The organism is Mycobacterium sp. 1245805.9, assembly GCF_001672915.1.
Classification (GTDB): Bacteria; Actinomycetota; Actinomycetes; order Mycobacteriales; family Mycobacteriaceae; genus Mycobacterium.
On sequence record NZ_LZKR01000020.1, the window covers coordinates 1 to 55,979 of the forward strand.

General features: G+C 67.2%; 54 protein-coding genes and 2 pseudogenes. 34 read left to right on the forward strand and 22 right to left on the reverse strand.

The features are described from left to right. Positions 1–1,348 (forward strand): hypothetical protein (locus tag A9X00_RS32445; RefSeq protein WP_197515039.1); only part of this gene is annotated, 1,348 nt, incomplete at its 5' end. A 9-nt stretch (positions 1,349–1,357) separates the two neighbouring features. On the opposite strand, the pseudogene A9X00_RS03180 reads toward A9X00_RS32445, so the two are convergent. Further along, positions 1,358–1,992 (reverse strand): annotated as a pseudogene (locus tag A9X00_RS03180) (TIGR03085 family metal-binding protein). Positions 1,993–2,063: 71 nt separating this feature from the next. Further along, positions 2,064–3,470 (reverse strand): adenylate/guanylate cyclase domain-containing protein, encoded by a 1,407-nt coding sequence (locus tag A9X00_RS03185; protein WP_067149116.1) that lies wholly within the window; start codon positions 3,468–3,470, stop codon positions 2,064–2,066. A gap of 124 nt (positions 3,471–3,594) precedes the next feature. Here A9X00_RS03185 and A9X00_RS03190 point away from each other — a divergent pair, with 124 nt between their 5' ends. Continuing rightward, entirely contained in the window at positions 3,595–3,939 is a 345-nt protein-coding gene (locus tag A9X00_RS03190) for a hypothetical protein (RefSeq protein WP_067149119.1), read from the forward strand. On the opposite strand, the gene A9X00_RS03195 is transcribed toward A9X00_RS03190, so the two are convergent. Beyond that, positions 3,913–4,413, reverse strand: coding sequence for a MarR family winged helix-turn-helix transcriptional regulator (locus A9X00_RS03195; RefSeq protein ID WP_067149122.1), 501 nt, complete (start codon positions 4,411–4,413; stop codon positions 3,913–3,915). The two genes, A9X00_RS03190 and A9X00_RS03195, sit on opposite strands and share 27 nt — an antisense overlap. A 96-nt stretch (positions 4,414–4,509) precedes the next feature. On the opposite strand from A9X00_RS03195, the gene A9X00_RS03200 reads away from it, so the two are divergent. The 3 genes from A9X00_RS03200 (at position 4,510) to A9X00_RS03210 (ending at position 6,822) form a co-directional block, all read left to right on the forward strand. Further along, positions 4,510–5,136, forward strand: coding sequence for an NADPH-dependent F420 reductase (locus A9X00_RS03200; RefSeq protein ID WP_067149125.1), 627 nt, complete (start codon positions 4,510–4,512; stop codon positions 5,134–5,136). Between the two features lie 65 nt (positions 5,137–5,201). Further along, a complete protein-coding gene (locus A9X00_RS03205) occupies positions 5,202–6,101 on the forward strand; it encodes a TIGR03619 family F420-dependent LLM class oxidoreductase (RefSeq protein WP_067149128.1) in 900 nt (299 codons plus the stop codon). Next, positions 6,088–6,822, forward strand: a complete 735-nt coding sequence (locus tag A9X00_RS03210) for an SDR family NAD(P)-dependent oxidoreductase (RefSeq protein ID WP_067149131.1) — start codon at positions 6,088–6,090, stop codon at positions 6,820–6,822. Before A9X00_RS03205 ends, A9X00_RS03210 begins: the two co-directional genes overlap by 14 nt. 19 nt (positions 6,823–6,841) lie before the next feature. Here A9X00_RS03210 and A9X00_RS03215 read toward each other — a convergent pair whose 3' ends face one another. Together A9X00_RS03215 and A9X00_RS03220 are read right to left on the reverse strand one after the other, a co-directional pair. Continuing rightward, positions 6,842–7,660, reverse strand: a complete 819-nt coding sequence (locus A9X00_RS03215; RefSeq protein WP_067149134.1) for an SMP-30/gluconolactonase/LRE family protein — start codon at positions 7,658–7,660, stop codon at positions 6,842–6,844. A gap of 34 nt (positions 7,661–7,694) precedes the next feature. Then, entirely contained in the window at positions 7,695–9,104 is a 1,410-nt protein-coding gene (locus A9X00_RS03220) for an aldehyde dehydrogenase (protein WP_067149137.1), read from the reverse strand. 95 nt (positions 9,105–9,199) lie between these two features. Between A9X00_RS03220 and A9X00_RS03225 the strand changes: the two genes are divergently transcribed. The 12 genes and pseudogenes from A9X00_RS03225 to A9X00_RS03280 all read left to right on the forward strand — a co-directional run bounded on the left by A9X00_RS03225 (position 9,200) and on the right by A9X00_RS03280 (position 17,853). Continuing rightward, the gene (locus A9X00_RS03225; protein WP_067149139.1) at positions 9,200–10,465 is read left to right on the forward strand and encodes an aromatic ring-hydroxylating dioxygenase subunit alpha; all 1,266 of its coding nucleotides are present in this window, start codon (positions 9,200–9,202) and stop codon (positions 10,463–10,465) included. After that, positions 10,462–10,800: a hypothetical protein gene (locus A9X00_RS03230; protein ID WP_082974665.1), complete on the forward strand. Its 339-nt coding sequence runs from the start codon at positions 10,462–10,464 to the stop codon at positions 10,798–10,800. Before A9X00_RS03225 ends, A9X00_RS03230 begins: the two co-directional genes overlap by 4 nt. Further along, positions 10,797–12,044: an amidohydrolase family protein gene (locus tag A9X00_RS03235; RefSeq protein ID WP_067149143.1), complete on the forward strand. Its 1,248-nt coding sequence runs from the start codon at positions 10,797–10,799 to the stop codon at positions 12,042–12,044. Before A9X00_RS03230 ends, A9X00_RS03235 begins: the two co-directional genes overlap by 4 nt. A gap of 20 nt (positions 12,045–12,064) precedes the next feature. After that, entirely contained in the window at positions 12,065–12,517 is a 453-nt protein-coding gene (locus tag A9X00_RS03240) for a MarR family winged helix-turn-helix transcriptional regulator (protein WP_067149243.1), read from the forward strand. Between the two features lie 102 nt (positions 12,518–12,619). After that, a pseudogene (locus A9X00_RS03245) lies at positions 12,620–12,892 on the forward strand (2Fe-2S iron-sulfur cluster-binding protein); the annotation flags it as partial. Continuing rightward, positions 12,889–13,632, forward strand: coding sequence for an SDR family NAD(P)-dependent oxidoreductase (locus tag A9X00_RS03250; RefSeq protein ID WP_067149149.1), 744 nt, complete (start codon positions 12,889–12,891; stop codon positions 13,630–13,632). The pseudogene A9X00_RS03245 and the gene A9X00_RS03250, both read left to right, overlap by 4 nt. 42 nt (positions 13,633–13,674) lie before the next feature. Further along, positions 13,675–14,943: an aromatic ring-hydroxylating dioxygenase subunit alpha gene (locus A9X00_RS03255; RefSeq protein WP_067149152.1), complete on the forward strand. Its 1,269-nt coding sequence runs from the start codon at positions 13,675–13,677 to the stop codon at positions 14,941–14,943. Between the two features lie 2 nt (positions 14,944–14,945). Beyond that, a complete protein-coding gene (locus A9X00_RS03260; protein WP_232006655.1) occupies positions 14,946–15,281 on the forward strand; it encodes a hypothetical protein in 336 nt (111 codons plus the stop codon). A 39-nt stretch (positions 15,282–15,320) separates the two neighbouring features. Further along, positions 15,321–16,166: a TauD/TfdA family dioxygenase gene (locus A9X00_RS03265; protein ID WP_067149155.1), complete on the forward strand. Its 846-nt coding sequence runs from the start codon at positions 15,321–15,323 to the stop codon at positions 16,164–16,166. A 12-nt stretch (positions 16,167–16,178) separates the two neighbouring features. Further along, on the forward strand, positions 16,179–16,490 hold the full coding sequence (locus tag A9X00_RS03270) for a hypothetical protein (RefSeq protein WP_067149157.1): 312 nt from the start codon (positions 16,179–16,181) through the stop codon (positions 16,488–16,490). Between the two features lie 14 nt (positions 16,491–16,504). Continuing rightward, a complete protein-coding gene (locus A9X00_RS03275; protein ID WP_232006656.1) occupies positions 16,505–17,071 on the forward strand; it encodes a carboxymuconolactone decarboxylase family protein in 567 nt (188 codons plus the stop codon). Further along, entirely contained in the window at positions 17,068–17,853 is a 786-nt protein-coding gene (locus A9X00_RS03280; protein WP_067149163.1) for an SDR family oxidoreductase, read from the forward strand. The genes A9X00_RS03275 and A9X00_RS03280 overlap by 4 nt, the downstream gene beginning before the upstream one ends. A gap of 20 nt (positions 17,854–17,873) precedes the next feature. Here A9X00_RS03280 and A9X00_RS03285 read toward each other — a convergent pair whose 3' ends face one another. Continuing rightward, positions 17,874–18,785 (reverse strand): IclR family transcriptional regulator, encoded by a 912-nt coding sequence (locus tag A9X00_RS03285; protein ID WP_067149167.1) that lies wholly within the window; start codon positions 18,783–18,785, stop codon positions 17,874–17,876. Between the two features lie 65 nt (positions 18,786–18,850). Between A9X00_RS03285 and A9X00_RS03290 the strand changes: the two genes are divergently transcribed. Genes A9X00_RS03290 through A9X00_RS03305 form a run of 4 tightly spaced genes read left to right on the forward strand, consistent with a single transcriptional unit; the run spans position 18,851 to position 23,089 of the window. Continuing rightward, positions 18,851–19,780 (forward strand): SDR family NAD(P)-dependent oxidoreductase, encoded by a 930-nt coding sequence (locus A9X00_RS03290; RefSeq protein WP_232006657.1) that lies wholly within the window; start codon positions 18,851–18,853, stop codon positions 19,778–19,780. Then, on the forward strand, positions 19,777–20,580 hold the full coding sequence (locus A9X00_RS03295; protein WP_067149170.1) for an acetoacetate decarboxylase family protein: 804 nt from the start codon (positions 19,777–19,779) through the stop codon (positions 20,578–20,580). The genes A9X00_RS03290 and A9X00_RS03295 overlap by 4 nt, the downstream gene beginning before the upstream one ends. 6 nt (positions 20,581–20,586) lie before the next feature. Then, positions 20,587–21,801 carry an amidohydrolase family protein gene (locus A9X00_RS03300; protein ID WP_067149173.1) on the forward strand — a complete coding sequence of 405 codons (1,215 nt, stop codon included), beginning with the start codon at positions 20,587–20,589 and terminating at the stop codon, positions 21,799–21,801. A 16-nt stretch (positions 21,802–21,817) separates the two neighbouring features. Further along, positions 21,818–23,089 carry an amidohydrolase family protein gene (locus tag A9X00_RS03305; RefSeq protein ID WP_067149176.1) on the forward strand — a complete coding sequence of 424 codons (1,272 nt, stop codon included), beginning with the start codon at positions 21,818–21,820 and terminating at the stop codon, positions 23,087–23,089. 4 nt (positions 23,090–23,093) lie between these two features. Here the strand turns inward: A9X00_RS03305 and A9X00_RS03310 are convergent, their stop codons facing one another. Further along, complete coding sequence (locus A9X00_RS03310) at positions 23,094–24,281, reverse strand: PPE family protein (protein WP_067149179.1); 1,188 nt, start codon at positions 24,279–24,281, stop codon at positions 23,094–23,096. A gap of 300 nt (positions 24,282–24,581) precedes the next feature. After that, positions 24,582–24,863: a hypothetical protein gene (locus tag A9X00_RS03315; RefSeq protein WP_067149182.1), complete on the reverse strand. Its 282-nt coding sequence runs from the start codon at positions 24,861–24,863 to the stop codon at positions 24,582–24,584. 109 nt (positions 24,864–24,972) lie between these two features. On the opposite strand from A9X00_RS03315, the gene A9X00_RS03320 reads away from it, so the two are divergent. Then, positions 24,973–26,460 (forward strand): PE-PPE domain-containing protein, encoded by a 1,488-nt coding sequence (locus tag A9X00_RS03320; protein WP_255363050.1) that lies wholly within the window; start codon positions 24,973–24,975, stop codon positions 26,458–26,460. 10 nt (positions 26,461–26,470) lie between these two features. Beyond that, positions 26,471–27,277: an SDR family oxidoreductase gene (locus A9X00_RS03325; protein WP_067149186.1), complete on the forward strand. Its 807-nt coding sequence runs from the start codon at positions 26,471–26,473 to the stop codon at positions 27,275–27,277. A gap of 13 nt (positions 27,278–27,290) precedes the next feature. Here the strand turns inward: A9X00_RS03325 and A9X00_RS03330 are convergent, their stop codons facing one another. Next, on the reverse strand, positions 27,291–29,807 hold the full coding sequence (locus A9X00_RS03330; RefSeq protein WP_067149189.1) for a glycogen/starch/alpha-glucan phosphorylase: 2,517 nt from the start codon (positions 29,805–29,807) through the stop codon (positions 27,291–27,293). A gap of 145 nt (positions 29,808–29,952) precedes the next feature. Next, entirely contained in the window at positions 29,953–30,792 is an 840-nt protein-coding gene (locus tag A9X00_RS03335) for an MBL fold metallo-hydrolase (protein WP_067149192.1), read from the reverse strand. Positions 30,793–30,961: 169 nt separating this feature from the next. On the opposite strand from A9X00_RS03335, the gene A9X00_RS03340 reads away from it, so the two are divergent. Next, complete coding sequence (locus A9X00_RS03340) at positions 30,962–32,458, forward strand: MFS transporter (RefSeq protein ID WP_369830706.1); 1,497 nt, start codon at positions 30,962–30,964, stop codon at positions 32,456–32,458. On the opposite strand, the gene A9X00_RS03345 is transcribed toward A9X00_RS03340, so the two are convergent. Further along, on the reverse strand, positions 32,455–34,740 hold the full coding sequence (locus A9X00_RS03345; RefSeq protein WP_067149253.1) for an MMPL family transporter: 2,286 nt from the start codon (positions 34,738–34,740) through the stop codon (positions 32,455–32,457). The two genes, A9X00_RS03340 and A9X00_RS03345, sit on opposite strands and share 4 nt — an antisense overlap. A gap of 206 nt (positions 34,741–34,946) precedes the next feature. Between A9X00_RS03345 and A9X00_RS03350 the strand changes: the two genes are divergently transcribed. After that, a complete protein-coding gene (locus A9X00_RS03350) occupies positions 34,947–35,507 on the forward strand; it encodes a TetR/AcrR family transcriptional regulator (RefSeq protein WP_067149195.1) in 561 nt (186 codons plus the stop codon). 9 nt (positions 35,508–35,516) lie between these two features. Here A9X00_RS03350 and A9X00_RS03355 read toward each other — a convergent pair whose 3' ends face one another. After that, positions 35,517–36,230, reverse strand: coding sequence for a hypothetical protein (locus A9X00_RS03355; RefSeq protein ID WP_067149198.1), 714 nt, complete (start codon positions 36,228–36,230; stop codon positions 35,517–35,519). 104 nt (positions 36,231–36,334) lie between these two features. Here A9X00_RS03355 and A9X00_RS03360 point away from each other — a divergent pair, with 104 nt between their 5' ends. Continuing rightward, positions 36,335–37,222 (forward strand): alpha/beta hydrolase, encoded by an 888-nt coding sequence (locus tag A9X00_RS03360; RefSeq protein ID WP_067149201.1) that lies wholly within the window; start codon positions 36,335–36,337, stop codon positions 37,220–37,222. A gap of 5 nt (positions 37,223–37,227) precedes the next feature. Beyond that, positions 37,228–37,692, forward strand: a complete 465-nt coding sequence (locus tag A9X00_RS03365) for a DoxX family protein (RefSeq protein WP_067149205.1) — start codon at positions 37,228–37,230, stop codon at positions 37,690–37,692. Here A9X00_RS03365 and A9X00_RS03370 read toward each other — a convergent pair. Continuing rightward, positions 37,649–37,894 carry a hypothetical protein gene (locus A9X00_RS03370; RefSeq protein WP_067149208.1) on the reverse strand — a complete coding sequence of 82 codons (246 nt, stop codon included), beginning with the start codon at positions 37,892–37,894 and terminating at the stop codon, positions 37,649–37,651. The two genes, A9X00_RS03365 and A9X00_RS03370, sit on opposite strands and share 44 nt — an antisense overlap. Before the next feature lie 124 nt (positions 37,895–38,018). Here A9X00_RS03370 and A9X00_RS03375 point away from each other — a divergent pair, with 124 nt between their 5' ends. Both A9X00_RS03375 and A9X00_RS03380 read left to right on the forward strand, forming a co-directional pair. Further along, complete coding sequence (locus A9X00_RS03375) at positions 38,019–38,819, forward strand: SDR family NAD(P)-dependent oxidoreductase (RefSeq protein WP_067149211.1); 801 nt, start codon at positions 38,019–38,021, stop codon at positions 38,817–38,819. Then, a complete protein-coding gene (locus A9X00_RS03380; RefSeq protein ID WP_067149214.1) occupies positions 38,820–39,764 on the forward strand; it encodes a phosphotransferase family protein in 945 nt (314 codons plus the stop codon). A 7-nt stretch (positions 39,765–39,771) separates the two neighbouring features. Here A9X00_RS03380 and A9X00_RS03385 read toward each other — a convergent pair whose 3' ends face one another. Continuing rightward, on the reverse strand, positions 39,772–40,017 hold the full coding sequence (locus tag A9X00_RS03385) for a hypothetical protein (RefSeq protein ID WP_067149217.1): 246 nt from the start codon (positions 40,015–40,017) through the stop codon (positions 39,772–39,774). Positions 40,018–40,182: 165 nt separating this feature from the next. On the opposite strand from A9X00_RS03385, the gene A9X00_RS03390 reads away from it, so the two are divergent. Further along, positions 40,183–40,869 (forward strand): MspA family porin, encoded by a 687-nt coding sequence (locus A9X00_RS03390; protein ID WP_067149255.1) that lies wholly within the window; start codon positions 40,183–40,185, stop codon positions 40,867–40,869. Here A9X00_RS03390 and A9X00_RS03395 read toward each other — a convergent pair. From A9X00_RS03395 to A9X00_RS03405, 3 genes are all read right to left on the reverse strand, one after another. Further along, positions 40,866–42,161 carry an acyl-CoA dehydrogenase family protein gene (locus A9X00_RS03395; protein ID WP_067149221.1) on the reverse strand — a complete coding sequence of 432 codons (1,296 nt, stop codon included), beginning with the start codon at positions 42,159–42,161 and terminating at the stop codon, positions 40,866–40,868. The genes A9X00_RS03390 and A9X00_RS03395 overlap by 4 nt on opposite strands. A 22-nt stretch (positions 42,162–42,183) precedes the next feature. Beyond that, positions 42,184–42,960 (reverse strand): enoyl-CoA hydratase/isomerase family protein, encoded by a 777-nt coding sequence (locus tag A9X00_RS03400; RefSeq protein ID WP_067149257.1) that lies wholly within the window; start codon positions 42,958–42,960, stop codon positions 42,184–42,186. Positions 42,961–43,109: 149 nt separating this feature from the next. Continuing rightward, positions 43,110–43,931 carry an oxidoreductase gene (locus A9X00_RS03405; protein WP_067149224.1) on the reverse strand — a complete coding sequence of 274 codons (822 nt, stop codon included), beginning with the start codon at positions 43,929–43,931 and terminating at the stop codon, positions 43,110–43,112. A gap of 252 nt (positions 43,932–44,183) precedes the next feature. On the opposite strand from A9X00_RS03405, the gene A9X00_RS03410 reads away from it, so the two are divergent. Continuing rightward, positions 44,184–45,308: a CdaR family transcriptional regulator gene (locus A9X00_RS03410; RefSeq protein WP_232006658.1), complete on the forward strand. Its 1,125-nt coding sequence runs from the start codon at positions 44,184–44,186 to the stop codon at positions 45,306–45,308. Between the two features lie 119 nt (positions 45,309–45,427). Continuing rightward, positions 45,428–45,895: a 2,4'-dihydroxyacetophenone dioxygenase family protein gene (locus A9X00_RS03415; RefSeq protein ID WP_067149227.1), complete on the forward strand. Its 468-nt coding sequence runs from the start codon at positions 45,428–45,430 to the stop codon at positions 45,893–45,895. Between the two features lie 85 nt (positions 45,896–45,980). Here the strand turns inward: A9X00_RS03415 and ppk2 are convergent, their stop codons facing one another. The 5 genes from ppk2 to A9X00_RS03440 form a co-directional block, all read right to left on the reverse strand. After that, a complete protein-coding gene (gene ppk2, locus A9X00_RS03420) occupies positions 45,981–46,859 on the reverse strand; it encodes a polyphosphate kinase 2 (protein WP_067149230.1) in 879 nt (292 codons plus the stop codon). Between the two features lie 34 nt (positions 46,860–46,893). Beyond that, entirely contained in the window at positions 46,894–48,417 is a 1,524-nt protein-coding gene (locus tag A9X00_RS03425) for an Hsp70 family protein (RefSeq protein ID WP_067149232.1), read from the reverse strand. A 171-nt stretch (positions 48,418–48,588) separates the two neighbouring features. Continuing rightward, positions 48,589–48,822, reverse strand: a complete 234-nt coding sequence (locus tag A9X00_RS03430; RefSeq protein ID WP_067149234.1) for a hypothetical protein — start codon at positions 48,820–48,822, stop codon at positions 48,589–48,591. Between the two features lie 99 nt (positions 48,823–48,921). Next, positions 48,922–51,180, reverse strand: coding sequence for a carbon starvation CstA family protein (locus A9X00_RS03435; RefSeq protein WP_067149236.1), 2,259 nt, complete (start codon positions 51,178–51,180; stop codon positions 48,922–48,924). Positions 51,181–51,231: 51 nt separating this feature from the next. After that, positions 51,232–52,761, reverse strand: a complete 1,530-nt coding sequence (locus A9X00_RS03440) for an ATP-dependent DNA ligase (protein WP_067149259.1) — start codon at positions 52,759–52,761, stop codon at positions 51,232–51,234. Positions 52,762–52,883: 122 nt separating this feature from the next. Here A9X00_RS03440 and A9X00_RS03445 point away from each other — a divergent pair, with 122 nt between their 5' ends. Next, positions 52,884–53,642: an SDR family NAD(P)-dependent oxidoreductase gene (locus A9X00_RS03445; RefSeq protein ID WP_067149237.1), complete on the forward strand. Its 759-nt coding sequence runs from the start codon at positions 52,884–52,886 to the stop codon at positions 53,640–53,642. Positions 53,643–53,752: 110 nt separating this feature from the next. Beyond that, positions 53,753–55,930, forward strand: a complete 2,178-nt coding sequence (locus A9X00_RS03450; protein ID WP_067149239.1) for an acyl-CoA dehydrogenase — start codon at positions 53,753–53,755, stop codon at positions 55,928–55,930. Positions 55,931–55,979: the final 49 nt, after the last annotated feature.

Consider the following 55,979-nt stretch of genomic DNA (forward strand, 5'->3'; position numbering starts at 1 on the left):
CTCCCACCCGCGCCGGGCCCCCCCCGCCGCCCGGGGCGGCGACGGCGGCAACGGCGGCAACGGCGGCACCGGGGGCGCCGGGGCCGCGTCGGGCAGCGGCGGCACGGGCGGTGTCGGCGGAGCCGGAGCCGCCGGCGGTCCCGGTGGCACCGGGGGGTTGTTGTGGGGCAACGGCGGTACGGGCGGAACCGGTGGGGCCGGCGGCACGGGTGGCATGGGCGGAAGCGCGGTGTTGCTCGGCAGCGGCGGGGCCGGCGGTGTCGGCGGAACCGGAGCGGTCGGCACTATGGGCGCTGGTGGCACAGGCGGCAATGCCGGCAATGGCGGCACAGGAGGTAACGCCGGGCTGTTGTTCGGCAACGGCGGCGCCGGTGGTGCCGGGGGCGTCGGCGGACTTGGCGGCACCGGGAGTGCCGGCACTACCACCTCCGCCGGGGGGACCGGCGGGCACGGCGGCGACGGCGGTGTGGGCGGGGCCGGTGGTCAGGGCTCGGCTTGGTTTGGCGGCCACGCCGGTGGCGGCGGCGCCGGGGGCGACGGCGGCCACGGCGGGCAGGGCGGCGCCGGGGTCAACGTCGTCACGGGGACCGCCGGCCAAGGCGGTAATGGCGGCAACGGTGGTAACGCCGGGCTGGGCGGCAGCGCAGGTGGGGCCGGTGCTAGCCCGGGTGCGGCGGGCAACGGCGGCGACGGCGGCAACGGCGGCAACGGCGGAAACGGCATTCCCGCCGGCGACAACATTGCGAGGCCCAACGCCGGTGGCGGCGGTGGCGGCGGCGGCGCCGGCGGCGACAGCACCGGCGGGGGTCACGGCGGCACCGGCGGCACCGGCGGTAACGGCGGCATCACCACCAACATCCAGGGCTACCAGGGCAGCGGCGGTGGCGGTGGCCACGGTGGTGGCGCTGCCGGCACCGTCGGCGGGCCCGGTGGCGGCGGCGGTGGCGGCGGCGCGGCGACCATCCAGTCCGCCAGCGCCACCGGCGGCAACGGCAGCAATGGCGTCGGCAGCGGCGGCGGCCGCGGCGGCATCGGCGCAAGCGTCAGTGGCTCGGGCTTCCCTAACGCCGCCGGTGGCGGTGGCGGAGGCGGCGGCGGTGTCGTCGGCGGCATTGCCGGGGCCGGCGGCGACGGCGGAGGGGTTGGCGGAGGCGTGGGTAGCGCGGCCGGTGGTCATGGTGGTGCCGCCGGGGCTGACGGCACCGACGGCAACATAGGCAGTTCCGGAGGCAACCCCGGCGCCGGCGGTAATGCCGGTGCTGGTGGCGGTGGTGGCGGCGGTGGTGGTGGCGCCGACAGGAATTCCGGCAACGCCACTGGCGGCGGCGGCGGAAACGGCGGCCCGTAACCGCACCGCTCAAAAGCCTCGCTTGGCTGCCCGCACCGCGGCAACGACGTCGTCGTCCCCTTTGAAGTTGACGCGAACGGCGTTGCGGCCGAACGCGAAGAGCAACAATTCTTGCGGTTCGCCGGTCACAGAGACCGGCGAACCGTTGCCTACCGCCACCACCGTCCGACCGTCGGGGTGCGCAGCGTGAGTCGAGCGGGCAGCGCAGCCATCGACTTCGACAGCCCGACCCGGCTGACCCAAGGGATGCGCCGTCTCACCGCGGCTGTGGTTTTGGCGTCGAGTTCCCTTGGCTCCCAGCCGGTTTGCGCACGGCGGAGGTCCTCGTGATGGACGAACATCTCGTGGATACTTGCCAGCGGGTCGAGCACCTTGAATAGCGAAAGAACCGGCGGGCCGGAGGCAAGCAGCTCGACCAGGTCCTCGTACGTCGTGGAGGCGGCCAACCGGTCTTGCACGCGCGCGGTGTGTGACGCCAGCGGCCCGAAGACGAGGCCGGGCAACGCATCAGGACGGCGTTCGCGCACGACCAGGTGCGCGGCAAGGTCGCGGGTGGTCCAGCCTTCGCACAGGGTGGGAGCATCCGGTCCCACCGCCCGCATGATTCCGACTATGGCGGAACGTTCGCGCTGGGCTATCGACATCGCCCCACGATAGGCCGAGGGGCCTAACAGACGCTTACACCTGATTGCTACCCGCCCATCAGGTCGGCGAGCTATGGAATCTCGTACACCACGATCTTGTCGGCGATGCCGCGCAGGGCGGCCTCCTTCCGAACCGGTCGGATCGACTCCTTCTCCAGGATGGCCGCGACGCCGGGAGCGTCGATCACGGGACCGGTGATGTGGATCTCCTGCGCGGTCGACAGGCTCTGCACCCGCGCCGCGATGTTGACGGTCTGCCCGAAATAGTCCTGCCGCTCGTTCAGCATCACCGCGAGACACGGCCCCTCATGGATGCCGATCTTTACGATCAGGTCGGTCCTGCCGCGCTCGGCATTGAGCTTGTCCATCGCCGCCCGCATCCGCAAGGCCGCGGCGAGCGCGTGGTCCGGCTGGACAAAGGTCGCCATCACCGCGTCCCCGATGGTCTTGACGACGGCCCCCTTTTCGGCGGCGATTATTTCCACGAGCGCATGAAAATGCGCGCGCACCAAGTCGAACGCGGCGAGGTCACCGACACGCTCATAAAGCGCGGTCGAACCCTTGAGGTCGGTGAACAAAAAGGTCAACGAGGTGATCTTGAGGCGCTGATCGATGGTGAGGTTGTCAGCCTTGAACACATCGCGAAACGTCTGATTCGACAGCATTCGCTTGGCGGTGAGGAACGGCCTGCGCTTGGCCAGCACATTGTGGAGCTCGTCGGCGACAAAGACGGTGGGCAGTGTCCGCACGCTGCATCGATTGTCGACTGCGAGCCGCAACGGGCCTGGTCGCAAAGTGATCGACTCGGTCGGCGGATGGGCTTTGTTGAAGGTCAGCCCGAGCTGCTGACTTTCCTCGGTCGGTTCGCCCTGGACGTCGATGAAATGTGCGGTATGAGTCACCGGCTCGAAAACGATGATGAATTGTGGCGGGAGCTCCAAGGACAGCACGGCCTTTTCGCCGGCGGCCAGCTCCATCGCATCCAACGTCGACTCCCCGGTCAGCGAAGCAAAAGAATCCCCGCCGAGATCGATGCCCGAACTCCAGAACACCTGCGTGTAGTAGTCCCATAGCGGGAGCGTGTTGGGATCGTGGGCGGCAATCCGCCTGACCTTCGGGCTGACCGTAAACGCCACCTCGACCTGCTCATCGACGGAAGGCTCGTAGCCGCAGGCGCATAGTCCACATCGATAGTCGTCGTCGCGCAGCGATTTCAGCGTGTCATGCGCGTCCAGCACGCCGCTGCAACCGGGACACAGCACGTTCCAGGTGAGATCGAACAGGCCAAGCCGCGAGGCATGCAGGAAGCCGGAAATCACCTTCTCTTCGTCGAAGCCGGTGCGCTTGGAAAAGTCCAGGGCGTTGATTCGATTGAGCTCAGAATCCTCGCCGTCCTCGATCAGCCGCGCGATAGCGTCCGCGATGTCCCGATCGGCGGTTCGCTTCAGGGCCGAAAATTGGGACTGGAGGTCGCTCATGACTCCAACCTAAAGATCACCGCAACCTGGCGGCTAAAGCTTTGTTGACACACCGGACAGTTCAACACAAGTCGCATCGATTTTGATCCGATGCGGCCCCGATCAATTCGATTAGGGTTGTTTCATGGGTGGCGACTTTGTCGAGATCCGCATAACCCACCCCTGGGAATCTCTCGAGTCGACGCCCGAGGCCGTCCGCCCGCGGCTGCTGGACTGGGAGATTGACGCCAAGGGTAGGCACGTCGCCTGGCGTTACCGGATAACCCGATATGAGCAGGACGGCCAACCGAGGTGGTGGTTGGACGGGACCGGCCAGCACCCGTGGACCAGCGACGACATCGAGTACCTGAAGGATGTCGCCGAGCACCACGCCGGTCGCCTGTTGCGCAGACAGAGATGGCAGCCCAAGAGCATGTACAACGGCCAGGAGCCCCCGCTGTGGCTAGGGGGCCGAGGGTTGTCGTCCTGAGGGCTCGTCTTCGGCGGAGTCGTCGTCGTTGGCCAAGTGATGCAGGAGGCGTTCGTTGAGGGCGGCGAGCATGTCGAGCTCCGCCGGGGAAAGCAGATCGATGAATTTCCGGCGGACGTCTTCTACGTGCCGGGGCGCCGCCTTCTCGATGGCGGCGCGGCCGGCCGGCAGCAGGCAGACCATGGTGCTGCGGGCATCGTCGGGGTTGGGCTGGCGGCAGATCAGCCCGTCCTTCTCCATGCGCCGCACCTGGTGGGAGACCCGGCTCTTCTCCCAGCCCAGCGTGTTGCACAGGTCGTGCGCGGGCATGCGGTCGCCGTCGTGCTCGGAGAGCACCGCCAGGATCTGGTAGTCGGCCGCGGAGAGGCCTGATTTCTGCAGGCCCCGGTTCAGGTGCACGCCGAGCTGGTGATGCGCGTGCTGGAAGGCGCGCCAGGCGCGGTCTTCACGCGGGGTCAGCCAGTTCGGTTCCATCGGCGTCCATCTTAGCCGGTTGGTTGACGCATCAACAAAGCGTGCTTAAGGTTGAGGAGTCAACCTTTTCGCCGGTCAATCAGAACAGGACACCTCATGGGCAGCAGCATCAGCATCATCGGCACCGGGAACATGGCCCGCGCCATCGGCGCACTGGCGGTAGCGGGCGGCAATAGCGTCGAGGTCATTGGCCGCGATCGGGCCAAGGCCGCCGACCTGGCCGAGGCGCTCGGCGGCGGCGCCACGCCGGGGAAGTTCGGCGCCGTCCCGGCCGGGGACATCGTCATCGTTTCCGTGTTGTACGCCAACGTCGTTCCGGTCGTCACCCAATATGGAGACGCCCTCGCGGGCAAGGTCATCGTCGACATCAGCAACCCCTTCAACGCCGCGGCCGACGGGCTGGCCATCCCCGATGACACCTCGATCGCGAAGGAAGTCGCCAAGGCGGCCCCGGCCAGCGCCAGCGTGGTGAAGGCGTTCAACACCATCTTCGGCGTCGTCCTGGCCCAGGGTCGGCCGCTCGACGTCTTCATGGCCGGCGACGACGCGCGCGCCAAGGCGAGCGTGGCGGAGTTCATCGAGAGCCTTGGGCTGCGCCCGCTGGACGTCGGCGGTTTGGACATGGCGCACTGGCTGGAGGGAACGGGCCTGGTCGTGATGGGTCTCGCCCGCCACGGGGTGGGGAACTTCGACTTCGCCCTCGGCGCCGCTGTTCCGAGCTAAGCCGCGAACCAACGGGGGCGCCGTGCGCCCAAAGAATGGTTGATGGATCACTGAAAGGATTCGCTATGAAGCTCGGTTTCGCACTTCCCATCGTCGGGCCCGCTATCGGCGGCGCCGCTGGTCTGAGCGCGTTCTGCCGCGGGCTCGAGGACCTCGGTTACGACACGCTGTGGGTCGGCGATCGACTGGTCACGCCGGTTGATATGCACAGCACCTATCCGGGCAAGGAGCAGCCGTACCCACCGCAGATGACCCGCTACCTCGATCCGGTGCTGCTGTGGACCGTCGCCGCGACGGCGACCAGCCGAGTGCGGCTGAACGCCAGCACGCTCAGCACGTTCTACTACGAGCCGGTGCACCTGGCCCGCTTGCTGACCACGCTCGACGTGCTCAGCGACGGCCGCCTCGATGTTGGCGTGGGAATCGGGTGGATGAAGGACGAACACGACATCGCCCGTAGCGCGGACTGGCGCCGGCGCGGGCGGATGCTCGACGATGTGCTGGCTTTCCTGCACGAGTGGTGGACGACCACCCCGGTGTCCTGGGAGAGCGAGTTCTTCTCGCTGCCGCCGGTCCATGCCGACCTGCGCCCGGTCCAGCCCGGCGGTCCGCCCATCTGGATCGGCGGTGCCAGCGAGGCCGCCATGCGCCGGGTCGGCCGCAGCGGCGTCGGCTGGCTCGGGGTCGAGGGGCTGCAGGACGAGGTCACCGACCACCTCTGGTCGATTGCGCGCCGGGCGGCGAAGGACGCCGGCCGCGACCCTGACGCGCTGAAGACGGCCATGCGGATCAACCTCGAACCGGGCACGTCCGTCGACTCGGTTGCGCTCAGGCTCGAGCGCCTCGCCCGGTCGGGGGCCGACGAGGGAATCGTGGACGCCTTCGCGATGTTTTCTAGCCTCGACCAGATGCTCGACTTCGCCAGCCAGGTAATCGATCGATGGGGTGATGATGGGAAAGCTTGACGGCAAGGTAGTGGTGATCACGGGCGGATCAAGCGGGATGGCGCTGGCCGGTGCCAAGTTGTTCGTTGAAGAAGGAGCTCACGTCTTCATCTCGGGTCGGCGGAAGGAAGCGCTGGATGAAGCCGTCGAGCTGATCGGCCGGAATGTGACGGGCGTGCAAGCGGATTCGGCCAACCTGGACGATCTGGACCGGTTGTTCGACACGGTGAGGCGGGAAAAGGGCGCCGTCGACGTGTTGTGGGTGAGCGCGGGGATGGGCGAGGAGGGCAAGCTCGGCGAGATCACCGAGCAGCACTTCGACGCGACTTTCGGGCTGAACGCACGGGGCACGCTCTTCACGGTGCAGAAGGCATTGCCGCTTTTCAACGACGGTGGCTCGATCTTCATGACGGGGTCGATCGCTTCGGTGAAGGGTTTTCCTCACTGGAGCGTGTACGCGGCCAGCAAGGCTGTATTGCACGCCTACGCCCGCGTGTGGTTGAACGAGTTGAAGGACAGGAGGATTCGGGTCAACGTGCTGACCCCGGGCCAGGTCGCCACGCCGATACAGGAGCAGTTGTTCGACGAGGAGACGAAGGCACAGTATGAAGCCATCATCCCGCGGGGAAAGATGGGTAGCCCCGAGGAGATTGCATCGGTCGCACTGTTTCTCGCCTCGGACGACTCGAGCTATGTCAACGGGATGGAGTTGATGGTCGACGGCGGCACCACCGCGGTCTGACTATGCGGCGCTAATCCGTTCAGACGCGGGCCGTTTCGATGGCCGCGCCCATCGCGGTCTGCGACTCGGCACGCTGCCCAAGCGTGGTGGCCGTGAGCATGAACAGGGTGCGACCGTCGGCACCGCCCAGTTCGCACGCGATCGCGTGGCGACCGGGGGTGTCGATGGTCGCCGTCACCGCGCCGCCAGCGATCACGCGTACGAACCGGTCGAACGCCGGGCTGGCCACCCAGACGCCATCGTCTTCGTCGATGGCGATGCCGTCGGGAAAATCCTCGAGTTCGGCCCAGACGCGTCGGTTATCAAGCGAGCCGTCGTCCGCCAGCTCGAATCCGGTGATGCGACGTCCGAAACTCTCCGCCACCAGCAGCGTCGACGCGTCGGCCGTGATCGCCATGCCATTGGCGAATTGGAGATCGTCGGCCACTTCGCAAGCCGAGCCGTCCGGGTCGACACGCAACAGGGCGGCGGCCACCGGCTCGTCGCCTGCCGCGTAGTCGTAGCCGAACTGGCCGACAAAGGCATGGCCGTGGCGATCGACGCACATGTCATTGATCTCGTGGGACGCGAACGGGCTCAAATCGGCGTGGACGGCAAGACCCGAACCGTCGAAGCGCATCACGTGGCGACGTGCCATCGAAGAGATCAACATCGAGCCATCGGGAAGCCAGCCCAGCCCCGACGGCTGCTCCAGCTCGACCACGGTGCGAACATCACCGTCTTCGCCGACGCGCAACACGGCGTCACCGTGCATGTCCGAGACGTATAGCGCCCCGTCGTGCCAACGCGGACCCTCCAAGAAGGAGCGCCCCGTGACCAGGGCATGGATGCCGGGCATGGCAAAGATCCTAGGAGGAGCCGCTGGTAGGTGGTCATCCGCCGGGCAAGACGGCGATGGACTTGGTGTCCAGGTAGCCGTCGAGGCCTTCCGGGCCCAGTTCGCGACCGTAACCGCTGGCTTTGACGCCCCCGAACGGCGCGAAGGGATCCATGGTGTAGCCCTGATTGATCCCCAGGGTGCCGGTGCGGATGCGCGCGGCGATCGCCAAGGCTCGCTCGGTGTCCGCGGTCCACACCGATCCGGCCAGTCCGTAATCGGAGTCATTGGCGATCGCCACCGCATCGTCCTCGTCGCGGTAGGGGATGACGGTGATCACGGGCCCGAATATCTCTTCGCGCGCGATGCGCATCGCGTTGTCGGCGGCGGCGAAGAGGGTGGGTAGGACGTACCACCCGCGTGCGAGGCCGTCGGGCATCCCGGCGCCACCGACGACGAGCCGGGCGCCTTCTCGGTCACCCACCTCGATGTAGTCGCGGACACGTCGTTGCTGACGTTGCGAGACCAGGGGGCCGAGTTGGGTGGCGGGATCGCTTGGGTCGCCGACAATGAGGTTGGCCATCTCGGATGCGAGCGCGTCGACGTACTCGTCGTGGCGGTGCGCGGGCACCAGCACTCGGGTCAGCGCGTTGCAGATCTGGCCGCTGTTGGACAGGCTGGCCGACCGGACGCCGGTGGCCACCTTGTCGGGTTCGGCGTCGTCGAGCACGATGGCGGCGGATTTGCCGCCGAGTTCGAGGCTGACCTTGGTCAGGTTGGCGGCGCATGCGGCAGCGACCGCCCGGCCCGCGGTCGTGGATCCGGTGAACGACACCTTGTCGACTTTCGGGTGCGTGACGAGGAGTTCGCCAACCGCGGCGTCGCCGGACACTACGCTGACCACGCCTTTGGGCAGACCGGCCTGTTCGATCATCTCCGCTAAAAGCAATGCATCCAAAGGCGATTCCGGTGCGGGCTTGAGTACCACCGCGCACCCGGCCAGCAGCGCGGGCACCAGCTTCGTGATGATCAGAAATTGCGGCATGTTCCACGGGACAATCGCTGCGACTACGCCGACCGGTTGCTTCTGGACCACCACATCGGCGCCGAAAAAGCCGGCGCGGCTCTCTTGCCATTGATGGCGCTCGGCTAGGTCGCAGAATGCGCGGATCATCATGGCGGGCAGACCGACCTGCGCGCGCCGGGCGAAGGTGATGGGGGCGCCGATTTCGGCGGTGATCGTCTCGGCCATCTCGGTGCGCCGTTGGTCGTAGACGTCGGCGAGCCGGCGGACCGCGGCGATGCGATCCGATGGGTTACTCGCGCCCCAGGCTCCCGTGTCAAAGGCGGTGCGCGCTGCGTTGACGGCTTCGTCGACGTCGGCGGGTGTCGCGGCGGGAACCTCGGCGATTGTCTGCTCGGTGTGGGGTGAGATGACTTCGATGAGCTTGGCCTGCGACCGCACCTGGTGACCCTTCGTCTGGCGAGTATCAACTACTTGCGATTCGGGTGATCAGCATATACCGTCGGCCCGACGGACTCCTACGGACAGGAGAGGTTGTGGCTCGCTTTCCCAAGCCCGCCGAGGGCAGCTGGACCCAGCATTACCCGGAACTGGGCACCGAGCCGGTGTCCTACGAAGACTCCATCAGCCCGGAGATCTACGAATTGGAGCGGGCGGCGATATTCAAACGCGCGTGGCTGAATGTCGGCCGGGTGGAACAGCTTCCGCGTAAGGGCAGCTACTTTACCAAGGAGCTCAAGGTAGCCAACACGTCGGTCGTCTTGGTGCGCAACGCTTCTGGAGAGGTCAACGCCTTCCACAACATCTGCCGGCACCGCGGCAACAAGCTGGTCTGGAACGACATGCCGCTGGAGGAGACCAGCGGCGTGTGCCGCCAATTCACCTGCAAGTACCACGCCTGGCGCTACGACCTGGACGGCAACCTGACGTTCGTGCAACAGGAGGAGGAGTTTTTCAACCTCGACAAGAACCGTTACGGGCTGGTGCCGGTGCACTGCGACGTCTGGGAAGGCTTCATATTCATCAACTTCGCGCAGGAGCCGGCGCAGTCGTTGCGCGAGTTTCTGGGGCCGATGGTGACGGCGCTGGAGGGCTACCCGTTTGGGAAGCTGACGTCGCGTTGGCACTACAGGTCGCAGGTGAAGGCGAATTGGAAGCTCTACATGGACGCGTTCCAGGAGTTCTACCATGCGCCGGTACTGCATGCGAACCAGTCGCCGACCGCGTACTCCAAGGCGGCCGCCGAGGCCGGCTTCGAGGCACCGCACTACCGCCTGGACGGTCCGCACCGGCTGGTCAGTACGTCGGGGGTGCGGGCCTGGGAGATGCCGGACGAGATGCGCAAGCCCATCGACGACATCTGCCGCAGCGGGCTGTTCGGCCCCTGGGAAAAGCCGGACCTAGGGGAGATGCCGGCGGGGCTCAATCCCGCGAAATGCGATCCGTGGGGCCTGGATTCGTTCCAGCTGTTTCCCAACTTCGTCATGCTGTTCTGGGGTCAAGGCTGGTATCTGACCTACCACTACTGGCCGACGTCGTATAACAGCCACGTGTTCGAGGGGACGTTGTATTTCCCGCAGCCACGCACCCCGCGTGACCGCGTCGCGCAGGAACTGGCGGCGGTGACGTTCAAGGAGTACGGACTGCAGGACGCCAACACCCTGGAGGCGACCCAAAGCATGATCGAGTCACGGGCGATCGACGAGTTTCTGCTCAACGACCAGGAAATACTGTTGCGCCACCTGCACAAGGAGACCGCGGCCTGGATCGACGAGTATCAACGAACCAAGGCGGGAGTGTGAACGCGGTGTCCGCCATGCTGCCAACGGAATTCGCCGACCTGGAGCCCTTCGCGGAGTGGTGCCTGCCGACCGAACCCCAGCGCTACGCCAAACGGCTGGCCAGCACCATGACCGAGATGAAAGCCTTTTACGACGCGATCACCCCGCGCGCCGAGGAGGCCCTGGCTTTCTGCGACAAGTTCCCCCTCGATGACTTGCCTGACGACGTCCTCAACCTGATGCACCTGCTGTATTCGATGATCATGGTGTCATTCCCGGTGGAGTGCTGGAAGCAGCCCCGCGTTCCCGATTCCGGTGCTTCCACCCTGGACTGCGTGTCCGAGCCCGTGCCGTGACGATCGTCCTTCGGGCAGCGCGCTGGGCTGACGTCGACGCCGGTCGGGTGCGCTCCCCGGCGGTCGTGGTGATCGACGGGCAGCGTATCAGCGCCGTCAATCCCGAAGGACGACAGCCGGATTCGGCTACCGTGGTGGACCTTGGGGACGTCACGCTCCTACCGGGCCTGATGGACATGGAACTCAACCTGCTGATCGGCGGCCCCGGCGGCCCCGAGGGACTCCCGGCACCGATGCACGGCGTGCAGGACGATCCTGCGTATCGCACACTGCGCGGCGCGGTGAACGCGCGCACCACGCTGGACGCCGGCTTCACCACCGTGCGCAACCTCGGGCTCATGGTCAAGACCGGCGGTTACCTGCTCGACGTCGCGCTGCAGCGTGCCATCGACCAGGGCTGGCACATCGGCCCCCGCATCTATCCCGCGGGACATGCCGTCACCCCTTATGGCGGGCACCTGGACCCGACGGTGTTTCAGCGGCTGGCACCCGGGATCATGCCGCTGTCGATCGCGGAGGGCATCGCCAACGGTGTGCCCGACGTCATCGCCTGCGTCCGCTACCAGATTCGCCACGGCGCCAAGCTGATCAAGGTCTCGGCGTCGGGGGGCGTCATGTCGCACAGCACCGCTCCCGGCGCCCAACAGTATTCCGATGCGGAGTTCGCCGCGATCGCCGACGAGGCCCACCGCGCCGGGGTGCGGGTCGCCGCGCACGCCGTCGGCGACACCGCGATCCAGGCGTGCATTCGCGCCGGGATCGACTGCATCGAACACGGGTTTCTGGCCACCGACGAGACGATCCAGATGATGGTCGACCACGGCACCTTCCTGGTTTCCACCACCTATCTGACGGAGGCGATGGCGATCGACCGGATTGCGCCGGAACTTCGGAAGAAAGCCGAGGAGGTCTTTCCCCGCGCAAAGGCGATGCTGCCCAAGGCAATTGCGGCCGGAGTCCGGATCGCATGCGGCACCGACGCACCGGCAATCCCGCACGGCCAGAACGCCAAGGAGCTGGGGGCGCTGGTGGCGCGCGGCATGACCCCCATGCAAGCGATCCGGGCCGCGACGGTCGTGGCGGCCGAACTCGTCGAGGCCGACCACGAGTTGGGCCGGCTGGCGCCGGGTTATCTCGCCGACATCATCGCCGTGCCCGGTGATCCGTCTCAGGACATCGCCACCACGCTGGACGTCTCATTCGTCATGAAGGACGGCCGGATTTTCAAGGAGCTGACCGCGTGAATCGGGACAAGGAGACCGGCATGGAACTCACCGAGAACCTCCTGTGGTTGCTCAAGCAGGCGTTCTACTTCTCGCTGACCAGCGTGAATGACGCGATCAGCAGCCACGGTGTCAGCACGGCCCAGATCGGTGTGCTGCGTCAGCTCTCCAACGAACCCGGACTATCGGGCGCCGAACTCGCCCGGCGTCTGCTGATCAGCCCGCAGGGTGTTCAACTGGCTCTCACCGCGCTCGAGCGCCGCGGCCTGGTGGAACGCAAGCAGGACCCCCAACACAAGCGCATTCTGCAGGCCTATCTCACCGACGAAGGGCGCGACGTCGTGGCCAGGGTGCTGGGTGACGCCCTGACCGCGCACGAGGAGGTCTTCGGTGTACTCAGCGGCGAGGAGCAGGAAACCCTGCGTGAACTGCTCGCGAGGGTGGTCGAAAAGGGCACCGGCCACGAGTTGTTCAAAGACAACATCGAGAGCTGATTTGTGTCTCTAGTACTTGAGATTAATCGCAAGTAGTTGATACTGTGGCGAACGATGCAAGACTCCCGCGCTACGGTGCAGCCGAACGATCCCGACGTCGGCACGGCAGAGGTGACCATCGAGCTCGACCGGTGCACCGTCACCGTGACCTACAGTCCTGGCGACACGTTGCTGCAGACGGCCCGCATGGCGGATCTGAGCCCCCCGTCGTCGTGCGAAGTCGGGAACTGCGGAACGTGTATGGCCCGCTTGACCGAGGGCAGCGCCCGGATGATCAACAACGACGCGCTTGAAGATGACGAGGTGGAGGAGGGCTGGGTGCTGACCTGTCAGGCGCTGCCGACTAGCCCCACGGTGCGGGTGGTGTACGAGTGAACAAGGTCTGCGTGGTGACCGGGGGCGCATCGGGCATGGGTGAGTCGACGTGCCACGAGCTGGGCCGGCGCGGCCACCATGTCGCGGTTCTCGACGTCAACGAGCAAGCCGCGCAACGCGTTACCGAAGACCTGCGCGCGGCGGGGGTGACGGCCATCGGAGTCGGCGCCGACGTCACGGACCGGGGCGCCGTCGAGCAGGCGTTCGCCAAGGTGCGCAGCGAGCTGGGCCCGGTCTCGATCCTGGTGACGAGTGCGGGCATGTTCGGGCACTCCCCGTTTACCGAGATCACCCCGGAGTCGTGGGCCAAGATCATCGACGTCAACCTGACGGGCACCTTTCACTGCTGCCAGGTCGCTATTCCCGACATGGTCGCCGCGAAATGGGGCCGGATCGTGATGATTTCGTCGTCGAGCGCCCAGCGTGGATCGCCGTTCGCCGCCCACTACGCGGCGTCCAAGGGCGCGGTCATCACCCTCACCAAATCGCTGGCCCGCGAGTACGCGGCGGACGGGATCACCGTCAACAACATCCCGCCGTCGGGCATCGAAACGCCGATGCAGCTCCAGGCACAGGAGGCGGGGTTCGTGAAGTCCAACGAGGAGATCGCCAGGAACATCCCGATGGGCCGTCTGGGCACTGGAGCCGACATCGCCGCGGCGGTCGGTTTTCTGTGTTCCGACGAGGCGGGCTTCATCACCGGTCAGGTGCTGGGCGTCAACGGCGGCGCGGTGATGTGACGTGGTTGGTCTCAAAAGCATGATGACACAGGGAGGTTCACGATGACGCGGTCCGGAAGGCCCTCGGAGGGATCCTGGACGGAGCACTATCCCGAGCTGGGGACCGGCCCCATCTCGTTTCGAGACTCGACGTCGCCGGAGTTCTTCGAACTGGAACGCGAGGCCGTGTTCAAACGGGCGTGGCTCAACGTCGCCCGCGTCGAGGAGTTGCCCCGCGTAGGTAGCTATGTCACCAAGGAAATCGAGGTGGCACGTACGTCGGTGATTCTGGTCAGGGGCCGCGACGATCGCATTCGCGCCTTCTACAACGTCTGTCGTCACCGGGGAAACAAGTTGGTGTGGAACGACTTTCCCGGTGAAGCGACCCGCGGGACCTGTCGTCAGTTCACCTGCAAGTACCACGGGTGGCGGTACGGCCTCGACGGTGCGCTGACATTCGTGCAGCAGCCGGAGGAGTTTTTCGACCTCGACGTCGCGGATTACGGATTGCGGCCGGTGCATTGCGATGTGTGGAATGGCTTTATATTCATCAACTTTGATGCCGAACCGCGTCAAAGCCTGCGTGAGTTCTTGGGTCCGATGATCACCGGCCTCGATGACTACCCGTTCGGCAAGTTGACCGAGCGCTACGAGTGGGTGGCGCACAACAACAGCAACTGGAAGATCTTCGCCGACGCGTTCCAGGAGTACTACCACGTGCCGTCGCTGCACCCACAACAGGTGCCGGCGGAGGTGCGCGACCCTAAGTCCGGATTCACCTGTGGGCATTTCCAACTCGACGGCCCGCACCGGCTGGTGTCGACCGCGGGACGGCGCCGTTGGCTGCTGCCGCCGGAGTTCATGTATCCCATCGAGCGGGCCACCAAGAGCGGCCTCGTCGGCCCGTGGCGCACCCCGGATATCGGCGAGCTCCCGGACGGCCTCAATCCCGGGGGCATTGAGCCCTGGGGAATCAGCAACTTCCAGATCTTCCCGAACACCGAGATATTGATCTACGGCGGCTGGTATCTCTTGTACCGGTACTGGCCGACGTCGTACAACACCCACCGGTTCGAGGCCTACACCTACTTCCACCCGGCCCGCACCGTCCGGGAACGCGTCGAACACGAAGTCGCCGCGGTGGTGCTGAAGGAGTTCGCGCTGCAGGACGCCGGCATGCTCGGCGGAACGCAGGCCGCACTGGAGTACGGCGTCGTCGACGAGTTCCCGCTGAACGACCAGGAGATCCTGGTGCGCCACCTGCACAAGGTCATCGTCGACTGGGTAGAGGCATACCAACGCGAAAAAGCTCCGGCGCCGGCGGGGGTCTGATCGTGCCGGACGCCCTGCTGCCCAGTGCATTCGCCGAGCTGGAGCGCTATGCCCAAACCTGGTGCCTGGCCACCGAGACCGAGCGCTGGAACGCGCGGGTGGCCAGCACCATGCCCGAAATGCACGAGTTCTACGATGCGTTCTTCCCGCGCCTCGAAGAGGCCATCGACTACTGCGACAAGTTCCCGCTCGACGACCTACCCGAGGATGCGCTCAACCTGCTGCACCTGATCTATTCGTTGATCATGGTCGCCATGGCGGTCGAGGTCATGCACCAGCCCGTTCCGACCGATGCCGCCGATGCGGTCATGATCCGCACCGACGAACCGGTCCCGTGACATCCGCATGACCACAAGGAAGGCCAGGCAGGGATTTTCATGAGTCTGCTCACCATCACCAAGCTCGGCGAGTCCGTCGGCGCCGAAGTCACCGGCCTGGATCCGGCCCGGCTCAGTTCCGACGACCCGGTCGGCGAGGCCATCCTGGATGCGTTGGAGCACAACGGTGTTCTGGTCTTCCCGGAGCTCCGGCTCGAACCGGAGGCCCAGGTCGCCTTCTGCCGCCGCCTCGGAGAGGTCGATCACTCCTCCGATGGACACCACCCCGTGCCCGGGATATACCCGATCACGCTGGACAAATCGAAGAACTCCTCGGCGGACTATCTTCGGGCCACGTTTGACTGGCATATCGACGGATGCACCCCGCTGGGGGACGAGTATCCCCAAAAGGCCACCGTCCTTTCGGCCGTGCAGGTCGCCGAATGGGGCGGTGAAACCGAATTCGCCAACTCATACGCGGCCTACGACATGCTGAGCGACGAAGAAAAGCGCCGTTTCGGCGCGTTGCGTGTCGTGCACTCCCTGGAAGCCTCACAACGGAGCGTCACCCCGGATCCGACCCCAGAACAGTTGGCGCGATGGCGATCCCGGCGTACCCACGAGCACCCGTTGGTGTGGACACACCGCAGCGGCCGCAAGTCACTGGTGCTGGGCGCCTCGGCCGACTACGTCGTCGGAATGGACCTCGACGAGGGGCGCGCCCTCTTGGCCGAACTCCTCGAGCGCGCCACCGGGCCTGCGAACGTGTACAGCCACACCTGGGCGGTCGGGGACACCGTCATCTGGGACAACCGAGGGGTGCTCCATCGCGCGGCTCCCTACGACCCCCATTCAGCCCGCGAAATGCTCCGCACGACCGTCCTCGGCGACGAGCCGATCCAGTAAAGGAAACCGTGAATGACCAAGTCACTACTGTTCGTCGAGAGCAAGCCGGCATCAGCGGAACTGGTTGAGGAATACCATCGTTGGCACGATCGCGTGCATGTGCCCGAGATGCTGACAATTGACGGATTCGTGTCGGCCCGACGTTGGCAAACCGATGGTGACTCGTTCGTCACGCTCTACGAGATCGACACCGACGTCGACACGGCGCGCACCAACCTACGGGCGGCGTTCGCCGAGGGTCGCATGTCCAAACCGGTTGCGGTCGAGACAGATCCGGCACCTGTGATGCGTTACCTGAGTCTGATCAGCGACTCCACTCTCTGACGGACGGCCACATCGTGACCGGCCGACGACCCCTCCGGCTGACCCCGCTGCCAGCGGAAGAGTGGGACGACCGCGCCCGTGCTGCACTGGCCTCACTCATCCCGGCGGACCGAGCCAACCCCGCTGGCGCCGGCAACGTTCTGTCGACGCTGGTGCGCCATCCCGATCTCACCGCGGCTTACCTGCCTTTCAACGCCTACCTGCTCACTAGCTCCACACTGTCGGCGCGCATACGTGAAGTGGCGCTACTGCGTGTGGTGTACCTGCGGGACTGCGATTATATTTGGCGCCACCACGTTCCGATCGCGCTCCGTGCCGGATTGACCGCATCCGAAATCGAGGATATTCGTTGCGGACCTCTCAGCGACGACCAGGATCAAGCAGTGCTGGCTGCGGTCGATGACCTCGTCGATCGAGGCACCGTCTCAACCGCCGTCTGGACCGAACTGGCGCGTCACTTTACCGATCGGCAATGCATGGACCTGGTGTTCACCATCGGTGGCTACTACCTAATGGCAGCTGCAGTCAACACGTTTGGCGTGGAAGACGAGAAGTCGGACGAAAGGGGAGACGTCCGATGAGCGTCTCGCTATCGGGGAAAGTCGCCATTGTCACCGGCGGGGCTTCGGGTCTTGGCCGAGGCATCGTCGAAAAATTCGCCGCGCAGGGTGCCAATGTCGTCGTCGCCGACGTCAATGACAACGCCGGCCAAGATGTGGCCGCCCAATGCGGGTCCCGGGTCTGGTTCCACCACACCGATGTCGCTGACGCCGCGCAAGTCGAAGCCCTCGTTCAGGTCGCGGTCGACCGTTATGGCGGACTCGACGTCATGGTGAACAATGCCGGCATCTCCAGCAAGATGCACAAAAGCTTCCTCGATGATGATCTCGAAGACTTCCATCGCGTGATGTCTATCAACGTGCTGGGCGTCATGCTCGGCACCCGCGCCGCAGCGCGACACATGGCTGTCCATGACGGTGGTGCAATCGTCAACGTCGCATCGATCGGTGGGCTACAGCCCGGCAGCGGCGTGATGACGTACCGAGCATCCAAAGCCGCCGTCATCCATTTCAGCAAGAGCGTCGCAACCGAGCTCGCCCCCGTGGGCATCAGTGTGAATTGCATTGCCCCAGGGGGGATCCCAACGCCGATCCTGGCGTCTTCGGTAAGCGGCCTCAGCCCCGACGCCCTTGAACGGTTCGTCGAGAGAACGAGAGCCAAGATGCGTAACGATCGACCGCTACCGCGAGAAGGCACGCCCGACGACGTCGCCGAGGCTGCGCTGTACCTCGCGACGTCGGTCACGACTACCGGCACGGTCCTCACGGTCGACGGAGGCACGTCCGCCGCCGTAGCAATGTGATTTCCCCGAGTAGGCGTTGCCTACCAACCTATTTGGCCCGCGGGGCGCTGAGACTCTTCGGTCAACGCCTGGCTTAGCCGGCGGGTCGCAGCGGCGAGCTGCGCGCCCAGCTGGGTGACCGCCGCGCCGGTCATGGGCTCGGCGCTGGGGACCAGGCTGAGTATCAGGGCGATGCGGGATTCGCCCTCCAGAATGGGCGAGTCGATGTGGCTCACCTCGTAGGTGCGGTCCGGCTCCAGGCTGATCGGGAACCACTCCTCCTGATGGATCAGCTCGTCAGTCAATTCCTGCGCCAGCTGGCTCAGCCGGGTGGAACGCACCTCGGCGCTGCGCACGATCTGCGCCAGCTCGCGCAGGCGCAGATCGGGCAGAATGTGCAGGCCGACCGCGTAGCCGCGTTGCTTGGCCGCGGCGATGGCCTGCCGGTAGCGATCGCGCACGTCGTCGGGCAGGGTGGCCAGCCACCGCTCCCGCGCCTCCGGCCCCGCCCAGGCGACGGTCGACGCGCCATACGGCGGGCGATGTGGGAACTGGGTGCCGACGGGCATCGGGTTACCGCCGCCGCGTCTGCTCCGGACCTGATCGACGACGGTCGAGTGGTCATCGCTCACCGAAAAGGCGACGCAGTGCGCGCCGGTCGCGGCCGACAGCTCGGCCATCGCGGACCGGGCCAACACCAGGGCCGGATAGCGGCCCGCCGCCTCTCGGCCGAGGCGGACCAGTGCGGGACCGAGGTGGTAGGTCTTGCGAAGCGGGTCGCGCAGCAGCCAGCCGGCGCGGAGCAGTTCGGACAGCATCGAGTGGCAGCTGGCCTTGTGGACGCTCAATTGTCGCGATACCTCGGCCAATGTCATCCCCCCGCTGCCATCACCCGCCAGCTGTTCGAACAGGTTCACCACCCGCTCGGTCTGTGGGGAGGGACGCGGAGCCATGGAGCCTATGGTCGCATAATGCGACTTCTTGCGGTGGCATGCGCGACCATGTGACCATGACCACAATGTCTGACCTTCGAGGCAAGACCGCCGTCGTAACCGGGGGAGCCGGTGGCATCGGCCAGGCCATGGGGCGGCGCTTCGGCCGGGAGGGCATGAACGTGGTGCTGGCCGACGTCCTCTCCGTACCGTTGGACGCGGCGACCCGGGCGCTCACGGACGAGGGCGTCGAGGCGGTCGGCGTGGTCACCGACGTCACCGATTACTCCTCGGTCGAGTCGCTGGCCAAGGAGGCGCTCGACCGCTTCGGCGGGGTGCACGTGGTGTGCAACAACGCCGGCACCGGCGGGGTCTCAGAGGGGTACATGTGGGAACACGACCTGGCCGACTGGCGCTGGGGGATCGACGTCAATGTGCTGGGTGTCATCCACGGCATCAAGGCTTTCGTGCCGATCTTGCTCGAGCAGGGCGACGGGCACGTGGTCAACACCTGCTCGGGCAACGGCGGATTCGCACCGATCGCCCGCGGGGCCATGGGCGGGCCCGCCACCGCGGTCTATCCGATGACCAAGGCCGCGGTGCTCTGCCTGACCGAAAGCCTCTACACCCACCTCGAGATGACCGGGACACGGGTGCGGGCGCACGTCCTGTTCCCCGGCGGCTTTTTGAACACCGGCATCTGGGAGTCGTGGCGGCACCGCCCGGAGCGCTACGCCGCGACGCAGGAACGCCGCACACCCGACCAGACGCTGGAAAAGGTGGTCGCCCGCTTCGAGGCCGCCGGCGCACACGTGGAATTCACCCCGCTGGAGACGGTCGCCGACCTGGTCGTGGACGGAATTCGGGCGGACCGCTTCTGGATGATGGGGCCGCCCACACCGGCCGATCAAGTCGTGAGCAAGAAGGCGGCCTCGATCCTCGGCCGCGGCGAGCCCGATTACCTGGTTGACGTCCTCGGCCGGCATGCCGAGAAAACCGAAGGAGGAGCGCGTTGAGCGCCAACGAAATTCGCTACGGTCCTCGCGCACCGGAGGCGCAAGTCGACCACGAGATCGATGCCACCAAGGCGCCCATCGCCACCGAGGCGATCACCGTCACCTACCTCACCGATCCCGAGGTCGTGGCGGCCGTGCTGCCCAAGCCGCTGGAGCCGGCGGCCGAACCGCTGGTGCGGGTTCAGCTGCAGCGCGTCGAAATCGACGGCAGGCCGCCGTTCGGGTCGGCGGTGTTCTCGGTGGCCGCGCGGCACGGCGACCTCGTGGGCGACTATCCGCTCTTCATGCCCCAATCCACCGAACAGTCGGTCACGGGCGGGCGCGAAACATTCGGTGAGCCAAAGAAACTGGCCCACATCGAGGTGGAGCGCGACGGCGATCGCGTCGCCGCCACCGTCGACCGGTTGGGCTACCAGCTCATCAGGGTGACCGGCCAGATCACCGGCCCGGGCGAGTTGCCGCCCGACCAGGTGAACACCGAGTTCTACTTCAAGTTCCTGCGTGCTCCCGACGGCAGCGGCATCACCGACCCCCACCTGGTCTACGGCGAATACCACCGTCACTACGAGCTGCTCGAGAACATCGACGGCACAGTTGAATTGGGCGAGTCGCCGCTCGACCCGGTCGCCGACGTCGCGATCCGCCAGGTCACGTCGATCACCTGGTGTCGCCGGCGCACCGTCCAGGTGGGTCGGATCGCGACGCGGGTGCCACAGGAATGGCTGCTGCCGTACGTGCATCAGCGCTACGACGACGTGGCCCTGCTCGCCGCCCCACGCCCCGAGCCGACGCGGGTATAGCGCACCATGGGCCGGTACACGGTCATCTCGGCCGACTGCCACGCCGGCGCTGACCTGCTCGACTACCGCGAGTACCTCGATCCGCAATACCGGGACGAATTCGACGGCTGGGCAAAGGCATACGTCAATCCCTTCGGCGACCTGACCGAGGCCGACGCCGAGCGCAACTGGAACAGCGCGCGACGAAACTCGGACCTTGATGCCGAAGGCATCGCCGGGGAGGTCATATTCCCGAACACCGTGCCGCCGTTCTTTCCGCAGGCGAGTCTGGCCGCCCCCCAGCCGGTGGACGCCCGGGAGCTCGAGCTGCGCTGGGCCGGGCTGCGCGCGCACAATCGTTGGCTTTCCGACTTCTGCTCGTCGTCGCCGGAGCGGCGCGCCGGGGTGGGTCAGATCCTGCTCGGGGACCTCGACGAAGCCGTCGCCGAGATAGCGCAGATCGCCAAGCTGGGCCTGCGCGGCGGTGTGCTGCTGCCCGGGATCCCGCCCGGCGCAGGCATTCCCCAGCTCTACGCCGAACACTGGGAGCCGCTGTGGGCGGCGTGCGCGGAGGCGGGCCTGGTGGTCAACCACCACGGCGGTAACGCCGGGCCGAATCCCACGGACGGATGGGGCAGCTCGTTCGCGGTGTGGGTGTATGAGACGCACTGGTTTGCGCACCGGGCGCTGTGGCACCTGATCTTCAGCGGCGCGCTGGATCGCCACCCGGACCTCACCGTCGTCTTCACCGAGCAGGGTGCGGGATGGATACCGGCGACCCTGGACTCGCTCGACGTGGCGGCCGGCCGTTACGGTCGGGCGAACTCGGCGATCGCCCGCTTCGCCGGGCCCACCGCCGGCTCGCTGAGTCTGCGGCCCAGCGAATTCTGGTCCCGCCAGTGCTACGTCGGCGCCAGCTTCATGCGGCCCGTCGAGTGCGCCGAGCGCCACCGGATCGGCGTCGAGAAGATCATGTGGGGCAGCGACTACCCGCACCTGGAGGGCACCGCTCCCTATACCCGAGAAGCGTTGCGGCACACCTTTAGCGATGTGCCGGCGGATGAGGTGGCGGCCATCGTCGGCGGGAATGCGGCGGAAGTCTACGGTTTCGACCTCGACGCGTTGGCGCCCCTTGTCTCGCGAATCGGCCCGACGGTGGCCGAGGTTGCCGAGCCGCTGGCGGCCGTGCCCGCCGACGCGAGCAGCACCGTCTTCGAGCCCGACCCCATCCGTGCCTGGTAACTGCGAAAGGACCACCGTGGACCCGTATCTCATCATCTCCGCGGATACCCACGCCGAGCTGCCCACTGAGCAGTATCGCGAGTACATCGACCCGGAATACCGGGAAGACTTCGAGGAGTTCCTCGCCGAGAAAATTGCCGCCGCGGCGCAGGCCGGCGCATTCATCGACGAGGAGTTCGCGCAAGCATGGTTCGACGAACACGGAGACGGCATCGCGGGCGGCTGGGATGTCGCGCAGCGCGACCGCGAACTCGACGGCGACGGCGTTGCCGGTGAGGTCATCTTCCCCGACGCCGACGCCGTGACCGGTGTCGCCGGGGCTCCGTTCGGTGCGGGCCTGGGGCAGTCTGGCGACCTGGACCCGGGACGTGCGATGGCCGGGGCGCGGGCCCACAACCGCTGGCTGGCCGAGCTGTGCAGCCACAGCCCCGAGCGGCGGGCCGGCGTTGCCGTCGTGCCGATACTGGCGGACATCGACGCGGCGGTGACCGAGATCGCTCGAGCGGCCGAGGCCGGGTTGCGCGGCGGCATCATGATTCCGGTGCTCTGGGGTGACTACCCGCCCTACCATGACCGGCGTTACGACCGGGTGTGGGCCGCCTGCCAGGACCTGCAGATGCCAGTTCACACCCATGTCGGTCCCGCCCCCAGTGAGCAGTACGGCCCGCACCTGGGCATCTACACGACCGAGGTGCGCTGGTGGGGAGTCCGGCCGCTGTGGTTCGCCTTGTGGGCCGGTGTGTTCGAGCGCTTCCCGAACCTGCGCTGGGGGGCCACCGAGTGCGGTGCCTACTGGGCCAACGACCTGTTGTGGCTGATGGACACCCGGTTCATGCGTGAGCACTCGGCCAAGAAGATGAGCCGTCTCCTGGAGGGCGATCTGACGATGCTGCCCTCGGCGTACTTCGACCGGAACTGCTTCATCGGCGCCACCACGACCGAGCGCCGGGAACTTGCCCGTCGCTACGAGATCGGGGTTCCAAACATGCTGTGGGGCAATGATTATCCTCACCCGGAGGGAACATGGCCGCACACCCGCGACTGGCTGCGGCGCTCGTTCTGGGACATTCCAATTGACGAGGCGCGACAAATCCTCGGGCTTGCCGCGGCCGAGGTGTACAACTTCGACGCGGATGCGCTCGCTCCGCTGGCCGAGCGCATCGGCCCGACGCCCGCGGACCTGGGCCAGGACGATGCGGTGAGCATCCCCAAGTGGGAGGCCGCCCGCCGTGCCGGGCGGCACTGGCTGACGGACGCGGAGCCTATCCCCGACCTCGTGGAGAGCTGAGGGCTCAGCCGGCGGCCGGCGGCCGTGGCATCACCGTCAGTCGCGTCCCATATCGGGGTATGACGCCCGAGGCCCGCGTGGCCGCCGGCATTCCGGGCACGCCGGGTATACCGGCGCCGACTGCCTCCTCGGTTCCCGGGAGTGTGGTTAAACCGGTGCCTGAGAGGGTCGATATGTGGCTGACAGCTGGGGTGGACCAGCTCGCGGGCACCGACATCGGACCGATCGACTTGGCGGCGGTGAGCTCTGCGGACACCCCGGGGCCGCCATGGCTCAACCCGCCGGTGATTGCCTGCCCGCCTGCAAACGGGCCGGCGACGTTCTCCGCCTCGCCTGCTACCGCCGCAGCTCCTTTCGCCGGGGCCGCTATCGCGCCTGCTATTAAGTCCTTCTCCTCCGAGACGCCGGTGCTCGCAGCATCGGCAATGTCAATGCTGGTCGGCAGCTGGAAGACCCCAGTCGAAATTACGTCGCTCCAGATTTGGGCGTCGGGCCCAAAGTCGGAGAAAAGCATGCCGTCGAGCTCTGAACTTTGCGGTATACCTTCGAGGTACTGCAGGAAATTGGCCCAATCGCTTCGAAGGTCGGTTGGGAGTCCTTGCGCGGTCTGGGATATCGACGTAATGGCCTGATTGACCGCGTCCTCCTGGGCGGCCGCGCCGGCCGGATTGGTGGTCTGGTTCGGCGGGGTGAACGGCGCCAGCGTCGCCGCGGCCGCGGAGGCGCTGGAGTAGCCGTACATCGCCGCGGCGTCCTGGGCCCACATCTCGGCGTACTGGGCCTCGGTCGCCGCTATCGCCGCCGTGTTTTGGCCGAAGAAGTTCGTCGCGATCAGCGAAGCCAGTTGAGTGCGGTTGGCCACGATCACCGGCGGGGGCACGGTCATCGCGAACGCCTGCTCGAAGGCCGCGGCGGCGGCCCTGGCCTGCATGGCGGTCTGCTTCGTCTGCTCGGCGGTCATGTTCAGCCAACCGATGTAGGGGGTGACCGTCGCGGCCATCGACTCCGACGCGGGACCGTGCCAGTTCAAGGTGGTCAGGCCCGAAACCACCGATTGGTAGGTCTCGGCCGTGGTGGTCAATTCCGCGGCCAGGGAGTCCCAGCTGCCCGCGGCGGCCAGTAGCGAACCCGACCCCGGGCCGGTGTACATGCGCGCGGAGTTGATCTCCGGCGGTAGTATTGCGAAATCCATTGTGTCACAGCTCCTTATCTTGGCTTGGTGGCGAACCCCCCTTCTTGGCGGCGCAGAAATATGCCGTGTTTGCAATGCGCCGGGTGATGTCGGACAGATTGGTACCGTGGCCCGGGATTCCGGGCGATAAGCGCTTATTTGAGTTCTGGGCGGACCACGCGAACTGTGCATATCCAGCCACCTTTGCGGTTTCGGTGACTATCTCTGGTGAACCCTATGAATTTCGACTGAATAAAGATAGGGCTGAACTGCGGAAAAATATGATCGCCGATCTTGATTGCCGCGGGCGTGAGCGGACTATTACCGCCAGCTCGCCGGCAGGTCGACTATGTGATTCGGGCAAAAGTCCTGGGCGGCCATGGACATGACGTTCCGCGCGTCCTCGGCCGACATCTTGGCTCGCAGCGTCATGAATGCGTATTCGGCTGGCGCATAACCCGATTCGGGGCCGGCCGGATCGTCCATCAGCTGGCACGCCTCTTTTTCCCTGTCCTGGCGGCTATCGGCATGGGCCACGCCCGAGCCAAACACCAAGGCCAGGACGGCCAGCCCGCCGGCGGCGGTCGTCGTGGGGGTTCTCACTGGTACTTCACCTTCAGTCGCGCTTCCGACGGCCCAGTGTAAGACGCGGCGTCGGCAGGAATTCATCGAAGATCGCTCGGCGATCGCCGTCGTTGGCCAGAATGGTCCGGTGCAGGTCGTTGCTCAGGGGCTGATGTCGGCGGCGGAGGACGTCGGCAAGATCGGCGCCGCGCTCGAAGAGGCCAACGGCCTCGCGGCGCTGCGGACGAGCAGCATCCTGCCCGCCGGGGCCGATGAGGTCAGCGCGGCGATCACGCCGTTGTTCATCGACCAGTCGAGGATCTATCGGGAACTGGCAGCGCAGGGCCAGGCGTTCGAGCAGCGGTTCGTGCAGCTCCTCGGCGAGGCAGGCGTCGCCTACACCCAGACCGAGCAGGCCGCGCTGCAGGCGCTGCGCGACGCGATCGGCGAGTTGGAAGCACCCTTCGCCTCGTTCGCCGCGCAGGCCGAGAACCCCGCCCCCACGAGCATCCCGCCGCTGAACGTGCCGCAGAACAGCTCGGTGGCACTGATCGTCGGCGGCACCACGTTCCCCCTGCCGGACGCCAAGTACGTCGGCTCGATCATGACCAACTTCCTGAACAACCCCACGCTGTCGCCGCTGCTCGGGGCGTCGGGGCAGTCGCTTTACACGCCAGAGCAGTTCTGGCCGTTCACCCCGCAACTCGGGAATCTGACGCTGGGACAGTCGGTGTCGCAGGGCGTGCAGCTGCTCAACAACGCCATCACCACCGAACTCGCGGCGGGCAACAAGGTGGTCGTCTACGGCACCTCGCAAAGTTCGCTGGTTGCCACCAACGAGATCCGCAACCTCATGGCCATGCCCAATCCGCCCGATCCAACCACGTTGTCGTTCTTTTTGACCGGTGATCCGGGCAACCCCAACGGCGGGTTCTTCGAACGCTTCCCCGGCCTGTACATCCCGCTGGTCGACGTGCTGATGAACGGTGCGACGCCGCCCAATTCGCCGTACCCAACGGTGGTCTTCACCAATCAGTACGACATGGTGACGAATTTGCCCCGGTACGTGCTCAACCCCGTCAGCGACCTCAACGCGTTCATGGGGTTCGCGCTCTATCACGGGACGCACGACTACGTCGACCTGACACCGGGGCAGATCGCCAACGCGGTCGAACTGCCGACGTCGCCGGGGTACCACGGTGCCACCCACTACTACGAGCTGCTGACGCAGGACCTGCCGCTCGTCGCGCCGCTGCGTCTGTTCGTGCCGCAGCCGTTCGGCAACGCGCTGGCCGATCTGCTGCAGCCGGACCTGCGGGTGATCGTCGACATGGGCTACGGGTCGGGGGAGTACGCCGACATACCCACGCCCGCAAGCCTGTTCGAGCTGCCGAACCCGTTCACCATCGTCCCGGACCTGGTGCACGGCACGGTTCAAGGCCCGCAGGCGGCGCTGGTGGATCTCGGGCTGCTGCCGCCGTCGATGATGCCGACCGGTTACCCGTTCAACCCGGTGCTCGATCCCGGCCTGAACTTCCCGTTGCCGCAGTCCTCGGTCACCGGCGTCTCGCTGCTGACCGGGTTCGAGGGCCAGCTGATGCGCGCGTTGGGTCTGGTCCCGAGCTGGGACAACTGAGGGAAGTGTCATGACCGACCGGCGCAGCCCGTTCCGGGCCGATCTGTTGCAGGGCAAAGTCGCGTTAGTCACCGGCGGCGCAACCGGGCTCGGCCTGGAGGTCGCCCGCGTTCTGGGCAACCACGGCGCCCGCGTCGCCATTTGCAGCCGAAAGGAACCCAATCTCGAAGCGGCGGTTGCGACGTTGCGGGAGGAGGGGATTGAGGCGACATACGGCGTCTGTGACGTCCGCCGTGACGACGAGGTGACGGCCGTCGTCGAGGAGGTGCTGGGAAAGTTCGGCCAACTCGACATCGTCGTCAACAATGCCGCCGGAAACTTTCCCGTCCCGATAAGCGGCCTCAGCCCAAAGGGATTCAAGGCCGTCGTCGACATCGACCTACTGGGTACCTTCAACGTGTCGAAGGTTGCGTACGACCTTTGGCTGCGCGATCACGGCGGCGCGGTGGTGAACATCAGCGCCGCGATCCAGTACCGCGGCATGGCCCTTCAGGCGCACGTCGTTTCGGCCAAGGCCGGCGTCGACGCGCTGAGCCGCGCCTGCGCGATCGAATGGGGCCCCGACGGGGTTCGGGTGAATGTGGTTGCCCCCGGGGCGATGTCAGGCACCGAAGGGGTCAGGCGAATCACGGGCGATGCCCAGCACCGCACCACCCAGAACCCGCTGCGGCGCCCCGGTTCCACCACCGAGGTCGCGGATGCGGTGCTGTTCCTGGCCAGCGACGCGGCGTCCTACGTGACCGGAGCCGTCCTGGTGGTCGACGGCGGCGGATGGTTGACCGCCAGCGGCGTACCCGATTTGCCGGGCTATCACTGAGTCGCGGGCCGGCTCACATCTTCACGGTCAGCGGCCACACGTTCCAGATCTCGTCGCAGTACTCCGCAATGGCGCGGTCCGACGAGAACTTGCCGCTGCGCGCGGTATTCAGGATGGACATCTTCGTCCACGACTCGGTGTCGCGCCACGCCGCGCTCACGCGCTCCTGGCACTCCACGTAGGACGCGTAGTCTGCGCAGACCAGGAAGGGGTCGTTGTGGCGCAGGTTGTCCACCAGCGGCCGGAACACCTCGGTGTCCCCGTGCGAAAAGGTCCCGTTCGCAATCAGATCCAGCACGGCACGCAGCTCGTCATTTCCAGCTTGGGGGCCGTCGATGTAGTCGGCCGGGCGGTACCCGTTCGACTTGACGGCCTCGACCTCCTGCTCGGTCAGGCCGAACAGGAAGAAGTTCTCCGGCCCGACCTCCTCGCGCATCTCGACGTTGGCCCCGTCGAGCGTGCCGATGGTCAGGGCGCCGTTGATCATGAACTTCATGTTGCCGGTGCCCGAGGCTTCCTTGCCCGCGGTGGAGATCTGCTCGGACAGGTCGGCGGCGGGGTAGATCATGTGCGCGTTCTGCACATTGAAGTTCGGCACGAACGCCACCCTGATGAAGCGGTTCACGTCCGGGTCCGCGTTGACCGTCTCACCGACGGCGTTGATCAGCTTGATGATCCGCTTGGCCAGGAAGTAGCCCGGGGCGGCCTTGCCGCCGAAGATGAAGGCCCGCTGCGGGATTGACAACCCGGGATCCTGCTTGAGCCGGTGATACAGCGCGACGATGTGCAGGACGTTGAGGTGCTGGCGCTTGTACTCGTGGATGCGCTTGACCTGGACGTCGAACATCCAGTCCGGGTTGAGCTCGACGTCCGCCACCGAGTGGATGTATTTGGCCAGGCGCGCCTTGTTGTTGCGTTTGATGTCGTGCCATTCCCGGCGGAAGGCCGCGTCGTCGACGAACGGCTCCAGCCCGCGCAGGCGGCTCAGGTCGGTCAGCCAGCCGTCGCCGACGGTGCGGTCTAGCAGCTCGCGCAGCCCGGGGTTGGCCAGGGCGAGAAAGCGCCGCGGCGTCACGCCGTTGGTCTTGTTGCTGAACCGTTCCGGCCACAGCTCGTAAAAGTCTTTGAGCACACTGCTTTTCAGCAGTTCGGAGTGCAGTGCGGCGACGCCGTTGATGGCGTGACTGCCCACCGTGGCGAGGTGTGCCATTCGGACGCTCTTGCCGCCGTCCTCGCCGATCAGCGACATCCGGCGCAACCGGTCCTCGTCGCCGGGGAAGCGGGCGCGCACCTCGTCGAGGAAGCGGCGGTTGATTTCGTAGATGATCTCGAGGTGGCGTGGCAGCGATTCGGCGAACATCTCCAGCGGCCAGGTCTCCAGCGCCTCGGGCAGCAGGGTGTGGTTGGTGTAGCCGAACGTCGCGACCGTGATGTCCCACGCCTCGTCCCAGTCCAGCTGGCGCTCGTCGACCAACAACCGCATCAGCTCGGCGACGCCGATCGAGGGGTGAGTGTCGTTGAGCTGCAGGGCGAATCGCTGGGGGAGTTCGCGCACGCCCGCGTCCGCGAGGTCGTCCATGATGTGCAGCACGTGCTGCAGCGAGCAGGACACGAAGAAGTACTGCTGCAGCAGGCGCAGCCGCTTGCCGGCCTCCGGCTCGTCGTTGGGGTAGAGAACCTTGGTGACGGTTTCCGACGTCACCTCGTCCTCGACCGCCTTGTAGTAGTCGCCGGTATTGAAGGCCTCCAACGCGAACGACTTGACGGCCCGCGCGCTCCACAGCGTCAGCACGTTGCAGGTGTTGACGCCGTAGCCCTGGATGGGCGTGTCGTAGGCGACGCCCTTCAGCATGCGCCCGGGTACCCACCGGACGCGGTCATGGCCGACGTCATCGGTGTAGTGCTCGGCGTAGCCGCCCCACTTGACCAGGTAGTTGACGTCGGGTTTGGCGATCTCCCAAGGGTTTCCGCTGTCCAGCCAGTTGTCGGTCTGCTCGACCTGCCAGCCGTCGTGGATCTCCTGGTCGAAGATGCCGAATTCGTAGCGGATGCCGTAGCCGATCGCCGGCCGCTCGAGCGTGGCCAGCGAGTCGAGGTAGCACGCCGCGAGCCGCCCGAGGCCGCCGTTGCCCAGTCCCGGTTCCTCCTCGCACGCCAGGACCGTGTCCAGGTTCTGTCCCATCGCCGCGAGCGCCGTCTTCGCCGCCAGCTCCATGTTGAGGTTCAACAGGTTGTTGCCGAGCTGCGGGCCCATCAGGAATTCGGCCGACAGGTAGCAGGTCACCTTGCGGCCGAGGTCCAGCGAGGTCTGCGTCGAGGCCACCCGGCGGTCCTGCATGCGGTCGCGCACGGCAAGCGCCAGCGCCCGGTAGTAGTGCTCCGGCCGCAACGCCGCGGCCGGACGACCAACGGAGTAGCGCAGGTGGTCGGTGATCGCCCGCTGCAGCGCCGCCGCGCTCATCCCGGTGCGGGAGTGCTCGGTCAAATCGGCCCGCGTGGGGGTGGGGGGCGTCTGCTCGACATCGGTCATCGTGGGTCCTACTCCCTAGGGGTGGGCGGCAGGTGAGTCAGTGTTGCAGCGATGTTTGCACATCAGGCGCGCAATTGCCGTCTGAGAAGTGAACGCCAGCCCACATACTGGCGACGAGCAAGCGTTGCGGTCCGCAACGCAAGCGTCAGCTGTCGGGCTTGAAGCGGTACGTCTCGCCGTGAGCGAGGTAGACGAATTTGGTGCTCGTGGTCGAGGCCTGGGCTGCCCGCTTGAAGTCGTCGAGACCGGACAGGAAGACCGAGAAGTCGTTGTAGTGGATCGGGATCGCGGTGCGAGGTTTGGTGATCTCGACGGCCCTCACGCCTTGCTCGCCGGTCATCGTGACGACCGTGACAAGGAAGGTCGTGCCACCGGTGTGGATCAGGCCGAGGTCGATGTCGGGGTAGCGGCGCGGGATTTCCTCGAGGCTGTCGACGAGCATCGTGTCCCCGGTGATGTAGAGCCGGTAGAGGTTGTCGTCATTGCGGCTGAAGTCGAGCAAGTGCCCGTTGACGGGCATCAGCAGTTCGTTGACCGCCTCGTCCGTGGAGTGCTTGCCCGGCATGGCGGTGATGGTCAACGTCGCGTCGCCCTTGTGCACCGCGAGCGACTCCCAGGTGTCGAGGGCATAGCCGCGCTCGAAACCCAGAGCGCTGAGCTTGTCCACCGCGTCAGCCGTCGACACGATGGGCAGGTTCTTGTCGAGCTGTTGTGCGGCGACGTCGTCGAAATGGTCGCCGTGGTAGTGCGACAAGACGATCAGGTCGATAGGTGGCAGGTCGGCGATCTGGCAGGCGGGCTCGACTTCGCGACGGGCCCAGATGCCGTGGCCCAAATTGACGTGCTCGCCTTTGTGGAGGAAGGCGGGATCGGTCAGGATCGTCAGGCCGCAAAACCGGATCAGGGTGGTGGCGTTACCGATATAATAAACACCGCCTTCGTCGAAATCGGCTGTGCCACTGCTCGTTAGGTTCAAGGAAGCCACCGCGTGCTCTCCTTCCAGGGGTGATTCCCTGCCATCGTGATGCTCGTCCCGCTACCGGTTTTGGGATATGGCGTTTCCAGTCTGAAGCAGATCGTGCCGACGGGCTAGACCCGCGGCGTTCAGGTCCCGCTATGCACCGCGATGCGGCTACGGCGCAGAATGCTCAGCAGTGGACCAGCGCACGAGCGGTGAACCCGTAGAGCCACGCCAGTTGCCGTTGGCGTCGGGCGGCGCGCGCTGGCTGATCGCCGCGGCCGTCCTCGGTTCGGGGATCGCGTTGCTGGATGGCACCGTGGTCAACGTCGCGCTGCCGGCCATCGGCCGCGACCTGGGCGGAGGTCTGACCGGTCAACAGTGGGTCCTCGACGGCTACCTGCTGACGCTGAGTGCGCTGCTGCTCGCCGGTGGCGCGGCGGGCGACCGCTATGGGCGCCGAAGGGTTTTCATCGCCGGGCTGGTCGTTTTCACCGCCGCGTCTGTGGTCTGCGGTCTTTCGCCGACGGTCGGATGGCTGGTCGGCGCCCGGCTGGCGCAGGGTGTCGGCGCGGCGGCGCTGGTTCCGGGCAGCCTGGCGTTGATCGACGCCGGCATCGTCGACGACGACCGGGGCCGGGCCGTCGGGATCTGGGCCGGCATGTCGGGGGTGACGACGGCGCTCGGCCCGTTCATCGGCGGCTGGCTGGTGGATGCGGCGTCGTGGCGCTGGGTGTTCTTCTTGAACCTCCCGCTGGCCGTGGCGGTGGTGTGGATCGCCGCCCGGCACATCCCCGAATCGCGCGATCCGACGGCGCGGGGCCGTCCGGACGTTCTGGGAACCGCCGCCGTCACCGTCGGGCTGTCCGGGGTGATCTACGCGCTCATCGAGGCGCCTTCGCGCGGTTGGACATTCGCCACGGCGATCGCCGCCGCCGTCGGCGCGGCGGCGCTGCTTGCTTTCCCAATGATCGAACGACGCGCGCAATCACCGCTTCTGCCCTTGCAGCTGTTGCGATCCCGGCAATTCACCGGCGCCAACCTCGCGACCCTGGCCGTCTACACCGCCGTCGGCGGGGCACTATTCCTGTTGGCCCTGCAGCTGCAACAGAGCCTGCACTACTCCGCGCTCGCGGCGGGGCTGGCGATGCTGCCGATGACGGTGATCATGCTGATCGGCTCGCCGTGGGCCGGCGCGCTCGGGCAGCGGGCTGGGCCGCGGCTGCCGATGACGGTCGGGCCGTTGATCGCCGCGGCGGGACTGGCGTTGATGGCGCGGATCGCGCCCGGGGCAACCTACCTCGGCGCGGTGCTGCCCGCGGTCGTCGTGTTCGGCGTCGGGCTGGCGATCACCGTGGCGCCGTTGACCGCAGCCGTCCTGTCCGCCGTCCCCGACGGCTACGCGGGCACCGCCTCCGGCGTCAACAACGCCGTCGCGCGCCTCGCCGGGTTGCTTGCCGTCGCCGTGCTGCCGGCTGCGGCCGGCATCAGCGCCGGCCCGGGTCAGCCGCTCGGTCCCGGTTTCTCGGTGGCGATGATCATCACCGCCGTCGCATGCGTGGTCGGCGCATTCATCGCGGCGCTGACCGTCCGGACCGGCGGGGATTTCGCCCACCAGATGCTGCCCGGCATCAACCACGCCTGCCAAGACCCGTGCACCAGACGCCCGGGCCTCGCCGGGGACGCGGCCTAGGCTGGGAATGCGGAAAGCGCCTCGGGGATATCGTGACTTCTCGTCGCGGTCGTCTGGCGCGCAACGGCGCCACCCTCACTGATTCCGAACCGCCCGTGCAGCCGTGCCAGGCACGTGGGCGCCCACCAATTCCGCCGTCCCATCACGTGCATGAACGCCGGCAGCAGCACCACCCGCACCAGCGTGGCGTCCGCGGCCACGGCCAGCGTGAGGCCCACTCCGAACATCCGCATGAACGACACCTGCGCGGCGATCAATGCGGCGAACGAGATCGACATCACCAGCGCCGCCGCGGTTACCACCCGACCGGTGCGGGCCACGCCGAGCGCGACGCTCTCGTCGTTGTCGGCGCGGGTGCGTCCCGAGGCGAGCCAGAATTCACGGATGCGCGAAACAACGAAGACTTCGTAGTCCATCGACAGGCCGAAGGCGATGCAGAACAGCAGCACCGGAATGTTGGCCACCAGTGTTCCGGTGGATGTGGTCCCGAGGCCGCCGAGGTGATGGTCCTGGAAGATCCACACCATCGCGCCGAACGCCGCTGTCAGCGAAAGCACGTTGAGGACAAGAGCTTTGAGCGGCATCACGACGCTGCCCGTCAGGAGGAACAGCAATACGAACGTGACCGCGGCGATCAGGCCCAGCACCAGCGGCAGCCGCGACGTGATCGCGTTGACGCTGTCGCGATTGGTCTGCGCGGTCCCGCCGAACTCCACCGTCCTCCCGTCGGGACGCGGTACCGCGTGCAGGCGACGCAGCTGGGCCTCGGACCGGTCGGAGAACAGCGGCGCGGTGGTCCTGACGGTGAGAAACGCGCTGCCCTCTACCCGGCCGGTCGGCGCCGACGGGGGAGCGACCGGCGCCCCGGCCACGAAGGTGCCGACCGGACCCGACACCGCCGACACGTCGGGCACCCGCGACAGATCCGCTGCGTACCTGGCGATTTCGGCGTCCGGCACACCGCCGACGTCCGGGGCGACGATACTGACCGAGGTGGCCGAGTCGTTGGCGAAATCGGTGCGCAACTGCTCGCCGACCTGGCGAGCCGAAGCGGAGTCCGGCAGCACCCGGTCGTCGGGAAATCCCCACCGCACCCCGAGGAACGGCATACCGACCAGCAACAACAAACCGACTACGCTCAGTCCGATCGGAATCGCATGCCGGATGACGAATTTCGTTGAACGAAACCAGAATTCGTTTTCTACGTGCGGCTGGCCCGGCGCCGTCCGGCCGCGCACGCGGCGCACCAACCGGCCCACGTCCAGCGCGTTCAGTCGATCCCCGAGCAGGACGATGGCCGCGGGCGTGATCACCACCGCCGCCGTCGCGGTGAACGCGACCGTCGCGATTCCCGCGTAGCCGAACGACTTCAGGAAGTGCATCGGGAACAGGATCATTGCGGCCATCGACAGCGCGACCGTCGTCGCCGAGAACAACACCGTGCGGCCCGCCGTCGCCATGGTGCGTATGAGCGCGTCGTCACGGCTCGCCCCGTCGGCCATCTCGTCCCGGAAGCGGCTGACGATGAGCAGCGTGTAGTCGATCGCCAAGGCCAGGCCCAAGGCGGTGCTGAGGTTGAGCGCAAAGATCGACACATCGGTGGTGAACGCGATCAGGCGCAGCACCGCCAGTGCGCCGAGGATCGACATTCCGCCGATTGCGATCGGCAAGGCGGCGGCGAACAAGCCGCCGAACACCCAGACCAGGACGAGGAAGCTGAGCGGTATGGCGATCGCCTCCACCACCAGCAGATCGCGCTGCGCCTGCCCGGTGATCTGCGCGTTGACCATCGCGACGCCGCCCGACGCCACGCTGACCCCATTGCGGTCGTGCGCGAATCGCTGCGACAGGGCATCGGCGTATTTCTGTGAGTCGGTCTCGCTGCCACCGATACCCGCGACGATCAGCCCGGACCTGCCGTCCTTGCTCACCAGCGACGCGGCGGCGGGGGGCGGCGCCGTCCACGCCGAGGTCACGCTGGTCACATGCGCGGACCGGCTCAGCTGATCGGCGATATCGGTGCCGACCGCGCGGGCCGCCGTGCTCATTGCGCCGTCCCGGTCGGAAATGATGAACAGCAATTGCACGTCGCCCTGGCCGAACTTGTCGGTCAGAAGCTTTGTTGCCCTTGCCGATTCGGACGTGGGATCCTGCAGTCCGCCGGCCGACAGGCTCTTGGCGACCGGGATTCCGAAGATGCCCGCGGCGACCATCACGAGCGCCGCGGTGGCGATGGTCCGTGCCGGTGCGGCGATCGCCAGCTCTGCGATGCGGCGCAGCAGGTCGCCCCGGAATGCACGGGTGATGTCGGTGACCGCCGTCCGACGGGTCACGGTTCCAGACTGTCCGATGCCGCCCGCCATGGGGACCACCCGCCCTTAAAGAAATTCCGATCTCAACGGTCGGTGACTTTTGTCAACAATGGGTGACTTGAAGCGTACGCCGCGTCGGGATCTCAAGTCAACAGCGGCTGACATACAGTTTGGGGATGGGTACGAAGAGGCCTCGAAACGCAGCTCAGACCCGTGCCGACATCCTCGCGGCGGCGCGCCGCCGTTTCGCGACGGAAGGTTTCGAGCGCACCACGCTGCGGGCCATCGCGGCGGATGTCGGCGTGGATGCTGCGCTGGTGATCCGCTACTTCGGCAGCAAGCAGGACTTGTTCGCCACAGCGACCGAATTCACCATCAAGCTGCCCGACCTGACCAGGGCCGACCCTGGCGACATTGCGGACATGCTGCTGCCGCGCTATTTCGCGGTGTGGGAGGACGACCAGTCGTTCCTGGCATTGCTGCGGGCGGCTATGACAAGCCGGGTCGCGGCGGACACGCTCAATGAAACCTTGGCCACGCACGTTGCGCCGACGCTGAGGGGCGCCACGCCGGACCATCACCTGCAGCGGATTGCGTTGACGGATGCGTTCGTCATCGGGCTTGCCGCGACGCGATCCGTGCTCGCCACACCGATAGCCAACCTCAGCCGCGAAGAACTCAGCCGCTGGGCCGGCCCGGTGTTTCGGCAGCTGCTAACTGGACCGGCCCCGTCGTAGCTGCCGTCCCTAACCGGTGACCGTCATCTGGTCGTCGCTGCTGGCCCACGACCGGGCGAAGACGTCGATCGGCACCTGCTCGTCGCGGCCCTCCTCGATGCCGCTGTCGTTGAGGTGAACGACGCCGGAGGCGGTGTCCACGCCGGTGACCACGACGGCGTGGTTGGCTTCCGGTTGGCCGTCCGGGGTCTTGTCCTCGACCGGCTCGCGCCAGATGACTTCGGAGTTGACCCCCACGATCACCTTGCGTCCCTTGGCCAGATCCCGCTCGAGCGCCGCCATCCCCGTCGGGACACCGGTCTTCGCGGCGCTCTCCTCGTCGGTCGAAACGGCCCGGATGCCGTAATGCGCGAGCAGCGCCGGCTCGTCGTCGAACGAGGTGCCGTCGCCGGGCTTGCGCTTCTTCGGCTTGGTATAGATCGGCCCGGCGTGGACGGTGCTCGGCGTGGATTGGGCCAGCTTGACGATGGCCTGCTCGGTGGGCGGCTTGCCGGTCAGTTCACCGACCACGTCGGCGACCGCCATTTCCACGCAGTCGTCCTCATATCCCTGGTAGCGCCAGAACGGGGCGGCCGCCGCGGGGTTGCCGTACAGCGTGCCCTCGCCGCGAGGCGGGTCGGGCGTGGCGTGCGCGGTGCCCACCGCCAGGCCCAGCGCGGTGGCGGCGGCCAGCATGGCGACGCCCGCGGCCCGGGCCGCGGGCCCAATGCGCGTGCCGATCATGCCGGGAATATCTCAGGAGTGCGGCGCGGCGTTACTTTGTTTCGGCGTCACTTTGTTTCGGCGTTACGTTGTTCCGGCGTTACGTTGTTTGGGTGCCACGACCCATGCGCTTCGACGTCAGCGACGTCGTCGGCGAGCAGGCGTGGTTGGCGGCCACCTACTACCCGGCGCCGCGCGGCGCCGACGCCCTGCTCGTCTGCCTGCCGGGCGGCACCTACAGCCGCGAGTACTGGGACCTGAAGTTCCCGGGCCGCAGTGGCTACAGCTTCGCCGACTTCGCCACCGGGAACGGCTACGGTGTCGTGACGATCGATCCGCTGGGCACCGGCGAAAGTTCCAAGCCGGCACGAGATTTCGATTTCAGCGACATCGCCGCCGCACTCGCGCGGGCCGTCTCCGCGCTGCCGGAGGCAACCGGCGAGGGCGCCCCCGTGCTCGCCGTCGCGCATTCGCTGGGCGGTTACCTCGCGATCGTTCAGCAATCGCTGTTTTCCAGCTACGCGGGGCTGGCCGTCCTCGGCTGCACCAACCAACACGTCGCGCCGCTGAACCTGGATGCCGGCTTCATCGCCCGAGCGGCCACCGCCGAGGGCCGCGCCGAGCTCGCCCGGCAGATCCTCGCCGCCCTTCCCGAGCCGTATGCCGAAGGCCCGCGCGAGTACATGCAGAGCTGGTTCCACCTGGCCGATGTGCCCGCCGACGTCGTGGCGGCGGACTGCGTCACCGCAAAGTCGGTGGTACCGCGGGTATTCGGCACCGCGATGATCCCGGGCGTGGTCGCCGAGCACGCCGCACAGATCGACGTTCCGGTGCTCGTCGGCTTCGGTGTCGTCGACGTCTCCCCGGACCCACGCGCGGAGGCCGGCCTGTATCGCCGCAGCCCCGACCTCACCACCGTCGTGCTTCCCGAAAGCGCGCACTGCCACAACATGGCATCGAGCCGGCAGCGGCTGTGGAGGCGCGTGCTCGATTGGGTCGCGACCGTAAGGTAGGCGTCGTGACCCAGACTCTCGACGAACGGCTCGCCCGCTTCGCGCCAGCCGTGCTCAGCCTTTTTCGGTTCGTCTACGGCTTGCTCTTCGCCGCATGTGGCTCGATCATCCTCTTCGATTGGCCCGTCCCTCCGGCATTTCCCGCCGCGTTCGGAGCCTGGCCCGCCTGGTATGCCGGCCTGATCGAATTCGTCACCGGGCTGCTGATCGGGGCCGGGTTGTTCACCCGCCCCGCCGCTTTCATCGCATCGGGGCAAATGGCGGTCGCCTACTTCTGGATGCATCAACCGAAAGCGCTGTGGCCGGTCGGCGAACCGCCCGCCGGCAATGGCGGGCTGCTGGCGATCCTCTTCTGCTTCGCTTTCTTCCTGTTGGTCTTCACCGGTGGCGGGCCCTACTCGATCGACGCCCTGCGCGGCGGGCGCGCTACACCGCGCAGTGCGGGTGCGGTTCCGGGTCGAAACACGTGACGGTTCCATAGGGACAGCGCGGCAGGTAGATGCCGCCGCCTCTCCGCCAGCCTTTCCTGACCAGCTTTCTGGCGAGGTAGCGCGACGCCGTCAATGCCTTGGCTTTCTCCGGCGCGGGGTAAAGGCGTGGGTTGTCGTAGGCGTCATAGATGTCTTCGGCGAGCGCGTCGATGAGTTCGATGACCTCGCGGGGTGTGGCCATGCCCCATCAGGTTCCCGTTTCGATGACCAGGGAATCTTGTCATCGACAGGTTTATTTCATTCGGTGATAATGGCATTCTCTATATTCGAGAAGCCGTTTCCGAGGCGGAGGAGAGGACATCCGAATGGGCGCAGACCGACGATGCGACGGGCTGGTCGCGCTCGTCACGGGAAGCAGCCGGGGGCTGGGCAAGGCGATCGCCGAGCGGCTCGCCGCGCACGGTGCCACGGTGGCGCTCACCGCCCGCACGATGGAACCCGATGCCAAGTACCAGGGATCGCTGAGCCAGACCCGTGACGAGATCGTGGCCGCCGGTGGCCGCGCCATCGCCGTCCAGGCCGACCTATCCGAATCCGGTGAGCGCGAAAGGCTTTTCGCGGAGGTGGTGAGAGCCGTCGGCGCCCCGGACATTCTCGTCAACAACGCGGCGGTCACGTTCCTGCGGCCGCTCGACGGGTTCCCCGAGCGGCGGGCGCGGCTGATGATCGAGATGCACGTGCTCGGCCCGCTGCACCTGAGCCAGTTGGCGATTCCCGCGATGCGAGAGCGCGGGCGAGGCTGGATCCTCAACCTGACGTCGGTGGGCGGCGACCTGCCGCCGGGCCCGCCGTTCTCCGAATTCGACCGGACCGCGGGCTTCGGCATCTACGGCACGGCCAAGGCAGCGCTCAACCGGCTCACCAAGAGCCTCGCCGCCGAGCTCTACGACGACGGCATCGCGGTCAACGCCGCCGCCCCGTCCAACCCGGTGGCGACCCCCGGAGCCGGCACCCTGGACCTGGCCAAGACCGACACCGAGGACATCGAACTGATCGCCGAGACCGCCTTCCGGTTGTGCACCGGCGACCCGAAGACCATGACCGGGCGCATCGCGCACACCCAGCCCTTCCTGGCGGAAGTCGGCTGGTCGAACCCGGTCGGCTAGGTGACCGAGCTCGACCTGGACGAGCTGCGGGGGCGGCTCGCGGCCGCGGGCGTTGCCGATCTCGCCCCGCTGGCCGGTGGCGCGTCCAGCCTCACGTTCTCCGGTGAGCGCGGCGGGCGGGCGGTGGTGATCAAGGTTGCCCCGCCCGGTGTGGCGCCCGTGGCGCACCGCGACGTGCTGCGCCAGGCGCGCGTCATGAAAGCGCTTGCGGGGAGCGGTGTTCCGGTCCCCGAGGTGCTGTGGGAGGACGCGGGCCGCCCGCCGCTCTTCGTGATGTCGCGCGTCGAAGGCGACTGCGTGGAGCCACTTTTCGACGATTGCCCGCCGGCCGCCGACCTGGCCGGGCGTTACCGCGAAGCGTGCCGCGTCATGGCCGCCCTGCACCGGTTGTCACCGGCCGACCTCGGATTGGCGTGTGAACCGGTCATGGAACCGGTTGCGGAGGTGCGGCGGTGGTCCGAGACCCTGCAGACCGTCGACGCGGCGCTGGTGCCCGGCTGGCCGGGCGTGCGGGACGCGTTGCTGGCTTGCGCGCCCGCGGCTCTGGGCCCCAGCGTGGTCCACGGCGACTTCCGGCTGGGCAACCTGCTGGCCGACGGCGCGCGCATCAACGCGGTGATCGATTGGGAGATTTGGGCGATCGGTGACCCGCGCATCGACGTGGGCTGGTTCCTGATCAACTCGGACCCGGACACCTACCGGCGCGTCCGATCGCCCGGCATCGCGCCCCCGACCCGCGAGCTCGCCGACATCTACCAACACGAGTTCGGTTGTCAGGTCGGCGATTTGGGCTGGTTCAGCGCGTTGGCCTGCTTCAAATCGGCGGCGACCTGGTCGCTGATCGTCAAGCACAACCGCCGAAGGCGCTCTCCCCGAGCCGAATTGGAAGCCATGGCGCCGACTCTGCCGAGGCTGCTGGAACGCGCCCGGTCACTGCTGGACTAGCAGCGGATCAGCGGCACCGCGCATACAAGTTTTGGCAGACCATCCCGACACGATCCGAACGCTTGGATGGGCCGACCTCGTCGCGCGGCGACGCGTACAGGTCGGGCGTCTCCGTGATTATCCGATCGATCACCCCGGGCCCCGGCGTGAAGGGGTCCACCGGGTCCGCCTGTGCGATGCCGACGCCGAACGTGAGCGACGTGGCCGTCATCCCACCGGCCAGGAGGGCCAGGGCGAGCGGGCGACGTTTCATAGCTGACGATCGTAGCGTTCCGGAGAAGGTAATGGTCGCCCCCCAGCATTACGATCCGAAGTCGCATTTCAATCACGAATGCAATACAACTGCGGCGGTTCGACCAGCAAATGCCGCCAGCTGAATTCGGCACTGCCTACGGTGTCGTCCGTGAGGCCCATCGCCGTGGTCGTCCGCCGCGCGGCGGTTGTCGCGGTCTGCCTTACCTTGCTCGTGACGAGGGCGGCGGGGGCCAGCGCTGACCCCGAAGTCGACCCGGCCGCCGCCACCGCGCCGGCGGGCGAGGGGTCGGTCCCGTCGAACCCTCCAGCAACCCTCCAAACCCCGGATGGCTGGACGCTTGGCCTCGGCGCGAAAGACGAGTCGCAGGTTCCGGTGGCGCCGTTGACCACCGCTGCGTCGTCGCGCGAATACCTGTCGAGCGGAATCTTCGTCGGCTCACTGATCGGGCCCGAACAGCCCAGGGGCGAACTCGAGGTGGGCTACGAGATCGGCTGCGGCATCGACATGAGCACGTCCAACGGCGTCACGATGGCGGGCAGCGCGGGCGTCACGCCGTCGCTCGGAACGACGGCATTGCTCCCCGGGGTGACGACGGGCATCCTGCCGTTGATCTCGACGCCGGTGAACGGTGTGCTCAGCGTCGGTCTCAAGCCCGGCCTGGTGATCGTGGTGCCGGTGATCAAGAAGGAGTTCAAGGGCGCGAGTCCCTGGGTGATGATCAGCAACTTCCACGTCAAGATCGACGGATGCGTGGGCCAGTCGTTCATCCGCTCCTATGCCACGCTGACGCGGATCACCGATCAATCCGACGTGATCTTGTCCTACGTCGGCACCACCAAGGCTGTTTAGCCGCGGGGGATGCCGGCCAGCTTGTCGGCGAACTTCGCCTCGGCGGCCGCGCGCAACCGGAGCAGGTGTTCGGAGGGGAACAGGTCGGGCGCCGGCTGACGGTCCTTCAGTAGAAGGCGGGCCAGCGTCACCTTGTGCACTTCGGTGGGACCGTCGGCAAGGCCGAGCACGAACGACTCGACCAGGTACTGCACGAAGGGCATCTCGTGCGTGGTGCCCAGCGATCCGTGCAGCTGAAGCGCCCGCGCCGAAACGTCGTGCAACACCTTCTGCATCATCGCCTTGACCGCCGAGATGTCCGCCCGCACCGCCTTGTAGTCGTTGAATTGGTCTATCTTCCAGGCGGTTTGCAGCGTCAGCAGCCGGAAGGCCTCGATCTCCATCCACGAGTCGGCGACCATCTCCTGGACCAGTTGCTTGTTGGCCAGCGCCTCGCCCTGGGTGTAGCGCGACACCGCCCGCTCGCAGATCATGTCGAAGATGCGGCGGACCAGGCCCACCGTGCGCATGGCGTGATGAATTCGCCCGCCGCCCAGGCGGGTTTGGGCGACGACGAACGCCCCGCCACGCGGACCCAGCATGTGATCGGCGGGCACCCGCACGTCCTCGTAACGGACATAGCCTTCGCGCCCACCGCCCAGCGGTTGATAACCCAGCCCGACGTCGCGCATCACGTTGATGCCCGGGGTGCCGCCCGGTACGACGAACATCGAGTAACGCTCGTACGGTGGCGCCTCGGGGTCGGTCATCGCCATCACGATGATGAACGACGCCATCGAAGCGAACGACGAAAACCACTTCTCCCCGTTGATGATCCAGTGGTCGCCGTCTTGAACCGCGGTGGTGCGGAACACCTTGGGGTCCGCGCCGCCCTGCGGTTCGGTCATGGAGAAGCACGACACGATGCGGTTGTCCAGCAACGGCTCGAGGTAGCGCGCCTTGAGCTCGGGGGTGCCGTAGTGCGCGAGGATCTCGCTGTTGCCCGAATCGGGGGCCTGCGAACCGAAGACGATCGGCGCGCACTCGGAACGACCCAGGATCTCGTTGAGCAGCGCCAATTTCACCTGGCCGTACCCCGGGCCGCCCAGGTGCGGGCCAAGGTGGGTGGCCCACAGCCCGCGCTCCTTCACGACCTGCTGCAGTGGCGGGATCAGCGCCTGGCGCACCGGATCGTTTAGGTCGTGCGACTCCTTGACGATCAGGTCGATCGGTTCGCACTCGCTGCGCACGAACTCCTCGACCCATTTCAGTTGTTCGGCCCACTGCGGGTCGGTGGAGAAGTCCCACGACATCCGTCGTCCCCTCTCGATTCGGTCACCGGGACCACTTTTTCCGGCGTTCGGCCGCTTCCTCGGTCGCGTGCGAGAGCACCTGGTTGCGGTTCTCCAGCTCCAGGGCCGACGAAAGGCTCGCCGCGTCGGTATTCACCTGCAGCGCACGCTTTGTCAGCTGGACGCCGAGCGGGGCCAGGTCGGCGACCAGCGACGCCAACTCCGTCGCGCGCTCGAGCAACCGATCGGGTTCGACGACCTCGCTGACCAGCCCGCGCCGATCGGCCTCGGCGGCCGAGACCGTGCGGCCGGTGAGCATCCAGTCGGCCGCAACGCTGGTGCCGACGATGCGGGGGAGGTGATAACTCATGCCCATCTCGGCGCCGGACAGCCCGAGCAGGATGGCGGCGTTGCCGAACGATGCTTGCGCCGAACAGATCCGGATGTCGGCGGCGAGGCACAGCGCGAACCCCGCGCCGACACACGGGCCGTTGACGGCGGCGATGACGGGCTGCGGCAACTGATATATGCCTTCGGCGAGCGCCGCCATGCCCTCCTGGAAGCGCATCCGGTCCAGCGCGGGGGCGGTCGGCTCCGGCACGTCGGGCCCGAAGTCGCGCATGTCGATCCCGGCGCAAAAGCCGCGACCGGCGCCCGTCAGCACGACGGCACGCGCCGACCGGTCGGCCGCCAAATCGCCCAGGGTCGCGCCCAATTCGGATTGCATGACCTCGTTGATGGCGTTGAGCCGCTCCGGTCGGTTCAACCGCACGACGACGACGCCGTCGCGGGGCCGGTCGAGTTCGAGCGTGTGTGGCACCCACCGATCGTAAAGCGTCTCTCGGCATAGGAGAATAACCTTCTCCGAAATCGCGAAGCTGTTCTCGTCCGCCGAGCGTGCGGCCAGCCGCACAGTCGGTGCCGAGCGTGCGGCCAGCCGCACAGTCGTCCGAGAAGGGCGCCTGGCGCTCAGTCGAAATTGGTGCCGCTGGTGAGCTCTTCCCATTTCGCGATCTCGGCCGCGCGGGCGTCAGCGACGTAACGGTAGAGGCCCAGGGCGTCGGGACCCAGCAGCAGGAATCCCGGGGGCTCGCTCGATTCGACCGCCGCGATGATCGCGGCCGCCGCCTTGGCGGGGTCGCCGGCCTGGTTCCCGTGCATCGTGTCGTTTTCCTTGCGGCGCTGCCCCGCGGTGGCCGCGTAGTCGTCGATGACCGTGGCTGTCTGCGCGAGCGAGCGCCCGGCGAAGTCGGTGCGGAACGCGCCGGGTTCGACGACCGTCACCGAGATGCCCAGCGGCGCGAGCTCGCCGCGCAGCGCGCCGCTCATCCCCTCGATGGCGGCCTTGGCGGCCGCGTAATACCCGGATCCGACCGGGGTGACGGTTGCTCCGATCGAGGAGATGTTCACGATCGCCCCGCTGCGGCGGGCCCGCATCCCCGGCAGCACGGCCTTGATCATCGCGACGCTGCCGAAGAAGTGCGTCTCGAACAACTCGCGCACCGCGGCGTCCTCGCCTTCCTCCACCGCGGCGCGATAGCCGTAGCCGGCGTTGTTGACCAGAACGTCCACGCCGCCGAACCGTTCGTCGGCCGCCCGCACCGCCGCGGCGACCTGCGCGGGATCGGTGACGTCGAGCGCGAGGGGAAGCACGCGCTGCGTCGGGCCCAGGTCGGACACCTTCGCGACGTCACGCGCGGTGACGACCGTGTTGTGCCCGGCGGCGATGACGGCTTCGGCGAGCGCGCGACCGAGCCCGGTCGAGCAACCGGTGATGAGCCAGGTGGACATGACGTGTCTCCTTCCGAGCGGGACGCACCGGGACGTTTGCCAGGGCATTGTGCCGCGAACACAACCGGATTAGATTCTGCCGACATGGAGCCCCGGTGGCCACCCCTCCAAGAGCCGACCGCCCGCAAGGCATGGAATCAGGTGCTGAAGCCGGTCGCCGCTCAAATGCAAACGTGCGCAACCCAATTGGCTGCTCGCTTGGTGGGGCGCCTACAGGCCGACGTGCCGAATGTAGTTCCTGACCCCACGGCTGTGGCGGAACAGCTGGCCAGCTGCGAAGCCATACTCCGCCAAATCGCTCAATGCATCGAAATCGGCGACGATCCGAGTCAATTCGACCTTGCACCGCCAACCAGCGTCATCGCCCGCTCTGGCGTGCAGCGGAACATTCCGCTCAACGAACTCGTTCGTTCCGTGCGCCTCGGGCAGCAGGAAACGTGGCAGTGGTTGTTCGAGCGGATAGCTGCCGCGCCGGCAGATGAACACGACAGGGCACTTGATCTGGCGACCAACTTGCTGTTCGCCTTCTGCGACGCACTCCTGGTTCAGGCGGAACGCCTATATGAAATCGAACGGGAGGCGTGGCTGCGCGGGGCTGCTGCTGTCCGCGCAGCCGCGGTTGACGACATCCTCGCCGAACGAGAAGACGATCCGCAGCGGGCGTCGAAACGGTTACGCTACGACCTCAATCGCCATCATGTCGGCGTCAGCATCTGGCTGGACGCGACGCGTGACGCCGCTGACGCACAATCGGCACTTACCGAAGCACTAAGGCAGCTCGCCGGCGCCGTCCCAACGCAAAGCAGCCTGATCCACCCAGCTGGCTCCATGGCAATCGCGGCCTGGCTCAGCCGACCGCAGCCATTCACCGCGGCCGAGCTGGACGGAGCGCACATTTGTGGCAACGCGCGACTGGCGGAGGGCGTTTGGGTGGCGATTGGTGAGCCGGGGTGGGGGATCGGCGGCTTTCGCCGCACTCATTCCGAGGCGTCGCACGCCCACCGGGTTGGCTCATTGCTCGGCGACCGCGCCGACCGCGTGACGCGATACCGCGACGTCGCGGTGGCGGCGCTGGCCAGCGCAGACGGCGAGCACGCGGTGGCGTTCGTCAAACGCATCCTGGGCCCCTTGGCCGCCAATGATGAGGCGACGTACCGGGTTGCCACCACACTTGCGGTGTATCTCGAGGAAAACCGGAGCCCCGCCAAGGCAGCGAAGCGGCTCACGGTGCATCCCAACACCGTCAGTTACCGCGTCAACCAGGCTGAAGGGTTCTTGGGCCGTTCCGTCGATACCAACACTCTGGACTTGTCTGTGGCGCTCGCTCTGCTGCCTGCGATTCGCCGATTGGCGCACAGCAACTCCGCCGAACTGTGACGACAGCACAACGGCATCACTGAACTCTGTTGCCGGGGCCCGAGTGGAGATGCCGGTGAGTCTCCTACCGTTTCGAGGCAACCGCGCCAAGCGGCCGCAATCGACACGAGGAGAAGTCGGTGAAAACTCTGCAAGAACTCGACGTCAATTACATGAGCGACGCTGATAACCCATGGGTACCGTTCACGCCACTGAGCGACCAGGTCTTCTTGAAGTACTGGAAGATCGATCCGGTGCGTGGTGAGATCGTCGTCTCGATGAGGGTGCCCGCCGACATCGAGCTGGGCACGCACTACCACACGGGCATCGTTGTCGCGCACACGATTAGCGGGGCCTGGCGGTACAAGGAAAACGATTGGGTCGCACGCGCCGGCGACACACTCTACGAGGTTGCCGGGTCCTCGCACACTCCCGAAGCTTTCGAGGACTCGGAAATGTTCTTCTACATGACGGGTGAGTTGCTCTTCCTCGATCAGGACAACAAGGTCCTCTGGCAGGAAAACCACAAGACATCCATCGACCGCTACAACCGCTACTGCGCCGACAATGGCATCCGGGCCCGCGACCTGACTCGGTGGGATGCCTGAGCCCGAGCGATTTCCGTCGTGCCCGTACGCCCAACGCTGAGCGGTCGAGCGACGCATTTCCGCCCAACAATTCAACGTTCGGCATCTAGTCCATCAGCGCGCGGCCCACGATCCGCGGGTCCGGCTCGCCCACGACGGCATGGTCTTTGTCGTCGTAGTCGGACTTGGCCAGAACGTAGCGCATCGCGTTGATCCGGGCGCGTTTCTTGTCGTTGCTGCGCACCACGATCCAGGGGGCGGCGTCGGTGTCGGTCGCGGTGAACATCGCCTCCTTGGCCGCGGTGTAGTCGTCCCATCGGGTCACCGACTCCATGTCCATCGGCGAGAACTTCCACTGCCGCACCGGGTCGACGAGCCGGATGGCGAACCGGGTGCGCTGCTCGGCCGGCGAGACCGAGCACCAGAATTTCGTCAGGTCGATCCCGTTGTCGACCAGCATCTGCTCGAAAACCGGCGCCTGCTCCATGAATTCGGCGTATTGCTCGGGGGTGCAGAAGCCCATCACCCTTTCGACGCCGGCGCGATTGTACCAGGAGCGGTCGAACAGCACGATCTCGCCGCCGGCCGGCAGGTGGGTGATGTAGCGCTGGAAATACCACTGTGATCTTTCGCGATCGCTCGGCTTCTCCAGCGCCACCACCCGCGCGCTGCGGGGGTTGAGATGCTCCATGAACCGCTGAATGGTCCCGCCCTTGCCGGCGGCGTCGCGGCCCTCGAACACGATCACGTGCCGACGGCCGGTGCGCTTGGCATGGTTTTGCAGCTTCAGCAGCTCAATCTGCAGCCTGCGCTTCAGCCGCTCGTATTCGTCGCGGGGCATGCGGTGGTCGTACGGGTAGCGCTCGCGCCACGTGTCGACGTGGTTGCCGTCCCGGTCGAGCAGGATCGGGTCGTCGTCGTCCTCGTCGTTGACGGTGTAGCCGTGCTCGCTAGTGGAAAGGGCGTCCAGATCTATCTCTGCCATAGTCCGGGGTATTCCCCGGCGCGGCACCGATTCATCAACTCGCGGCGCAGCGCTCCAGCCGGAAGGTGCGCTTGAATCCGGCGGGCTGCGTCGTCAGCGTCACCTCGACCGCGCCGCTCGGGGCGACGACGTAGCGCTCCTCGACGTCCGGACCCTCGCTCCACCGCCCGACCGGTTGGCGGCCGAGGTCGTCCCGGTCGCGCAGGGCCGGGTCGAACGGGAAGAGCACCGGGTCATAGGGCGTGACGTCGCCGTCGGGCCGCCCGTCGATCAGGCGGCTGCACTCCACGAAGCGGAAGTGTCCGATGTTGTGCGCGGCCCGGTAGGTGCGCCGGACGACCAGCGGCGTCCGCCCGTCCGCCGGAAGCGACGCGTCCTTGGGCACGATCGGGTCGAAGACCACGTCGGTCCCGGCCTGCGCCTCGCGGAAGACCCCGAAGTGCCGCGAAAAGCGTTCGGACAACGCGAAACCCGCTTCCTTGTCGAGGAACACCGCCAGGCCGATCGCCGTCGCCGCGAAGGGGTGCGGGGAGCGCTTCACCCGCTTTTCACCGAAGGCGCTGCGCAGCATCCGGGTGACCAGCGGGAAGCCCCCGGCCCCGCCCACCACGTAGATGCCCGCCACCTCCGACCAGGCCACGTCCTTGCCGTCCCGGGCCGGACCGTGCAGGACGCGCTGCAGCAGTTCGGTTGTCTGGTCGACGAGCGGCGCGCACACGGAGTAGACATCGTCGATGCCGCAGGAGAACGGGGGCCGGTCGACCGCGTCGATTCCCGTGAGGTCCACCAGGAAACGGCGGGTCTGCGGTCCGACGGCCTCCTTGCGGGCAGCGCACTCGTCCTTGAGCAGTTCGCGGGTGGCGGGGTCCGCCCCGTTCATGTTCAGCCGGCCGAGGACCAGGTCCACGATCGCCTCGTCGAAGTCGTCACCGCCGAGGCGCTGGATGCCCTCGCTGACCACGACCTCGTTCTCGTGCCCGGTCATCCTCAGCAACGACGCGTCGAAGGTGCCGCCGCCGAGGTCGTAGATGAGGACGTGCTCTCGCTTGGCGGTGATCGTGGAGCGGTACCGGTGCGCGTACTCGAGGCTGGCGGCCGACGGCTCGTTCAGCAGCGCGACGACGTGGAACCCCGCCGCGACGAAGGCGTCCAGGGTCAGCAGGCGCTGGGCGCTGGAGGCGTTGGCCGGCACGCTGATCGCGGCCTCGATGGGCTCGCCGGGCGCGAGGGTGGCATTGGAACGCGTTTGCAGGTCGCTCTTCAGCTGCGCCAGAAAGCCGGTGAGCAGGTCGGCCAGCCGATGGTCACGGCCGGCCAGGTTTACCTCGGTCTGCGGGCCGGCATCGTTGAGAAGGCGTTTGAACGATCGCAACACCGACCACCCCGGCTCGTGGCGGACGGCGGCGGCGTCCACCCCGAATCGCAGTCGCCCGTCGGTGTGGGCGGCAATGAGCGACGGCCACGCGTCCAGCCCGTCGAACGAGATGACCGGATAGTTGCCCCGGTCGACTTCCGCAACGACGGTGTGGGTGGTGCCGAAGTCGATACCGAGCCTCATCGCGCAATTTTAGGACCGCGCCACGGTTTCCGGCATCACCCTTTCCCGGCGTGGGCGATCAATCCTCAAAGTGGCGGTTGTAGTCCGCGCGCTCGAGCCGCCACTGCAAGCTGTAGGTGCCCATCGCGATCATCACCATCACGACCGCGGACACGAGCGTGACGATCAGGTTCATAGTCTTTCCATTTCGCGCGCCATGAGGGCGTTCTCGAGGAACCCGTAACGCCTTGGGTAGTGCCGTCGCGGGCGGTCGGCGTCGCGCCGCTTCGCCAGGGCCGCCACGGTGCCGAACACCACCTGCTGCGTGCTGATCAGGACGTCGGTGGACGGCACCTCGACCGAGGGACTCGTGCGCTGGGGTACGGGATCGGTCGTGCCGGTGAGTCCCGTTGGTGATGCCAACATTTCGTCTGTCTCTTTCCGATGAGGTCCCTTGACCGGGCGAACCGGTCGTTGGTGTCCTCACCGTAAGATCGACGAGCGGCGTTCGTCGTGAGTAGTCGACTACCCCTTTGCCTCGGCAGCGCCGGCCGCGGACCTCGCGCCCCACTGCCGTTGCAACTCCCGCTCGGCGGGGGTGGGAATCAGCCCGGCGGGTGCGAACCGTCTCGACGGCACCGGGTCGTCCTCGGTCAATGGCCTGCCGCCACCGCCAATTGCCCTGAGCGCGACGGCGATTCCGGCGACGAACACGATGACGACGACCAACGCGAAGAGGATCGACAGTGTGCCCTGAATGGCGGTGTTCCTGATGACCTCGTCGAGCTGGCGGGCGTTCTTGGCCGCACCGAAGGCGGTCTTGCCTGCGTGCTTGGCCGCCAGGTACTGGGAGTGCTGGGTCCAGTAACCGACGGCGGGATCGCCGGAGAAGATCTTCTGCCACGACGCGGTCAGCGTGACGGCCAGGTCCCACAGCAGCGGAATCCCCGGGATCCACGCCCACCTCAGCAGGCCTTTCTTGATGACCACCACGGTGATGACGGTCAGCGCGATCGCCGCGAGCAGCTGGTTGGCGATGCCGAACAGCGGGAAGAGGGTGTTGATGCCGCCCAGCGGATCGGTCACGCCCATCAGCAGGATGCTGCCCCAGGCGGCGACGACGGCGAGGCTGCAGATCCACACGCCGGGCCGCCAGCTCGGGTTGCGCAGCTTGGCCAGCGGGCCGCCGAAGTTGCCGAGCGCGTCGGACAGCATGAAGCGGTTGACCCGGGTCCCCGCGTCGACGGTGGTGAGGATGAACAGCGCCTCGAACATGATCGCGAAGTGATACCAGAACGCCTTGAGCCCGGCCCCGCCGAACACCCGCTGTAGCACCTCGGACATGCCGAACGCCAGCGTCGGCGCCCCGCCGGTGCGCGACACGATCGACTTCTCGCCGACGCTGGTGGCGGCCTGGTTGATCTGGTCGGCGGTGGCCGGGGCCCCGGACAGGCCGAGCTTGTTGACGTAGTCCGCGGCGGTGGCGGCGGTGCCGCCGGTCTGCGCCGCCGGCGCGTTGATGGTGAAGTACAGGTGCTGGTTGATGATCGACGCGGTGATCAGCGCCATGATCGCGACGAACGATTCGGTGATCATGCCGCCGTAGCCGATCAGCCGCATCTGGCTTTCCTTCTCCAGCATCTTCGGCGTCGTCCCGGACGAGATCAGCGAGTGGAATCCGGACAGGGCGCCGCACGCGATCGTGATGAACAGGAACGGGAACAACGAGCCGGCGAACACCGGACCGTTGCCGCGGGTCGCGAACTGCGAGATCGCGGGCGCCTGCATTTCCGGCCGCGCGATGACGATGCCGATTGCGATCAGCGCGATGGCGCCGACCTTCATGAACGTCGACAGGTAGTCGCGCGGCGCCAGCAGCAACCACACCGGCAGCACCGACGCGGCGAGGCCATAGATGATCAGGCACCAGCACAGGGCGACGGGGGACAGGGTGAACCACGATGCGCCCCAGGATGTTTCGGCGACCCAGTTGCCGGACGCCACGGCCAGCAGCAGCAGCGCGAAGCCGATCACCGATACCTCGGTCACCCGCCCCGGGCGCAGGAACCGCAGGTAGGCGCCCATGAACAGGGCGATGGGGATGGTCATGGCGATGGAGAACACCCCCCACGGGCTCTTGGCCAGTGCCTGCACCACGATCATCGCCAGCACGGCGATCAGGATCACCATGATGACGAGGACGCCGGCGAGCGCGGCGACCCCGCCCACGGCGCCCAGCTCGTCGCGGGCCATCTGGCCCAGCGAGCGGCCGCGGCGCCGGGTGGATATCCAGAGCACCAGGTAGTCCTGCACGCAGCCGCCGAACACAGCGCCGGCGATGATCCAGATGGTCCCGGGCAGGTAGCCCATCTGGGTGGCCAGCACCGGGCCGACCAGCGGCCCGGCTCCCGCGATGGCGGCGAAATGATGCCCGAACAGAACGCGCCGGTCGGTGGGCACGTAGTCGGTGCCGTCGTCGAGTACCTCGGCCGGGGTGGCGTGGTCGTCGCGCGGACGCACGATCTTCATTTCGACCAACCGGGCGTAGAACCGGTATCCGACGATGTAGGTGCAGACCGCCGCGACCACGAACCAGACGGCGTTCACCGTCTCGCCGCGCGCGGTCGCGATGATCGCCCAGGCGATGGCGCCGACCACGGCGATCACCCCGAAGACGGCCTTGTGCCGGGCGGTGATGGGGGACCGGTCGATGATCGCGACCGGCGGTAGCTCTTCGAGAGTGTGGATGAAGCTGACGCCTTTGTCGTGCTCTTTGACTGCCACGGCGAAAACCCTACGCGCGCAAGGTTGACAATTCCTGTTTGCAATGCAGTTTCAGTACAGCGCCCGCACCGCGTCGATGGTGTCGGCGTCGGCGGGGCCCTTGTCGTCGCGGTAGCGCAGCACCCTGGCGAACCGCAACGCGAGGCCGCCGGGGTAGCGCGACGACTTCTGCACGCCGTCCAGGGCCACCTCGACCACCTGCTCGGGCCGCAGCTGGACCTCGTAGCCGTCCGTGCCGCCGATGGCGAGCTCGGTGAACCGCGCGGTCTGCCAGTCCAGCATGGCGTCGGTCATACCCTTGAAAGTCTTTCCCACCATCACGAATTCGCCGGTGGCCGGGTCACGGGCGCCCAGGTGGATGTTGGAGAGCTTGCCGCGGCGTCGCCCCGATCCCCATTCGACGGCGAGCACCACCAGATCCAGGGTGTGCACCGGCTTGACCTTCAGCCAGCCCGCGCCGCGGCGCCCCGCGAGGTACGGCGCGTCGGGCGCCTTGGCCATCACCCCCTCGTGGCCGGCGGCCAGGGTGGCGTCCAGGAAGGCCGCGGCCCGTGACGGGTCCGACGTCATCAGCCGGTCGACCCGGTGCTCGGGCGCCACCAGGGTGTCCAGGGCGGCCAACCGGTCGGCGGTCGGGGCGTCCAGCAGGTCCACGCCGTCGCGGTGCAGGATGTCGAAGAAGAACACCGAAAGCCGTTGGGCGGCAAGGGCCGCCGCGATGTCCACGGATCGGCCGAACCGCGAGGCGGTGACCTGGAAGCGATGCGGTGAGTTGTCGGGCCGCAGCGCGATCGCCTCGCCGTCGGCGATCAGGTCGGTTGCCGGCAGCGCAAGCGTCGCCTCGACCACCTCCGGCAGTCGGGCGGTGACGTCGTCGAGGCTGCGGGTGTAGACCGTGACCTGGTCGCCGGACCGGTGGATCTGCACTCGCGCGCCGTCCAGCTTGGCCTCGAAAATCGTTGTGCCGCCGTGCCGTTCGAGCGCGTCGGCGACGCCGGTGGCGGTCTGGGCCAGCATCGGGCTGACCGGCCGGCCGACCCGCAGGGTGAACGCGTCCAGGGCCGCGGCTTCTCCGGACAGGGCGGCCGCGGCCACGGCCGGCAAGTCTCCGCCCAGCATCGCGGCGCGTTGCACCGCCGCGATGGGGAGCCCGGCGGCCTTGGCCACGGCATCGGCCATGATCCCGGCCAGCGCCCCCTGGCGCAGTTCGCCGCCGAGCAGGCGCAGCAGGAAAGCCTGCTCGGTTTCGGTCGCGGCGGCGAACAGCGCGTCGAGCAGTTCGGCCCGCCGCGCCTGCGAGCCCTTGCCCGACACGGCCCCGATCTCGGTGAAGGTGGCGTCGACCCCGGTGACGGTCAGGGTGGGGTCCGACGCCGGCGGCGGCCGCGACCGCAGCGACGCCCAGCCGACCCCGATCTGGCGCTGCCGCAGTTCACCGGAGAGCCACGAGACGATGGTCGCCACCGCCTGCGGGTCGGCGGCGGCGCGACGAAGCAGCTCGGCGATGTGGGCGACCTTGGTCAGCCGCGACGACGTCCCGCCGACGCTAAGCGACGTGCTTGCGACGTCGAGAAGGAGCACGCAACCGAGCTTGGCATGGCTCTTGAACAAGGCGGGGTCAACCCCGCCGGGCCGACACGCTAGCGTGCCTAGGAAACGTTACAAATTTCATGGATTCTGACAAGCCTAATGAGGAGGTCCGGATGGAGATCAACGGGAAGAAGGTCGTCGTCATCGGCGGCGCGTCGGGGATGGGCCGTGCCAGCGCCGAGTTGCTGCACGAACGGGGCGCCGACGTGGCCATACTCGACCGCGAGGGTTCCGACGGCAAGACCGTCGCGGAGGCGATAAGCGGCGCGTTCTACCCCGTCGACGTCACCGACTTCGCGGGAACCGAGGAGACGCTGCAGACCGCGGTCGACAAGCTGGGCGGCCTGCACGTCGTGATCACCACCGCCGGCGGCGGCATCGCCAAGCGGACCATGACCAAGTCCGGCCCGCACGACCTGGAGTCCTTCCAGTCGGTGATCGATCTCAACCTGATCGCCACCTTCAACATCAGCCGGTTGGCGGCCGCCCACATGGCCAAGAACGAGCCCGAGGACGAAGAGCGCGGCGTCATCATCAACACCGCGTCGATCGCGGCCTTCGAGGGCCAGATCGGGCAGGTCGCCTACACGGCCGCCAAGGCCGGTGTCGCGGGCATGTGCCTGACTATGGCGCGTGACCTGGGTTCGCTGGGAATCCGCGTGCTGGCGATCGCGCCCAGCCTGTTCGCCACGGGGCTGACCCAGGGCATACCGGACGAGTTCGCGGCGGCGCTCACCAAGGACGCGGCCTTCCCCAAGCGCCTCGGCCGGCCCATCGAGTACGCCAAACTGGCGGCGGCCATCGTGGACAACCCGATGCTCAACGGCCAGTGCCTGCGGCTGGACGCCGGACAGCGCTTCGCGCCGAAGTAGCCCACCCCCGGGCGCAGGCCCTCCCCGGGAATAAGTACACTCTTTAGGCAGCCGCCCCGCTCCCCCTCGGAGCGGGGCAGGCAGTCAGCCCGGTAGCGAGGAGGCCCCTCATGGGTATCGCACTGACCGATGACCATCGCGAACTCGCCGAGGTGGCCCGCGCGTTCCTGACCTCACAGAAGGCGCGCTGGGCGGCGCGATCGCTGCTCGATGCGGCCGAAGAATCCCGGCCGCCGTTCTGGCAGGACCTGGTGGAGCTCGGCTGGCTCGGCCTGCACGTCGACGAGCAGCACGGCGGCTCCGGCTACGGCCTGCCCGAACTCGTCGTCGTCGTCGAGGAACTCGGCCGCGCGGTGGCCCCGGGACCGTTCGTGCCGACCGTGATCGCCTCGGCGGTGATCGCCAAAGAGGGCACCGCAGAGCAGAAGTCGCGGCTGCTGCCCGGCCTGACCGACGGAACGGTCACCGCGGGGATCGGCCTGGACAGCAAGGTGCGGGTGAGCGACGGCGTGGCGGACGGCGACGCCGGGATCGTGCTGGGTGCTGGCCTTGCCGAGCTGTTGTTGGTCGCCGCCGGAGACGACGTGCTGCTGCTGGACCGCGCGCGCGACGGGGTCTCGGTGGAGGTGCCGGAGAACCTCGACCCGACCCGGCGCTCCGGGCGCGTGCGCCTGCAGGGCGTGCGCGTCACCGCCGACGACATCCTGCCGGGCGCGCGGCTCTCGGCGCTGGCCCGGGCCCGGACGTTGCTGGCCGCCGAGGCCGTCGGCGGGTCGTCGGACTGCGTCGAGGCCGCCGTCGCCTATGCCAAAGTGCGCCAGCAATTCGGCCGGACCATCGCGACCTTCCAGGCGGTCAAGCATCACTGCGCGAACATGCTGGTGGCCGCCGAGTCGGCGACCGCCGCGGTGTGGGACGCCTCGCGCGCGGCGGGGGAGGACTCGTCGGAGGACGAGGCGCAATTCCGCCTGGTCGCCGCGGCGGCCGCGGCGCTGGCGTTCCCGGCCTACACGCGCAACGCCGAACTCAACATCCAGGTGCACGGCGGCATCGGCTTCACCTGGGAACACGACGCGCACCTGCACCTGCGCCGCGCGCTGGTGACCGCGGCCCTGTTCGGCGGGGACGCGCCGGCGCTGGACGTCTTCGAGCGCACCGCCGCCGGGGACGTCCGGGACAACAGCCTGGACCTGCCGCCGGAGGCCGAACAGCTGCGCACCCGGGTCCACGCCGACGCCGCCGAGATCGCCGCCCTGGACAAGAAGGCACAGCTCGACAAGCTGATCGAGACGGGCTACGTGATGCCGCACTGGCCCAAGCCGTGGGGTCGCGCGGCCGACGCGGTGGAGCAGCTCGTGATCGAGGAGGAGTTCCGCGCCGCGGGCAGCAAGCGCCCCGACTACTCGATCACCGGATGGGTGATCCTGACCCTGATTCAGCACGGAACCCCTTGGCAGATCGAAAGATTCGTGGAGAAGGCGCTGCGCCAGGACGAGATCTGGTGCCAGCTGTTTTCCGAACCCGAGGCCGGGTCGGACGCGGCATCGGTCAAGACCCGCGCCACCCGCGTCGAGGGCGGCTGGAAGATCAACGGCCAGAAGGTCTGGACGAGCGGGGCGCAGTACTGCGCCCGCGGCCTGGCCACCGTGCGCACCGACCCGGACGCCCCCAAGCACGCCGGCATCACCACCGTGATCATCGACATGAACGCCCCCGAGGTCGAGGTGCGGCCCTTGCGCCAGATCACCGGCGGCTCGGAATTCAACGAGGTGTTCTTCAACGACGTGTTCGTGCCCGACGAGGACGTCGTCGGCGCGCCCAACTCCGGGTGGACCGTCGCGCGCGCGACGCTGGGCAACGAGCGGGTCAGCATCGGCGGCAGCGGCTCGTTCTACGAGGGCCTGGCGGCCAAACTCGTCGAACTCGCGCAGCGGCACGCGGATCGCTTGGCTGGGGCCGAAGTTCGGGTCGGGTACTACCTCGCCGAGGACCACGCGCTGCGGCTGCTGAACCTGCGCCGCGCCGCCCGCAGCGTCGAGGGGGCGGGCCCCGGTCCGGAGGGCAATGTCACCAAGCTGAAGCTGGCGGAACACATGGTCGAGGGCGGCGCGATCTCGGCCGCGCTGCTCGGGCCCGAGGTCGCGGTGCTCGACGGGCCCGGCGCGGTGGCCGGCCGGATGATCATGGGCTCGCGCGGCATGACGATCGCCGGCGGCACCTCCGAGGTGACCCGCAACCAGATCGCCGAGCGGATCCTGGGCATGCCGCGCGACCCGCTGATCAACTAGGTTTCGTTGCGCGAGCGTGCATGTTTGTACGACGACACGCCGCACGGAG

Bases quoted from the DNA above. Each gene is read 5' to 3' on its own strand.
- A9X00_RS03325 (WP_067149186.1), top strand. From the start codon at position 26,471: ATGACCGACCGGCGCAGCCCGTTCCGGGCCGATCTGTTGCAGGGCAAA.
- A9X00_RS03330 (WP_067149189.1), bottom strand. From the start codon at position 29,807: ATGACCGATGTCGAGCAGACGCCCCCCACCCCCACGCGGGCCGATTTG.
- A9X00_RS03385 (WP_067149217.1), bottom strand. From the start codon at position 40,017: ATGAAACGTCGCCCGCTCGCCCTGGCCCTCCTGGCCGGTGGGATGACG.
- A9X00_RS03290 (WP_232006657.1), top strand. From the start codon at position 18,851: ATGTCTGACCTTCGAGGCAAGACCGCCGTCGTAACCGGGGGAGCCGGT.
- A9X00_RS03395 (WP_067149221.1), bottom strand. From the start codon at position 42,161: ATGTCGTGGGACTTCTCCACCGACCCGCAGTGGGCCGAACAACTGAAA.
- A9X00_RS03310 (WP_067149179.1), bottom strand. From the start codon at position 24,281: ATGGATTTCGCAATACTACCGCCGGAGATCAACTCCGCGCGCATGTAC.
- A9X00_RS03205 (WP_067149128.1), top strand. From the start codon at position 5,202: ATGAAGCTCGGTTTCGCACTTCCCATCGTCGGGCCCGCTATCGGCGGC.
- A9X00_RS03430 (WP_067149234.1), bottom strand. From the start codon at position 48,822: ATGTTGGCATCACCAACGGGACTCACCGGCACGACCGATCCCGTACCC.
- A9X00_RS03445 (WP_067149237.1), top strand. From the start codon at position 52,884: ATGGAGATCAACGGGAAGAAGGTCGTCGTCATCGGCGGCGCGTCGGGG.
- ppk2 (WP_067149230.1), bottom strand. From the start codon at position 46,859: ATGGCAGAGATAGATCTGGACGCCCTTTCCACTAGCGAGCACGGCTAC.
- A9X00_RS03200 (WP_067149125.1), top strand. From the start codon at position 4,510: ATGGGCAGCAGCATCAGCATCATCGGCACCGGGAACATGGCCCGCGCC.
- A9X00_RS03355 (WP_067149198.1), bottom strand. From the start codon at position 36,230: ATGATCGGCACGCGCATTGGGCCCGCGGCCCGGGCCGCGGGCGTCGCC.
- A9X00_RS03450 (WP_067149239.1), top strand. From the start codon at position 53,753: ATGGGTATCGCACTGACCGATGACCATCGCGAACTCGCCGAGGTGGCC.
- A9X00_RS03285 (WP_067149167.1), bottom strand. From the start codon at position 18,785: ATGGCTCCGCGTCCCTCCCCACAGACCGAGCGGGTGGTGAACCTGTTC.
- A9X00_RS03185 (WP_067149116.1), bottom strand. From the start codon at position 3,470: ATGAGCGACCTCCAGTCCCAATTTTCGGCCCTGAAGCGAACCGCCGAT.
- A9X00_RS03360 (WP_067149201.1), top strand. From the start codon at position 36,335: ATGCGCTTCGACGTCAGCGACGTCGTCGGCGAGCAGGCGTGGTTGGCG.
- A9X00_RS03215 (WP_067149134.1), bottom strand. From the start codon at position 7,660: ATGCCCGGCATCCATGCCCTGGTCACGGGGCGCTCCTTCTTGGAGGGT.
- A9X00_RS03265 (WP_067149155.1), top strand. From the start codon at position 15,321: ATGAGTCTGCTCACCATCACCAAGCTCGGCGAGTCCGTCGGCGCCGAA.
- A9X00_RS03195 (WP_067149122.1), bottom strand. From the start codon at position 4,413: ATGGAACCGAACTGGCTGACCCCGCGTGAAGACCGCGCCTGGCGCGCC.
- A9X00_RS03240 (WP_067149243.1), top strand. From the start codon at position 12,065: ATGGAACTCACCGAGAACCTCCTGTGGTTGCTCAAGCAGGCGTTCTAC.
- A9X00_RS03425 (WP_067149232.1), bottom strand. From the start codon at position 48,417: ATGAGGCTCGGTATCGACTTCGGCACCACCCACACCGTCGTTGCGGAA.
- A9X00_RS03270 (WP_067149157.1), top strand. From the start codon at position 16,179: ATGACCAAGTCACTACTGTTCGTCGAGAGCAAGCCGGCATCAGCGGAA.
- A9X00_RS03190 (WP_067149119.1), top strand. From the start codon at position 3,595: ATGGGTGGCGACTTTGTCGAGATCCGCATAACCCACCCCTGGGAATCT.
- A9X00_RS03255 (WP_067149152.1), top strand. From the start codon at position 13,675: ATGACGCGGTCCGGAAGGCCCTCGGAGGGATCCTGGACGGAGCACTAT.
- A9X00_RS03210 (WP_067149131.1), top strand. From the start codon at position 6,088: ATGGGAAAGCTTGACGGCAAGGTAGTGGTGATCACGGGCGGATCAAGC.
- A9X00_RS03280 (WP_067149163.1), top strand. From the start codon at position 17,068: ATGAGCGTCTCGCTATCGGGGAAAGTCGCCATTGTCACCGGCGGGGCT.
- A9X00_RS03300 (WP_067149173.1), top strand. From the start codon at position 20,587: ATGGGCCGGTACACGGTCATCTCGGCCGACTGCCACGCCGGCGCTGAC.
- A9X00_RS03370 (WP_067149208.1), bottom strand. From the start codon at position 37,894: ATGGCCACACCCCGCGAGGTCATCGAACTCATCGACGCGCTCGCCGAA.
- A9X00_RS03350 (WP_067149195.1), top strand. From the start codon at position 34,947: ATGGGTACGAAGAGGCCTCGAAACGCAGCTCAGACCCGTGCCGACATC.
- A9X00_RS03405 (WP_067149224.1), bottom strand. From the start codon at position 43,931: ATGTCCACCTGGCTCATCACCGGTTGCTCGACCGGGCTCGGTCGCGCG.
- A9X00_RS03375 (WP_067149211.1), top strand. From the start codon at position 38,019: ATGGGCGCAGACCGACGATGCGACGGGCTGGTCGCGCTCGTCACGGGA.